Below are 55,581 nucleotides of genomic sequence, written 5' to 3'. Positions count from 1 at the left end.
CACCCTCCTCGAGCGCCCCGCAGGAGAGCGCCGCCGCGAGCAGCACCGCGCCGGGGAGCACCGCGTCCGGGAGCACCACCGCGCCGGCCGAGGCGCGGACCGTCACCGCCACCGAGGGCGAGATGTACATCGACCTCTCGGAGAGCTCCCTCACCCCCGGCGAGTACACCATCGAGGTGGTCAACGAGGGCAACGCCACCCACGACCTGGTCGTCGAGCGGGACGGGCAGGACGTCGCCGCGAGCGACACCATCGGACCGGGCGAGTCGACCACGCTGACGGTCACCCTCGAGGCGGGCGAGTACGTCTTCTACTGCTCGATCGGCAACCACCGGGCCATGGGCATGGCGACCGACGTGACGGTCTCGGCATGAGCGGGCACACCGCGACGCGCTCCTCGCGCGGCGGCGTCGCGATCGGGGTGCTGCGGCTCGTGGGCGCCGCGCTGCTGGCGGCGATCGCCGTCATCCACGCCTACCTGTGGCAGCAGGGCTACAGCGGCATCGACGTCATCGGCCCGGCGTTCCTGGTGCAGACCGTGCTCGGGTTCGGCGGCGCGCTGCTCCTGCTCGCCGCGCCGGCGCGCCTGGTGACCTGGGCGGCCGTGCTGGGGGCCGCGTTCGCGGCCGGGTCGCTGGCCGCGCTGGTCGTGTCCACGACGGTGGGGCTCTTCGGCTTCGTCGAGACCACCGAGGCGACCCTGTGGTGGGAGTCGTTCTGGGTGGAGGCCGCCGCCGTCGTCGTGCTCGTCGTGCTGGCCGGCCTCACCCGCCGGCGCACCGGCCGCTGAGGCCGGCGGTGGACGGGCGGGACCGCCCGTCCACCGCCGGGTCGCTCAGCCCTGGGACGAGAACGCGGCGTCGAACGCCGCGGCCGGCGGGTCGAACGCGAGCCGGCGGACGAACGCCAGCGCCTCGGGGGCGCCGACCAGGCGGTCCATGCCGGCGTCCTCCCACTCCACCGAGATCGGCCCGTCGTAGCCGATCGTGTTGAGCATCCGGAAGGAGGCCTCCCACGGGACGTCGCCGTGGCCGGTGGAGACGAAGTCCCAGCCGCGCCGCGGGTCGGCCCACGGCAGGTGCGAGCCCATCCGGCCGTTGCGGCCGTTGCCCACCTGGCGCTTCGCGTCCTTGCAGTCGACGTGGTAGATCCGGTCCTTGAAGTCCCAGATGAACGAGACCGGGTCCAGGTCCTGCCACACGAAGTGGCTGGGGTCCCAGTTGAGGCCGAACGCCTCGCGGTGGCCGATCGCCTCGAGGGTGCGGACCGTCGTCCAGTAGTCGTAGGCGATCTCCGACGGGTGCACCTCGTGGGCGAACCGGACGCCGACCTCGTCGAAGACGTCGAGGATCGGGTTCCAGCGGGCGGCGAAGTCGGCGTAGCCGTCCTCGATCATCGAGGCCGGGGCCGGCGGGAACATCGCCACGGCCTTCCAGATCTTCGACCCGGTGAACCCGACGACGGTCTTCACGCCGAGCTTGGCCGCCGCGCGGGCGGTCAGCTTCATCTCCTCGGCGGCGCGCTGGCGCACGCCCTCGGGGTCGCCGTCGCCCCAGACCCGCTTGTTGACGATGTCGCGGTGGCGCTCGTCGATCGGGTCGTCGCAGACGGCCTGGCCGTTGAGGTGGTTGGAGATGGCCCAGACCTTGAGGCCGTACTTGTCGAGCAGCGCGAGCCGCTCCTCCACGTAGGAGTCGTCGTTCGCGGCGCGCTCGACGTCGAGGTGGTCGCCCCAGCAGGCGATCTCCAGGCCGTCGTAGCCCCACTCGGACGCGAGCCGGGCCACCTCCTCGAACGGCAGGTCGGCCCACTGGCCGGTGAACAGGGTGACGGGACGGGGCATGTCGGGGGTGTCCTCTCGGGTCAGGCGGGGACGGGGGTCCACACGGAGTCGGCCGCGGCGCTGCGCTCGACGGCCTCGAGCACCCGCTGCACCTGCAGGCCGTCGGCGAAGGACGGCGTGGGGTCCTCCTGCTTGGCGATGGCGGTGAGCAGGTCGACGACCTGGTGGGTGAAGCCGTGCTCGTAGCCCAGCCCGTGCCCGGCCGGCCACCAGGCCGACACGTAGGGGTGCCCGGGCTCGGTCACGAGGATGCGGCGGAAGCCGGCCACCTCGGCGGGCTCGCCGCCGTCGAAGAACTCCAGGACGTTCATGTCCTCGAAGTCGAAGGCCAGGCTGCCGGCGGAGCCGTTGACCTCGATGCGGATGGCGTTCTTGCGGCCCAGGGCGAACCGGGTGGCCTCGAAGGTGGCCACCGCGCCGCCGGAGAACCGGCCGAGGAACACCGCGGTGTCGTCGACGGTGACCCGGCCGGTGCCCTCGCCCGCGACGCCGGACAGCGACCCGGCCGCGGCGGGCAGCGGGCGCTCCTTGACGAACGTCTCGAGCAGGGCGCTGACGCCGGTGACCGTCTCGCCGGTGATGTACTGCGTGAGGTCGACGATGTGCGCGCCGATGTCGCCGAGCGCCCCCGAGCCGGCCTTGTCCTTCTCCAGCCGCCACGACATCGGCGCCGACGGGTCGGCGATCCAGTCCTGCAGGTACTGGGCGCGCACGTGGCGCACCTGGCCGATCCGGCCCTCGGCGACCAGCTGCCGGGCCAGCCCGATCGCCGGCACCCGGCGGTAGGTGAAGCCGACCATCGAGCGGACGCCGCGCGCGGCGGCCCGCTCGGCGGCCTCGGTCATGGCCTCGGCCTCGGCGACGGAGTTGGCCAGCGGCTTCTCGCACAGGACGTGCTTGCCGGCCTCCAGCGCCGCGATGGCGATCTCGGCGTGGGTGTCGCCGGGGGTGCAGACGTCGACCAGGCCGACGTCGTCGCGCTCGAGGACCCGCCGCCAGTCGGTCTCCACCGAGGCCCAGCCCAGGCGGGCGGCGGCGTCGGTGGCCCGCTCCCGGTCCCGGCCGGCGAGGACGGTGAGCTCGGGGCGCAGCGGGAGGTCGAAGAAGTGGGGGGCGGTGCGCCAGGCCTGCGAGTGCGCCGCGCCCATGAAGGAGTGTCCGATGAGGCCCACCCCGAGGGTCGGCCGGTCAGGTGAGGTCATGAGGGCTCCCGGAACGGGGCGGAGCCGCCGGCGTGCACCGGCGGCCCCGCCCGGGTGGATCAGGACTCGAAGGCGTTGTCGATGTACTGGTCGACGTTGTCCGCGGTGACGACCGGCGCGTTCAGCACGATCTGCCGCGGGACCTCCACCTCGGTCAGGTCCGACAGCGCCTTGTCCTGCGCCACGAGCCGGGCCAGCTTGATGCCGTCGGCGGCCTGCGTGTGCGGGTAGATGACCGTCGCCTGGAGGACCGAGTTGCCCTCCTGGATCGCCCGCATGGCGTTGGCCGAGCCGGCGCCGCCGACCATGAAGAACTCGTCGCGGCCGGCGTTCTGGATCGCGGCCAGGACACCGACGCCCTGGTCGTCGTCGTGGTTCCAGATCGCGTCGATCTGCGGCGCCGCCTGCAGCAGGTTCGCCGCCGCCTCCTCGCCGCCCTCGACGGTGAAGTCCGCGGCCACGCGGTTGTCGACGTTGAGGCCACAGTCGGCAAGCGCGTCGGCGAAGCCCTGGCTGCGGTCCTGGGTCAGCGGCAGCGAGTCGATGCCGGCGATCTCCGCGACGACGGCGTCGGGGTTGTCGCCCAGCTGCTCGCAGATGTACGTGCCGGCCGAGACGCCCATGCCGTAGTTGTCACCCAGGACGGTGGCCCGGGCGGCGAACGGGCTGTCGAACTCGCGGTCGACGTTGATGACCGGGATGCCGGCCTCCATCGCCTGCAGCGCGACCGGGGTCAGCGCGGCGCCGTCGAAGGGCAGCAGCACGATGGCGTCGACGCCGTCGTTGATGAACGTCTCCACCTGGCTGATCTGGGTGCTGACGTCGTTGGTGCCCTCCGCGACCACCAGCTCGACGTCCTCGTAGTTCTCGGCCTCGGCGCGGGCGGCCTCGGTGATGCCGGCCATCCAGCCGTGGTCGGCGGCCGGCGCCGAGAAGCCGATGGTGACGGTGTCGCCGGCCTCGTCGTTGTCGCTGGCGGCCTGGTTGCCCCCGCCGCCGCCCGACTCCTCCGGGGTGTTGCTCGTGCAGCCGGCCACGAGCACGCCCGCGCTGAGCAGGGCGACCGTGGCGTACGGCAGGCGGCGGAACGGACGCTGCCTCGTTGCGGACATGCTCTCTCCTCGGGTGTCGCCCCCTCTCCGGAGGCGGTGAGCTGCCACCGGACGGGGGTCCGGTGGTGGTGCGGTCCGGCGCGCGGGTCGCGCGCCGGGAGTCAGAGGGTCTTGCCGCTCGCGGCCGGGCGCGTGCCGCCCGGTCCGCCCTCGACGGTCGAGCCGCCGGAGACCGCCCCGGCCGGGCCGCCCGCGGGGGGCAGGCCGCCGGACGGCGGTCCCGCGGTGGGCCGGCGGAAGCTGAACCCGCCGGTGGCCAGCCGCTGCTGCAGCAGGACGGCGAGGACGATGATCACGCCGCGGGCCACGGCCTGGGCCGAGCTCGACAGGTTGTTGAGCGTGAAGACGTTGCCGAGCGTCGTGAAGATGAGGACGCCGAGGACGGTGCCGACGATCGTCCCGCGCCCGCCGATGAGCAGCGTGCCGCCGATGACGACCGCGGCGATGGCGTCGAGCTCGTAGAGCGTGCCGTGGGTCGAGCTGCCCGTCGTCGTCCGCGCCATGATCATCACCGCGGCGATGCCGCAGGTGATGCCGGAGAGCACGTAGAGCTTGACGGTGTGCCGCTGCACCCGGATGCCGGCGAGGCGGGCGGCCTCGGCGTTGCCGCCGACGGCGAAGGTGCGCCGGCCGAACGTGGTCCGGTTGAGCAGCACCCACCCGGCGATCGCGACCAGCGCGAAGATGATGACCAGCGTCGGGACGCCGAGCACATCACCGGAGAAGAAGGACAGGAAGTCGCTGTCCTGCACGATCTGGGTGCGCCGGTTGGCGATGATCTCGGCCAGGCCGCGCGCGGCGGCGAGCATGGCGAGGGTGGCGATGAAGGCCGCGAGCCTGCCGTAGGCGATGACCACGCCGTTGATCAGCCCGGCCACCGCGCCGACGACCAGCGCGGTGAAGACCATGACGATCCAGTGGAAGTCCTCGGCCATCTGCTGGGTGGCCAGCGTGGTGGCCCACACCGACGCCAGCGCCACCAGCGCGCCGACCGACAGGTCGATGCCGCCGCCGATGATCACGAACGTCATGCCGACGCTCACCACGCCGATGACCGAGGCCAGCCGCAGGATGGTCAGGATGTTGTCGACGTCGGCGAAGCGGTCCCCCGCCGTGATGACGCCGACGACGCACAGGACCACCAGCGCGACGACCAGGCCCAGGTTGCGGCCGACCGGCCCGCTCATGAACCCGCCTCCCGACCGGTTGCGGCCGGCGTCCTTGCCGGAGCCCGCGGTCACCGCGGTGCTGCCCTCACTCATGCCCTGCCCACTCATGCGACGTCCCCTTCGTGCACCGGGACGCCGTGCGTCGACGTCCCCTCCATGACCAGGTCGAGCACGCGGTGCTCGTCGAGGGCCGAGGCGGGCTCCTCCGCCAGCACCCGGCCCTCCGCGATGACGAGGACCCGGTCGGCCAGACCGAGCACCTCCGGGATCTCGCTGGAGACGACGACCACCGCGACGCCGCGGTCGGCGAGGTCGCGCACCAGCGCGTAGATCTCCGAGCGCGCCCCGACGTCGACGCCGCGGGTGGGCTCGTCGAGCAGCAGCACCCGGCAGTCGCGCAGCAGCCAGCGGGCGAGCACGACCTTCTGCTGGTTGCCGCCGGACAGCGTTCGCACCTCGCGGGTCTCGTCGGCCGGGCGCACGTCGAGCGACTTCACCTGCTCGCGGGCGGCCTTGCGCTCGGCGGCGCCGGAGAGGAAGCCGCCGCGGGCGAAGCGGGCCAGGCTGGAGATGCTGATGTTGCGGGCGACGGACTCGCCGAGCAGCAGGGCCTGGCTCTTGCGCTCCTCGGGCGCCAGCCCCACGCCGGCGGCCACCGCGGCGCCGACGTCGCCGTGCCGCAGCCGGCGACCGTCCACGCGGACCGCGCCGCCGGTGGCGTGTCGCGCGCCGTAGACGGTCTCGAGGATCTCCGACCGGCCGGAGCCGACCAGCCCGGCCAGGCCCACGATCTCGCCGGGTCGCACCGAGAAGGAGACGTGGGAGAACGAGCCGTGCAGCGACAGGTCCTCGACCTCGAGCACCGGCTCGGCGGTGGGCGCGGGGCGGTGGTGGCGCTCGGGGAAGACGTACTCGATGTCCCGGCCGGTCATCAGCGTGATGACCTCGCGGGTCGGCGTCTCGCGGGCCGGCAGCCCGGTGGCGACGGTCCGGCCGTCCTTGAGGACGGTGATCCGGTCGCCGATCTCGCGGATCTCCTCCAGCCGGTGGGAGATGTAGACGACGGCGACGTCGTGCGCGGTGAGGTCGCGGATCACCGTGAACAGCCGCTCGACCTCCTCGTTGTCGAGGACCGCCGAGGGCTCGTCCATGATGATCAGCCGCGCGTCCTGGGACAGCGCCCGTGCGATGCTCACCATCTGCTGGGAGGCGGCGGGCAGCGACCCCACCTCGGCGGCCGGCCGGATCTCGGGGTGGCCGAGCCGGGTGAGCAGCTCCCCCGCCCGCCGGTTGAGCTCGCGCGGCCGCACGAAGCCCATCTGGGCCTGCTCCCGGCCGAGGAAGACGTTGTCGGCGACGGTGAGCCCGGCGACGAGGTCGAGCTCCTGGTAGATCGTCGCGATGCCCAGGCCCAGCGCGGCCTGCGGCGTGGACAGCCGGACCTGCTCGCCGCGCCAGAGGATGGTGCCCTCGTCCGGCTGGTGGGCGCCGGCGAGGACCTTGATCAGGGTCGACTTGCCGGCACCGTTCTGACCGAGGAGGCAGTGCACCTCCCCCGCGCGGACGTCGAGGTCCACGCCCCCGAGCGCACGGACGCCCGGGAAGGTCTTCACGATGCCGTGCATCTCCAGCAGCGGCGCTCCTGCCGGTGGCATGGCCTCACCTCGGACTTCTGCTCAACGCTGACCATTAGTCTGTGCAGCGGTGACCATATGAACGGAGTCACAAGGGGTCAAGACCCCGTGAGCGGCGTCACCGAACCGAGACCTGCGACGGGCCAGGTCAGGGCAGGGACGGCCGTCTCCGCCGTCCTGCGACGGCAGCCGGTGACTCAGCGGGCCAGGGCCTGGTGGACCGAGTCCCCGTCGAGGTAGCCCTGGATGGCCATGAGCGCGGCGCCCACCCGGCCGGACAGGTCGGGGGCGTCGCTGACGGTGATCTCCAGCGCGCGGGCCGCCAGCGGCATGGAGCGGCCGTAGACCGCCTCGCGGATGCCGGCCAGCAGCGGCGCGCCGGCCTGCGCGACCCCGCCGGTCATCACGATGCGGTGCGGGTTGAAGAAGTTGACCAGCGCGGCCAGCACCGTGCCGATGGTGCGCCCGGCCCGCCGGACCAGCTCCAGCGCCGGGCCGTCGCCCTGGGCGGCGAGCTCGATGACCTGCCGGGTGCTGGTCACCGGCAGCCCCGCCTCGACGGCGTCGCGCAGCAGCGCGCCACCGCCGGCGAGCGCCTCCAGGCAGTTCTCGTTGCCGCAGCGGCACAGCACGGTGCGGCCGTCCGGCGTCGGCACGTGGATGTGCCCGATGTCGCCGGCGCTGCCCTGCGCGCCCCGGTACACCTCGCCGTCGACGATGACCCCGCAGCCGATGCCGGTGCCGACCTTGACCACCAGCACGTCCTCGGCCGAGCCGCCGACGCCGATCTCCCCGAGCGCCATGACGTTGACGTCGTTGTCGACGAGGACCGGGCAGCCGTAGCGGGCGAAGGCGCCGGGGATGTCGTGGTCGTGCCAGCCCGGCATGATCGGCGGGTGCGACGGCCGGCCCGTCGAGAACTCCACCGGCCCGGGCACGCCCACGCCGACGGCGCACACGTCGGCCGGGGTCAGCCCCGCCTCGGCGAGCACCTTCTGGGCCAGCCGGTCCACCTCGGCGAGCACGACGTCGGGGCCGTCGGCGATGTCGATCGGGTGCCCGACGGTGGCGAGGATCTGCGCGGACAGGTCGGTGACCGCGACGTCGACGCTGGTGACCCCCAGGTCGACGGCGAGCACGCAGCCGGCGCCGCTGTTGAACCGCAGGAGCGTCGGGGGGCGGCCGCCGGTGCTGCCGCCGCGGCCGCCCTCCTGCAGCAGGCCGGCGGCGATCAGCTGGTCGACGCGGGCACTGACGGTGTTGCGCGCGGCCCCGGTGAGCGCGACCAGCTCGGCCCGGCTCCGCGCGCGGCCGGTGCGCACGTGGTGCAGCAGTGCGCCGGCCGAGGCGGACGTGGAGGCCATGACGTCATGGTGACACGCCGGAGGCGCGTCCCCCCTCCTCCGCGATCCCGGCAGCTCGGAGAACCTCCCGGAGGACGGCGGCGACGGCGTCCGGGTGGGTCTGGACGGTCATGTGCCCCGCCCCGGGCACCTCGACGACCCGTCCCGACGGCGCGGCGGCGGCCACCGCGGCGGCCCAGTCGGCCGGGCAGAGCCGGTCCCGCGTGCCGCGGACGACGGTCACCGGGACGCCGACGCGGCGCAGCCGGACGTCGATGCGGTCGGGCGCGGCCACCCGCCACAGCGCCCGCATCGCCCGGGGGCCGGTGGTCAGCCACTGCGCCAGGATCAGCGGCGCCTGCCACCAGGGCTCGCGCAGCGCGGTCCGCAGCCACCGCGCGGCCAGCCGCGCGGGCCGGCGCAGCCGCGGGTCGGTCGACGGGCCGAGCAGGACGACACCGGCCACCCGCGGGTCGACGGCGGCCGCGGCCACCACCTGGCAGCCCTGCGAGTGGCCGGCCAGCACGACCGGACCGGGGCCGAGCCGGTCCCGCAGCCGGGCGGCCAGCACGTCGAGCGGAGGCACAGGTGCAGACCGGCCCATCCCGGGTAGGACCACGACGTCGGCGGGCGACCGCCGGCGCAGCCGTGACCACGACCGCCCGTCCAGGCCCAGCCCCGGGACGACCACGAGCCGGGGGATGACGACGGGCACCGACCTGGTTGTACCGGGCAGGACCGGACACCGCGAGTGCACCGGCGGAGGGCCGCCGTGACGGGGATCACCCCCGGAACGGGCCCGCCGGGAGACAGCGGAGCCCCTGACGGGAGAGGATCACAGTCATCATGACGACATCACCTGCGCCCACCGCCAGCTCCTCGACCGGCCGGCCGCGGGTGGTGATCATCGGCTCCGGCTTCGGCGGGCTGTTCGCCGCGAAGGCCCTGCGCAACGCCGACGTCGACGTCACCGTGGTCGCCAAGACCGGCCACCACCTCTTCCAGCCGCTGCTCTACCAGGTGGCCACCGGCATCCTCTCCGAGGGCGAGATCGCCCCGGCCACCCGCGAGGTGCTGCGCCACCAGAAGAACGCCAAGGTGGTCCTCGGCGAGGTCGTGGACATCGACGTGGACGCCCGCACGGTCACCTCCACCATCCTGGGCCGCACCACGATCCACCCCTACGACGAGCTGATCGTCGCCGCGGGTGCCGGCCAGTCGTACTTCGGCAACGACCGGTTCGCCGAGTTCGCCCCGGGCATGAAGAGCATCGACGACGCCCTCGAGCTGCGCGGCCGCATCTTCGGCGCCTTCGAGCTGGCCGAGCTCGCCACCGACCCCGCCGAGGTGGACCGGCTGATGACCTTCGTGGTCGTCGGCGCCGGCCCGACCGGGGTGGAGATGGCCGGGCAGATCGCCGAGCTCGCGCACCGCACGCTGCGCCGCGACTTCCGCAACATCGACCCGCAGCGGGCCCGCATCATCCTGCTCGACGGTGCGCCGCAGGTGCTGCCGCCGTTCGGGCCGAAGCTGGGCGAGAAGGCCCGCCGGCACCTCAACGAGATCGGCGTCGAGGTCCAGCTCGGCGCGCTGGTCACGGACATGGACGCCGACGGCCTCACCGTCAAGGACTCCGACGGCCAGCTGCGCCGCATCTCGGCGGCCACCAAGGTGTGGGCGGCCGGCGTGCAGGCCTCGCCGCTGGGCCGGCTGCTGGGCGAGAAGACCGGCGCCGAGGTCGACCGCGCCGGGCGCATCGCCGTCCAGTCGGACCTGACGCTGCCCGGCCACCCGGAGATCCACGTCGTCGGCGACATGGCCAACCACCCCGACCGGCTGCCCGGCGTCGCCCAGGTGGCCATCCAGGGCGGGCGCTACGCCGCCGACCAGATCAAGCGCCGGCTCGCCGGCCGGGAGCCGCGCGGCGCGTTCCGGTACCGGGACAAGGGCAACATGGCGACCATCTCGCGGTTCTCCGCGGTCGCCGACATCAAGAAGATGAAGTTCGAGGGCTTCATCGCCTGGGTGATCTGGCTGGTGGTGCACCTCTTCTACATCATCGGCTTCAAGAGCCGGGTCACCACGGTGCTGCACTGGATGGTCAGCTTCCTCGGCCGCGGCCGGTCGCAGCGGGTGGCCACCCAGCAGCAGGTCTACGGCCGGCTGGCGCTGGAGAAGCTCGGCCCCGGCTTCGAGGCGTCGAAGACCGGCGGGCCGAAGGACCACCCGCACACGCCGGACGAGGTCAACGCCGAGCAGCAGCACGACTTCGTCGGCCGCCGCACCGCCTAGCCACCCCGCACGTCCCGACGGCCCGGACCCCCGGTGAGGGGGCCGGGCCGTCGCGCGTCCGGGCTCAGCGCAGCCAGGCGTCCAGCGCCGCGGTCACGAGGTCCGGGGTCACGACGTGGCCGCCGTCGAACTCGTCGTAGGTGACGTCGTAACCGGCGGCGGCGAGGTCCCGGGACACCCGGCGGCCGCAGCGCGCCACCGGCAGCACGCGGTCGCGGGTGCCGTGGGCGATCCAGATCCGCGGCCGGCCGGTGCGGCCCGGCGGGGCGACGAAGCCCGGTGAGAACGCCAGCAGCGCCTCGAACAGGTCGCCGTTGGCCAGCCCGAGCGACAGCGCGTACGAGCCGCCGTCGGAGAAGCCGCCGAGCGCGGCCCGGGAGACCGCGAGGCCGGCGGCGACCCGCTCCAGCGCCGCGTCGAGGACCGCCACGTCCCGGCCGAGCCCGCCGGCGAGCAGGTCCCAGGTCGAGGCGACCGAGGAGGTCGCGAGGACGGCGACCCCGCGGGCGGTGGCGACGTCGCCCACCGCGGCCAGCGACTGGTCCGCCGTCCCGCCCGCCCCGTGGCAGAACACGAGCAGCGGGCGCGGGCCGGGCGGGCCGCCGGGGACGGCGACCAGCGCCTCCGGGCCGCCCAGCTCCAGCGCGGTCGTGCCGGCCGGCAGCGGTGGCCCGGCGGGCTGCGCACCGGGGCGGGCGTCGAGGCGGCCGGCACCGGCCGCGGGCAGTGCCACCGGACTACACCGCGTGTGCCATCGGCGGCACGTGCTCGTCCGGCCGCTCGAGGTGCAGCGGCTGCAGCGGCGTCGTCTCCTCCAGGTACAGCAGGGCGTCGTAGCGGTCGCCCGTCACCGTGGGCACGTAGTTGCCCCAGCGCTCCCGCTCGGGCCGGTAGACGACGCCGATCGCCCGGTGCCCGAGCCGCCGGTCCAGCCAGTCCGGGCGCTCCCCGGGCGGGACGACGACGAGCGCGTCGTGCCCGACCTCGCGGTGCAGCAGGTCCTCGAGGCTCCCCTCGCGCGCGGGCGGCACGGTCATCCGCTCCATCTGCGCGCCCCACTCCCGCCCGGCGACGACGCCGCCGCGGTGGCCGGCGAGCCCCACCAGGACGACGTCGCCGGCGCCGTGCCGCTCGCGCAGCAGCCGGCCGACGTTGGTCATGCCGGCGTCGGCCATGTCGGTGGCCCGGGCGTCGCCGACGTGCGTGTTGTGCTCCCAGACCACGGCCTTCGCGCCGGTGTGGCCCATCAGCCGGTCGAGGGTGTCGGCCATGTGCACGTCCCGGACGTTCCACGACTCCGCGGAGCCACCGACCATCGCCCGGTAGTAGCGCTCCGCGCCGACGACCACCGCGGCGTTCTGCTCGGCGGAGAACCGGTCGTCGGGGTCGTCGTCCGCGCCGCGCTGCTCGCACAGCCGCCGCAGCAGCGCGACGACGGTCTCCTCGCACGCCGCCGGGGCGAACCGCTGGGCGAAGGCGTACTCGACGCCGTCCTCGCCGAAGGGCTCGAAGCAGCGCAGCGCCTGCCGGGCGGCCTCGACGTGGCCGGGTTCGTGCTCCTGCACCCAGGCCAGCAGCTCGTGCATCGAGTCCCAGAGGCTGTAGACGTCGAGGCCGGCGAAGCGCACCCGCGCGGCCTCGGGGCGGCCCGCGTTGACCCCGCGCAGCCACCGGCAGAAGTCGACGACGTCGTCGTTGGCCCACATCCAGGTCGGCCAGCGGTCGATCGCGTCCAGTGCCGTCCGCGGGTCCTCGGCGCCCCCGGGCCGCAGCCGCACGCTGCGGTCGACGCGGGCGCAGTCGGGCCAGTCGCCCTCGACCGCGACCAGCCCGAACCCGCGCTCCTCGACCAGCCGGCGGGTCAGCGCGGCGCGCCAGGCGTAGTACTCGTGGGTGCCGTGACTGGCCTCGCCGACCGCCACCACGCGCGCCTCCCCGATGCGCTCGAGCAGCGGGTCGAGGTCGGCGTCGTCGCGCAGCGGGCGGGCCAGCTCCCCGAAGCCGTCCATCAGGACCTCCCGGCCGCCCCCTCGCGGACGACCCACTCCGCGACCGCCCGGCGGTCGCCCGTGCGCAGCCAGGTGCTCCGCTGCCGCGCCGCCGACGTACCCCGGCCGAGCAGGTCCTGCACCCGGGCGGTCACCTCGTCCCACTCCCCCGCCGTGGTCAGGTCCTCCTCCAGCTCGGCCAGCAGCCCGGTCACCGCCGTGCGGGCGTCGACCAGCTCCTCGCGCAGCGGGTCGAACAGCGGGCCGGTGAGCCCGGAGCGAGCCGCCCGCCACCGCGCCGCGCGCAGCACCTCCGGGCGCAGCTCCGGCACCGGCTCGCCGCGCTGCGCCCGCCCGGCGAGCACGCGCACCAGCGAGCGGACCAGCGCGGCGTGCAGGACGGTGTCGTCGAGGGTGGTGCAGACGTCTGCCAGCCGGAACTCGATCGTGGGCAGCCGCGCCGAGGGGCGGACGTCCCAGTACAGGTGCGACCCGTCGGCCACGACGCCGGAAGCGACCAGCGCGGACAGCACCCGGCGGTAGCCGTCGGCGTCGCCGAGCGGCTCGGGCGCACCGGCGTGCGGGAAGCGGGTCCACCACAGCGTCCGCCAGGACTCGTAGCCGGTGTCGACGCCGTCGTGGAACGGCGAGCTGCCGGTCATCGCGAGCAGCACCGGCAGGTAGGGGCGGGTGCGGTCGAGGACGGCGACGGCGGTGTCGAGGTCGGGGACGCCGACGTGCACGTGACAGCCGCAGATGTCCTGCTGGCGCGCGAGCCCGGCCCAGCGGTCGACCATCGCCTCGTACCGCTCGCCCGGGGTGACCGGCATGGTGTGCCAGGAGTCCCACGGGTGGGTGGAGGCGGGCAGGAGCAGCAGGCCGTCGCGCTCGGCCGCGGCGGCCGCCTCGGTGCGGGCGGCCACCAGCTCCGCGCGCACCTGCTCGAGCGTGGTGCACACGCCGGTGGCGATCTCCAGCTGCGTGGTGGCGATCTCCGGGTGCACCCGCTCCCCCGCTTCGCCGGCCAGCGCCGCCGCGGACGCCCGGGGGCCGGGCGTCAGCTCCAGGGTGTCCGGGGAGACGAGGTGGAACTCCTCCTCGACGCCGAGGGTGCGCCCGACCGCACCGCCCTCGGTCTGCAGGCCGTCGGTGCGCACGCCCCTCCTCGGTGCCGGTCCGGACGCCGGGCAGGCCGACGCTACGGCCGCCGGGGCCCCGCCGCACCTGCTGACCAGCACGCTCGTGCTCTGCACACCCACGTGTGCAGAGCACGAAGGGGGACGCCGCAGGTGCCGCCGTGGCCGCTCGTGCTCTGCCCGCAGGAGTGGGCAGAGCACGAGTGCGCGCGGGACACCTCCCGCCGTTCACCGTGGGCGCAACGGAGGGGGTGGCAGGGCGGCCCGGGGAGGCGTCCACTGGTCGGTGCAACGCTGTAATCACGACCGGAGGTGGACCGTGGCCCGACCCGACACCGACGCGGCCCTGGACGCCTACTCCCAGGTGGTCACCGCGGTCGCCACCGACCTCACCCCGCACGTCGCCGCCCTGCAGGTGACCTCACCCGACGGCCGCGGCGGCGGCGCCGGTTCCGCGGTCGTCGTCCCCGGTGACGGGCTGATGCTCACCAACGCGCACGTCGTCGGCCGGGCGCGCAGCGGGCGCGCGGTGTTCGGCGACGGCACCGAGACGCCCGTCGAGGTGGTGGGCACCGACCCGCTGTCCGACCTCGCCGTCGTCCGGGCGACCGCCGGCGCGCCCGAGCCCGCCGAGCTCGGCGACGCCGCGCAGCTGCGGGTGGGCCAGCTCGTCGTCGCCGTCGGCAACCCGCTCGGGCTGGCCGGGTCGGTGACCGCGGGCGTGGTCAGCGGCCTGGGCCGCTCGCTGCCCACCCGCGACGGGCGCACCGCCCGGGTGGTCGAGGACGTCATCCAGACCGACGCCGCGCTCAACCCCGGCAACTCCGGCGGCGCGCTCGCCGACTCGGCCAGCCGGGTGGTCGGCATCAACACCGCCGTCGCCGGGTGGGGCCTGGGCCTGGCGGTGCCGGTCAACGCCACCACCCGCCGCATCGTCGACGCGCTGGTCCGCGACGGGCGGGTGCGCCGCGCCTACCTGGGCCTGGTCAGCAGCCCCGCGCCGCTGCCGGCCCCGCTGGCCGAGCGCACCGGCCGGCGCCGCGGCCTGCGGGTGGTCGACGTCGTCCCGGGGTCGCCGGCCGACCGGGCCGGGCTGCGCGCCGGCGACCTGGTGCTGGAGGCCGGGCGGGCGCCGGTGGCCGAGGCGCAGAGCCTGCAGCGGCTGCTGTTCGCCGAGGCGATCGGCCGGCCGCTGCCGGTCACGGTGTACCGGCTCGGGGCGATGGTCGACGTCATCGCGGTGCCCACCGAGCTCACCGGCTGACCCTCCCCGGCGCCCTCCCTCCGAGGGGGACGGCCGTCGTCGCGCTCAGGACCGGCGTGACGGGTGACGATGTCGTCCGCGACGGAGGGAGGACCCGTGCACGGAGACCGCAGGGGTGGGCTGGGCCTGCTCGCGCTGCTGTACGGCTGCGCCGCCGTCCTGTGCGCCGCCGGTGCGCTGTGGCCGATGCACCCCCGGACACCGGTCGTCCTGCTGACCGCGCTCGCGGTCGTCGGCGGGCTCGGCTCCGCGGCGCTGTGGCACGTGCGCGAGCACGCGCCGACGGGCCGCTCCCCCATGGCCGTCGTGCACGCCGCCCTGGCGCTGCTGTCCCTGCTCACCGCGGTGCTCGCCTGGCGCTCGGTCACCGCGGTCGGCGTCGTCGGCCTCGGCCCGGTCGTGGTGGCGCTCGGGGTGCTCGCCGGGCACGTGCTGCCGCCCGCGCAGGCGCGGCTGCACGTCGCGGGCGGGGTCGCCGTCGTCACCGCGGGCGCGCTCGCCGCGGCGCCGGAGGGGTTCCTCTCGGCCTGGCTGGCCGCCGTCGCCACGGTCGCGGTGCTCACCGAGGCGCAGATCCGGCAGTCCGGGGCGCTGCGCCGCGCGGCCGGCACCGACCCGCTGACGGGGGTGGCCAACCGCCGCGCCTGGGAGGCCGAGTCCGCCCGGCTGCTCGCCCACGCGCAGCGCACCGGGGAGCCGCTGACCGTCGTCGTCCTCGACCTCGACGGGTTCAAGGCCGTCAACGACACCGGGGGCCACTCCGCCGGCGACGCCCTGCTGCGCTCGCTCGCCTCGGCCTGGAGCCGGGAGCTGCGCCGCTCCGACCTGCTCGGCCGCCTCGGCGGGGACGAGTTCGTGCTCTGCCTGCCCGGCACCGGGACCGACCGCGCCGCCGAGCTGCTGGACCGGCTGCGCGCCGTCTCGGTCGGGGCGTGGTCGGCGGGGGCGGCCGGCGCCCGGCCCGGCGAGGACCTCGCCGCGACGCTGGCCCGCGCCGACGCCGCGCTGTACCGGGAGAAGCGCGCCCGCCACTCGGCCGCCGGCTGACCTCCCGCGTCGGCCCGGCACCCCTCGGTGCCGACGCGCCACGGACCCCGCCGCCGCCCGACCGCGGCACCGCCAGGGCGGCGCCGCCGGTGCCACCCTGGGCCCGCCCGGCGACCGGTCGCGCGCGCCGTCCCGGGCGCGAGGGGGCGGCCATGGCCTCGGTGGTGGTGTGCGGCGGCGGCGTGGTGGGGCTGTGCGCCGCGATGATGCTCGCGGCCGACGGGCACGACGTCACCGTCCTCGAGTCCGACCCCGACGGCGCCCCGACCACGCCCGCCGAGGCGTGGGAGTCCTGGCGGCGCACCGGGGTCGCGCAGTTCCGGCAGCCGCACAACCTCTTCGCCCGGTTCCGCGCGGTCGCCGACGACGAGCTCCCCGGCCTCACCGACCGGCTGCTGGCCGCCGGCTGCGTGTGGGTCGACTACACGGCGCTGCTGCCCCCGGGGATCGCCGACCGTGAGCCCCGGGAGGCCGACGAGCGGCTGCGCTTCGTCACCGGGCGCCGTCCGGTGGTGGAGTCCACCGTGGCGGCCGCCGCCGAGGACACCCCGCGGGTCACCGTCCGCCGCGGCGTGCAGGTGGCCGGCCTCCTGCCCGGCCCGTCCGCGACCGGCGGCGTGCCGCACACCGGCGGGGTGCGGACGGCGGCCGGCGAGGAGCTGCGGGCGGACCTCGTCGTCGACGCCACCGGCCGGCGCACCCGCTCGGCGCAGTGGCTGGCCGACCTCGGCGCCCGGCCGCCGGAGCAGCGCGCGCAGGCCTCGGGGTTCGTCTACTACACGCGCTACTTCACCGGCCCCGACCGGCCGGTGCGCCGCGGTCCCGGGCTCATGCCGCTGGGCAGCGTCTCGCTGCTCACCCTCGACGGCGACAACGACACCTGGTCGGTCACCGTGTTCGGGCAGACCGGCGACCGGCCGCTGCGCGAGCTGCGCGACCCCGCCGTGTTCGACCGGGTGGTCGCGGCCTGCCCGCTGCAGGCGCACTGGCTGGACGGGCGGCCGCTGGGCGGGGTCACGGCGATGGCCGGGGGCCTGGACCGCAGCCGCCGCTTCACCGTCGACGGCCGGCCGGTGGTGACCGGCTTCGCCGCCGTCGGGGACGCGTGGGCGTGCACCAACCCGTCGGCCGGCCGCGGCCTGTCGGTCGGCATCGCGCACGCCGCGCTGCTGCGCGCCGCGGTCGCCCGCGACCTGGACCGGCCCGCCGACCTGGCCGCGGCCTTCAACGCGGCGACCGAGCGGCGGGTCGGGCCGTTCGTCACCGACCAGCTGGCCGAGGACCGCTCCCGGCTGGCGCAGATGGACGCCGCCCGGCGCGGGGCGCCCGAGCCGCCGCTGTACCCGGAGCTCGCGGCCTTCCTCGGGGTCGCGATGCGCGACGCCGACGTGTTCCGGGCGATGCTCGAGTACCGGCTGTGCATGGCGCCGCTGGCCGACCTGCTGGCCGTGCCGCTGGTCCGCGAGCGGGTGGCCGCGGCGGTGCCCGACCCGCCGCGGCCGTTCCCCGGCCCCGACCGCGCCCGGCTGCTGGAGCTGCTGGCCGCCTAGGGACGGCGCCAGTCGTCGCCGGTCAGGTGCGAGCCCGCCATCGGGCCCATCTGCAGCATGCCGCCGTCGACGGCGTACGAGGAGCCGGTCACGTAGGACGCCTGGGGCGAGGCGAGGAAGGCGACGACGGCGGCCACCTCGTGCGCGTCCCCGGGCCGGCCGACCGGGACGCCGGGGCGCTCGTGGCCGGGCGCGGTCGGGTCCTCGTCCTCCTGGCCGGTCATCGGTGTGGCGATCTCCCCCGGCGCGACGGCGTTGACGGTGATGCCGTGCTCGGCCAGCTCGATCGCCGCGACCCGGGTGAGCAGGCCGAGCCCGCCCTTGGCCGCGCAGTAGGCGGCCGCGCCGACCCGCGGCTGGTGCTCGTGCACGCTCGTCACGTTCACGATCCGCCCGCCCCGCCCGGCGGCCACCATGCGGCGGGCCGCGCGCTGCAGGCAGAGGAACGCCGCGTCGAGGTCGGTGGCCAGCACCTCGCGCCAGGTCTCGTAGTCGGTGTCCAGGACCAGCGTGGAGTGGCCGGTGCCGGCGTCGTTGACCAGGACGTCGACGCCGCCGAGGGCGTCGGCCAGGTCGTCGACGACGGCGGCGGCGCCCGGCAGCTGCGTGAGGTCGACGTGGCGCACCTCGGCCCGGCGCCCGCGGGCCCGCACCTCGTCGGCGGTGCCCTGCGCGTGCGCCTCGTCGCGGTACCAGGTGATGCCGACGTCGCAGCCCTGCTCGGCGAGCGCGACCGCGACCGCCCGCCCGATGCCCGACTCCGACCCGGTGACGACCGCGACGCGGCCCGCTGACTCCGTCATGCCCCCATGCTGGGGGCGGCGTCAGGGGCCCGCGCGGCGGCGGTGCAGCGGGCGGCCACCTCCCGCAGGTGCGCGGCGAACTCCGGCGGGCCCAGGACGGTGAACGGCGCACCCGTGACGACCAGCGCGCACGCTGCCCGGTCGAGGTCGTCGCCGTCGACGCGCACCCGGCAGCCGCCCGGGCGCTCCCCGGTCACGGGCCGACGTCGCCGCCCCGGCCGACGAGGTGCGCCGCCGGATCGGCCGGTGGGCGAAGGTGCCGTGGTTCGCGCCGGGCGCGGTGCGGTCGGCGCGGCGGGTGTTCCTGCACGTGATCGCCGAGACCGCGCAGCACGCGGGGCACGCCGACGTCCTGCGCGAGTCCCTCGACGGGCAGAAGACGACGGGCTGACGGGTCAGGCCTCCAGCGGCGCCTGTTCCAGCTCCGTGACGCGGTCGGCGGTGCGGTCGCGGTCGGCGGCCGCCCGCCGCGCCGCCCGGCGGGCCGCCGCCGCCCGCCGGCCGGTCCGGGCCGCCTCGGCCCCGGCCGCCTCCGCGTCGGCACGCACCCGCTCGAGCTCGGCCTCCAGCTCCCCGACGCGGGCGGTGAGCTCCTCCTGCCGGCGGGCGGCCCGCCCGGCCCGCTCGTGCGCGGCCCGGGCGGCCTCCTCCGCCTCCGCGGCCTCGCGCTCCGCGGTCCCCGCCTCCTCGCGGGCCGCGGCCAGCTCGCGCTCGCGCCGCTCCTGCGCGGCCCGCCGCCGCTGCTCCGCCGCGCGGCGGGCGGCGTCCACCCGGGCGTTCCGCTCCGGTGCCGGCGCGGTGCGCCCGGTCCGCGGCGGGGGCACCACCCGCAGGTCCGGGCGGGTGCCGAAGCCGGGCCCGAGGCCGCGGGAGGACAGCGGCGCGGTGAGCCGGCCGCCCAGCAGCGCCTCCCCCGCGTCCGGGTCGGCCAGCGCGGCCCGCAGCGTCTCCTCCACCTGGTCGGCGACGGCGTCGCTGAGCGGGGTGCCGCGGCGCGTGGCCACCGCCCGGGCCCGGCGGGTGAGCGCGGCCAGCAGCCGGGAGCGCTGGGTGCCCAGCTGCCGCAGCTCGTCGCCGGCCAGGGTCTGCTGCGCCTCGCGCAGCAGGTCGCCGAGCTCCACGAGACCGGCGATCTCGTCGGGCTGCTCGCGCACCAGGACGTTGCAGGCCCACGCCGCGGCCGTGGGCCGGGTGAGGGTGCCGATCTCCCGCGCGAGCGCCCGGTCCCCGGCGGCCCGGGCGCGGCGGGCGGCCTCGGTGCGGGCGGCCACGAACTGCCCGGGCGGCACCGCGTAGAGCTCCTCGGCGACCTCGTCGAGGTCCACGGCGCCTCCTCCCGGCTCGCACGGTCGCCGCCGACCCTGCCACGGGAAGAGCGGACCGGCCGGGGGACGTTGCCGCCCGCGTCGCGCGGGTGGTCGACTCCCGGCGACAGCCGCGACGAGAGGGGGACCGTGATGACGACGTGCGGGCACCTGGACCAAATCCGCGACGTCTCGCCGGACTCGGACGAGGGCTGCGGCGACTGCCTGGCCATCGGTAGCCGGTGGGTGCACCTGCGGATGTGCCTGTCCTGCGGGCACGTGGCCTGCTGCGACTCCTCCCCGAACCGGCACGCCACCGCGCACGCGGGCGCCACCGGCCACCCCATCGTCCGCTCGGTCGAGCCGGGCGAGGACTGGCGCTGGTGCTACGTCGACCAGGCGCTGGTGTGATGGAACTGCCCCTCGTCGGCCTGCTCGCCGGCTCCTTCGCCGTCAGTGCGCTGGCCCGGCGGCTGGGGATCTCCCCGCCGCTGCTCCTGGTGCTGGTCGGGCTCGCGGTGTCCTTCCTGCCGGGCGTGCCCGACTACGCCCTGGACCCGCACCTGATCCTCACGCTGGTCCTGCCGCCGCTGCTGTACTCCGCGGCGCTGGACAGCTCCTACCTGCGGCTGCGGGCCAACCTCCGCGCGATCGGCATGCTCGCCGTCGGGGCGGTGCTGCTCACCACGGTCGCCGTCGGGCTGGCCGCGTGGTGGCTGGTGCCGGGCCTGCCGCTGGTCTCGGCGCTGGTGCTCGGCGCCGTCGTCGCCCCGCCGGACGCGGTCGCGGCGACCTCGGTCGGCCGCCGGCTGGGCCTGCCGCGGAAGGTCATGACCATCCTGGGCGGCGAGAGCCTGGTCAACGACGCCACCGCGCTCACCGTGTACCGGGTCGCCGTCGCGGTCGCCGCGGGCGCCGGCTACGGCATCGCCGAGGGCGTGGGCGTGTTCGTCCTCGCCGCCGCCGGCGGCGCCGCGATCGGCTGGGCGCTGGGCTGGCTGGTGCACCGCATCCGCCGGCTGCTGCGCGACGGCGTGCTGGAGAGCGCGCTCGGCCTGCTCGTCCCGTTCATCGGCTTCACCGTCGCCGAGGAGGTGCACGCCTCGGGCGTCCTCGCGGTGGTCCTCGCGGGCCTCTACCTCGGGCACCGCTCCCCCGCGGCGCACCCGGTCGCCCGGTTGCAGGACCGCGCGGTGTGGCAGGCGGCCGACACCGTCCTCGAGGCGACGGTCTTCGCGCTGATCGGCCTGCAGCTGCGTGCGGTGGTCACCGGCGTCGGTCCGTCGGTGGGCGCGCTGACGGCGGTCGGCCTGTTCCTCGTGCTCGTCGCGCTGGCCGCCCGGGTCGTGTTCGTCTTCCCCACCACCTACCTGCGGCCGCTGGCCCGCCGCCGCCCGGACTGGACCCCGCCGCCGTGGACGTACCCCGCCGTCATCTCCTGGGCCGGGATGCGCGGCGTGGTCTCGCTCGCCGCGGCGGCCGGGATCCCGCTGACCACGCTGTCGGGCGCGCCCTTCCCCGGGCGCGACGAGATCGTCTACCTGACCTTCGTGGTCACCGTGGGCACCCTGCTGCTGCACGGGCTGACGCTGCCGGCCGTGATCCGGCGGCTGGGCGTGCAGGCCTCGGACGAGGCCGCCGACGCCCTCGCCGAGGCGCAGGCCCAGAACGACGCCGGCCGGGCCGCCGTGGCCCGGCTCGACAGCCTCGACGACGGCGACCCGCTGCACGCCGCCACCGTCGCCGAGCTGCGGCAGCGGATGGAGGCGCGCACCAACGCGGCGTGGGAGCGGCTCGGCGGCCCCGTCGCCGGCGGCGGCGAGACGCCGAGCGCGGTCTACCGGCGGATGCGCCGGGCCATGCTCGAGGCCGAGCGCGAGGTGTTCGTCCGGTACCGCGACGCGCGGCGCATCGACGACGAGGTGTTCCGGCGCGTGCAGCACGAGATGGACCTGGAGGAGGTCACCCTGCTGCGCGAGTAGGACCGCTCACCGGCCGAGCGCGGCCAGCCGCTCCTCGCGGGCGGCCCGCAGCAGGCCGGGCAGCCGCGGGTCGGCGAGGACGGCGGCGTCCCGGACGGCGACCTTGCGGAACGACGTCCCCGTGCCCTCGAGCAGCCCGCCGTCGAGGCCGGCGCCGGCCAGCGCCGCGCCGCGGTTGAAGCCGAGGTTGAGGTGCCGGTCGTAGACGTCGAGGTAGGCGTAGTGCTCGGAGTTCTTCCGCGGGCCCACGCCGTAGCCGACGGTGCGCTGGCGCGGCCACACCACCCGCACGACGCCGGGGTCGGCCTCGCGGACGAGGGCGTCCGCGGCGCGGACGAGGTCGGCGGTGGCGGGCGGCAGGCCGGCGAGCAGGAGGTCCCACGGGTCGTCGTCCATCCCGGCCATCCTGCCCCGGTCCGGGCCTAGGCTGGCCGCAGCCGTCCCCCGGAGGTCCCCGTGCTGCGTCTGCTCGGTCTGCTGCTGGTCGTCTGGCTGGTCGTGACGATCGTCGGGTGGGTCGTCGAGGGGCTGTTCTGGCTGGTCCTCGTCGGCCTGGGGCTCCTGCTCGTCACCGCCGCCCTCGGCATGCGGGAGCGCACCCGCCGCTGAGCCTCAGGCCGGCACCCGGGCGCGGCTGCTCAGCACGAACCGGTTGCCGTCCGGGTCCGCGAACACCGCCTGCCGGCCCCACGCCTCGGTCGTCAGCGGCCCCTCGAACGGGACGCCCGCACCGGTCATCCGCGCGTACTCGGCGTCGACGTCGTCGACCTCGAACACCAGGCCCTGCAGCGAGCCCGGCGGCATCCGGTCGAACCAGGTGACCAGCGTCAGCGAGGTGCCCGAGCCCGGCGTGCCCACCTGCACCCAGCGCATGCCGGGTGCGAACTCCGCGTCGCGCAGCACCGCCAGGCCGACCTGGCCGGTCCAGAAGCGCAGCGCGGCGTCCTGGTCGGTGACGGGCACGGAGACGACGGTGACGTCCACGGGGACCTCCTCGGGCGCGGGGCGCCCAGTGCACCGCCCCCGCACCCCGGAGGTCCAGGGGTGCGGGGGCGGTGCCGGGGCGGGCCGGTCGGTGCGCGCGGCCACCGCGGTGGCGAGCGAGCTGATCGCGCCGACCGCTCCGATGGTGCCGGTGGCGGTCACGCCGATCGCGTCGAGCTCGAACGACAGCTCGACGACCAGGACGTGAAACACCAGCCCGCCGAGCAGGGTGACCCCGACCGGCGCGGCCAGCCGGGCCCAGGGCAGCGCGGGCCGCCTCTCCGAGCGGGCGGCCGGGGTGGGCTGCCGGACGAACCGCGCCGCCGCGACGGCCAGCGGCAGGCTGACGGCGGAGAGCCGGAACGGCGTCCGCCACGAGTGCGACCCGGGCGCGCCGCCGAGGGCGAGGAACAGCAGGCGGCCACGGTGGTGAACACGACCTGCAGGCCGGAGCAGCGCTCCCGCCGCGGGCCCGAGGAGTAGTCGGCGAGCAGCGCGCCGACCAGCAGCCGCTCGCGCCCGACCCGGTCGACGATCCGGCCGGCGACCCTCGCGGTCAGGCCGATGACCAGCGCCGGCGCGGTGAGCACCACCGGGGTGAGCGTCTCGACGCCCGACGTGCCGGCGAAGGCGTCCTGGATGCACGGCAGGACCGGGGCCTGCGCGCGGCCGGCCGGGCGGCCGGTGGCGGGGTCGACGGCCACCTCGTCGGTGAGGGGTGCGGCGTCGCGGACCGGCACGGGCGTCTCCGGGGAGGACGGGCGCCGTCCCGTGACCGGCGTCACGGGACGGCGGGTGTCGGTACCGCCCGCCCGGAGCGGAGATCACTTCTCCCGGGGTGCCGTATCAGCCAGGTCGATGCCCTCCCGCCCGCCCGGTGGGACGGCGAGCTCCGTCGCCCGGGAGACGACGTCGCGCAGGTACCGGTGCTCGGGGTCGTCGTCGTACACCGGGTGCCACCACATCGCCTCGACCAGCGGCCCGGCCTCGAACGGCGGCGGCAGCGCCCGGATGCCCGAGCCGAGCGGCAGCAGGTCGACCAGCCGGCGCTGCAGCAACGCGATCCGGTCGCTGCCGGCCACCAGCGCCGGGACGGTCAGGAAGCTCTCGTTGACCACCTGCACCCGCGGCTCGATGCCGAGCTGGCGCATCTGCCGCGCGGCGGGGGTGGACGCCGTCTGCCCGTGGTAGGTCGCCACCCACGGCAGCTCCTCGAGGTCCTCGACGGTGAGCCCCCGCTCGGCCACGGGGTTGTCGGCGGCGACCACGCACACCCACTCGTCGCGGTAGAGGTCACGGTGCGGCAGGTCGGCGGCGAACCCGTGCGGCAGCAGCATGAGGTCGGTGGTGAGCAGCGCCGAGGACGCGGTCTCCACGATCGCCGGCGAGTGCGGGGTCAGCCGCAGCCGGGTGTGCGGCGCCTCCTCGGCGAGCAGCGCGGCGATGGTGTCGCCGAGGACGACGACGACGTAGTCGCTCACCAGCACGGAGAACTCGCGGGTCGACGACGCGGGGTCGAACCCGGGCTGGGCGGTGAACACCCGCTCGACGCCGCTGAGCGCCACCCGCACCAGCTCGCGCAGCTGCACGGCCAGCGGGGTGAGCCGGTACTCGTTGCCGACCCGGGTGAGCAGCTCGTCGCCGAAGTGGCGGCGCAGCCGGGCCAGCGACGCCGACAGCGCCGGCTGGGACAGCCCCATCTGCGCCGCGGCCCGGGTGACGCTGCGCTGCTGGAGCAGGGCGTCGAGGGACACGAGCAGGTTGAGGTCCAGGCTCGCGAGGTTCACGACGCCGACGGTATCGGCGCCGTCTATGACCCCCATCAGACATCTCGTCTTCCCTCCCCCGCCCGGGGTGACGGACCGTGGTCCGCGTCACGACGAAGGAGACGCGACCGTGCCCGACCGCACCTGGCTGGACCCCGCCGAACTCGACCGCACCGACCCCGAGACGGCGATCAAGGCCGCCGCCGAGCGGTGCTCCAACTGGGGCCGCTGGGGCGCCGACGACGTGCTCGGCACGCTCAACTTCCTCACCGAGGACAAGCGCCGCGAGGGCGCCGCGCTGGTCCGCCGCGGCGCTGCCTTCTCGCTGTCGCAGCGGTTCGACGCCGACGGCCCGCAGAAGGGCTGGCGCCGGCGCACCAACCCGGTGCACACGATGCTCGACACCGGCACCGACGCCGAGCGCGGCGTGCAGGGCTTCCCGCACGGCATCGGCGGCGCTGATGACGTGATCGCGATGCCGCTGCAGGCCAGCACCCAGTGGGACGGCCTCGGGCACATCTTCGACCACGGCAACGCCTGGAACGGCCGCCGCGCCGGCGACGTCGTCACCAGCCTCGGCGACGCCGTCACCGGCATCGAGACCGTCGCCGACCGGATCGCCGGCCGCGGCGTGCTGCTCGACGTCGGCCGCGCGATCGGCACCGACGGCGAGCTGCCGGACGGTTTCGCCATCACCCCCGACCACCTCGAGGCCACCATCGCCGCCCAGGGCGGGTCCGCCCGGGTCGGCCGCGGTGACCTGCTGCTGGTGCGCACCGGCCAGCTCACCCGGGCCCGCCGCTCGGTCGCCGCCGGGCAGGGGTGGGGCGACTACGCCGGCGGTCCCGCGCCGGGCCTGAGCTTCACCACCGCCGACTGGCTGCACGCCACCGAGATCGCCGGCGTCGCCACCGACACCTGGGGCTTCGAGGTGCGGCCCAACGAGTTCGACGTCGCCTTCCAGCCCCTGCACCAGGTGTGCATCCCGAACATCGGGCTGTTCCTCGGCGAGCTGTGGGACCTCGACGCCCTCGCGGCCGACTGCGCCGCCGACGGCGTGTGGGAGTTCTTCCTCACCGCCGCCCCCCTGCCCGTGACCGGCGCCGTCGGCGCCCCCGTCAACCCGATCGCCGTCAAGTAGGAGGCCCCCGATGCCCGCCGTCAGCAACGTCCTGGTGGTCGGTGCCGGCCTCGCCGGCGCCGCCACCGCCATCCGCCTGGCCGAGGCCGGCGTCGCCGTCGAGCTGGTCGAGATCAAGCCGGAGGTGACCGCCCTCGGCTCCGGCATCACGCTGCAGGGCAACGCGCTGCGCGAGCTGCGCACCCTGGGCGTGTGGGAGCGGGTGTCCGCCGCCGGGTACGCCTTCGACGTCACCGGCATCCGGGCGCCCGACCCGGCCGGCACCGTCGTCGCGGAGGTCCCCGACGCGAAGACGGGCGGCCCGGACCTGCCCGCCGTCATGGGGATGTCGCGCCCGGAGCTGGCGCGCATCCTCACCGACCGCGCCGCCGAGGTCGGCGTCAAGGTCCGGTTCGGGACGACGCACACCGAGCTGCGCCAGGACGCGACCGGCGTCGACGTCGCCTTCGCCGACGGCTCGACCGGCCGGTACGACCTCGTCGTCGGCGCGGACGGCCTGCGCTCGTGGACCCGCCGGGCGCTCGGCATCGAGCTGGAGACCAAGCCGGTCGGCATGGGCATCTGGCGCGCGTTCGGCCCGCGGCCGGCGAGCGTGACCCGCACCGACCTGTACTACGGCGGGCCGTCGTTCATCGCCGGCTACTGCCCGACCGGCGAGGACTCGCTCTACGCCTACATCGTGGAGCCGGCGCAGGACCGCTCGACGCTCACGCCCGAGGAGCAGCTGGCCACCATGCGGCAGCTCGCCGCGGCCTACCACGGTCCGTGGGACGACGTCCGCGAGACGCTCACCGACCCGTCCCGGGTGAACTACACCTGGTTCGAGACCCACGTGCTGCCCGCCCCGTGGAACCGCGGCCGGGTGGTGCTGGTCGGCGACGCCGCGCACACCTGCCCGCCCACCATCGCCCAGGGCGGCGCGCAGGCGCTCGAGGACGCCTACGCGCTCACCGACCTGCTGCTCACCCGGTCCGCGCTGGACCAGGACCTGTGGGACGCCTTCACCGCCCGCCGCTTCGACCGCGCGAAGACCGTCGTCGACGCCTCCAACCAGCTCGCCCAGTGGCAGCTCGACCACGTGCAGGGCGACATCCCGGGCCTCATGCGCTCGATCGCCCAGCTCGTCGCCCAGCCCGCGTAACCCAGGGAGACCCCATGACCCAGCGCCTGATCACCCACCTGCGGCACGTCGACCTGGCCGTGCCCGACTTCGCCAAGCAGCTCGACTTCTTCTCCGGCACCTGGGGCCTCAAGGCCGAGCACTCCGACTCGGGCCTGGCCTTCCTCGCCGCCGAGGGCAGCCCGGAGCAGTACGTCGTCCGGCTGCGCGAGGCCACCGACAAGCGGATCGACCTGATCAGCTTCGGCGCCAAGGACCGGGCCGACGTCGACACCCTGGCCGGGAACCTGGCCCGCGACGGCGTCCAGCTGGTGCACGAGCCGACCGACCTGCAGACCCCCGGTGGCGGCTACGGCTTCCGGTTCTTCGACAACGAGGGCCGCACGATCGAGGTCAGCGCCGACGTCGCCGTGCGGCAGCACCGCGCGATCGAGGAGGGCGAGTCGATCCCGGTGCGGCTGTCCCACGTGGTCATCAACTCCGCCGACCCCGAGGGCACCCTTGCCTTCTACGAGAAGCACCTGGCGTTCTCGCTGTCGGACACCCTGATGCACCCGCGGATGGGCAACATGATGTGGTTTATGCGGACCAACGCCTGGCACCACTCGATGGCGATCGCCCGCGGTCCGCACGCCTCGCTGCACCACGCCTCGTTCGAGCTGCGCGGCCTCGACGAGTACATGCGCGGCACCGGCCGGCTGCTGCGCCAGGGCGTGGAGAAGATCTGGGGCCCGGGCCGCCACCTGGCCGGCAACAACACCTTCTCCTACTTCCTCGACCCGCACGGCAACACCGTGGAGTACACGACCGAGCTCGAGGTCCTCGACGAGGACACCTGGCACCCGCACGTCTACGACTTCAGCAACCCCGAGGTCAGCGACCAGTGGGGCACCGCGAACGCGATGAACGAGTTCGTCGCGAGGAAGTCGTTCAACGACCCCGACAAGGGTCTGTTCGTCGCTCCCCCGGTCTGATGCGGTTCGCCACCTGGTCCTCCGGGGGCGCGGTGCGGGCCGGCGTCGTCAGCGACCTCCCCGACGGCACGGCCGGCCTGCACGCCCTGCCGGAGGGGACGACGGTCCTCGACCTGGTCCGCGCCGGCCTGCCCGCCGCGCTGTCGGCCGGCGAGGAGGCGCTGCGCGGCCCGGCCGTGCCGCTGGGGTCGGTCCGCCTGCTGCCGCCGCTGGAGGCGCCGACCGTGCGCGACTTCGTCGCGTTCGAGGAGCACGTCGAGGGCGTGCGCAAGGCGATCGACGGCGTCGCCGGCGTGGTCGACGAGTGGTACCAGGCGCCGACGTTCTACTTCACCAACCCGTACGCGCTGGTCGGCGCGCACGACGACGTCGCGGTGCCGCCGGGCTCGCAGCGGTTCGACTTCGAGCTCGAGGTGGCGGTCGTCGTCGGCCGGGACGGCGCCTCGCTGACGCCGGAGCAGGCCCGCGAGCACGTCTTCGGGTACACGGTGCTCAACGACTGGTCCGCGCGCGACCTGCAGGCCCGCGAGATGAAGGTCAACCTCGGCCCGGCCAAGGGCAAGGACTCCGCCACCACGCTCGGCCCGTGGCTGGTCACCGCCGACGAGCTGGAGCCCTTCCGGGACGACGAGGGCTTCCTCGCGCTGGACATGCGGGTGTCGGTGAACGGCACCGAGGTCGGCCAGGACCTGCTGTCCAACATGGGCTGGCCGTTCGAGGAGCTCGTCTCCTACGCCTCCCGCGGCACCGAGGTCCGCGCCGGCGACGTGCTCGGCTCGGGGACCTGCGGCAACGGCGGCTGCCTGGCCGAGCTGTGGGGCCGCCGCGGCGAGGCCGCTCCCCCGCCGCTGCGGCCCGGCGACGTCGTGGAGATGACCGTCGAGGGCATCGGCACCATCCGCAACCGGGTGGTCGAGGGCGTCGACCTGCCGCCGGTGCGGGCCGCCCGGCCGCGGCCGCGCACCCGCAAGCGCCCGGCGTGAGCCTGACCGGCCGGGTCGTCGTCGTCACCGGCGCGGCCCAGGGGCAGGGCGCGGCCGAGGCCCGGCTGCTGGCCGCCGAGGGCGCGACCGTCGTCGCCACCGACGTGCAGGACGGCCCCGCCGAGGACCTCGGCGGGGCGGCCTACCGGCGGCTCGACGTCACCGACGCCGCCGGCTGGGCCGCGCTGGCCGAGGACCTCCGCGCCGAGCACGGCCGGGTGCACGGGCTGGTCGCCAACGCCGGGGTCACCTGGCGGGCGCGGCTGGCCGACCTCGCCCCCGCCGACCTCGCCCGGGTGTCCGAGGTCAACGTCACCGGGACGCTGCTCGGCATCCAGGCGCTCACCCCGCTGATGACCGGCGGCGGCTCGGTCGTCGTCGTCGGCTCGGTGGCCGCGCTGACCGGGCACTTCCCGGTCGCCTACACCGCGTCCAAGTGGGCGCTGCGCGGGCTGGCCAAGGCGGCCTGCCTGGAGCTCGGCCCGCGCGGCATCCGGGTCAACACGATCCACCCCGGCTACGTCGAGACGCCGATGACCGCCTCGGCGGCGCCGGCGTTCCGCGCCGCCAACGTCGCCGAGACCCCGCTCGGCCGCACCGGCACCGTCGACGAGGTGGCGCCGCTGGTCGCCTTCCTGCTCGGCGACGGCGCCTCGTTCATCACCGGCGCCGAGATCCCCGTCGACGGCGGGATGACCGCCCACGGCGGCGTCAAGTCGATCAGCGACGCCGTGTCCGCCGCGGCGCCGGCCGCATCCTGAGAGGAACCGCCCCGTGTTCGAGTACTTCCCCACCGGTCCCTACACCTGGAACCTCGGCGTCGTCGCCACGCTGAACTCCGGCGGGCTCATCGACGAGGTCGACCGCGCCTGCCGGCCGATCAAGGACGCCGCGAACGCCGGCGAGGACGCCGGGACGCCGGACTTCCTGCGCGCCTGGACCGCGCTGACCGACCAGCTCGTCGGCCAGGCGGAGGCGGCCGAGAAGGCCGGGCACGTGCGCACCGCCGGGCAGCTGTGGTTCCGCGCCAGCAACTACCTCGCGCAGGCCGAGCGGATGCTCGCCCACTCCGACCCGGACCGGGTGCCCACCTACCGGCGGATGCTGGAGATCGCGCAGAAGGCGTTCGACACGCACAGCCCGCGCGTCTCCCGCGTCGCGGTCCCCTACGAGGGGATGACGCTGCCGGCCTACTTCTCCCAGGCGCCGGCCGCCGACGACGGCCCGGTCCCGGTGGTGGTGCTGGTCAACGGGCTGGACTCCACCAAGGAGCACATGTACGCCTCGAACCACTGGGAGGAGCTGGCCGCGCGCGGCATCTCCTGCCTGATGCTCGACCAGCCCGGCACCGGCGAGGCGCTGCGCCTGCAGGGGCTCACCGCGCGGGTCGACACCGAGGCGTGGGCCGGCGCCGCCGTCGACTGGCTGGAGCAGCGGTCCGACGTCGACGCCTCCCGCATCGGCATCGTCGGCTGGTCGCTGGGCGGCTACTACGCCCCGCGGGCCGCCGCGTTCGAGCCGCGGTTCGCCCTGTGCGTGGCGTGGGGCGCCAACCACGACTGGGGTGCGGTGCAGCGGCGCCGCCGTCAGCGCGAGGGCGAGCGGCCGGTGCCGCACTACTGGGAGCACGTCCTGTGGGTGTGGGGCGTCGACGGCGACGAGGACCACCTCGACGCGTTCCTCGACTTCGCCGACCAGGTGACCCTCGAGGGCGTCGTCGAGCGGATCCGCGTGCCGTTCCTCGTCGCGCACGGGGCCAACGACCGGCAGATCCCGCTGGAGATGGCGCACCGGTCCCACGACCAGGCGGTCAACTCGCCCAAGCGGGAGCTGCGGGTGTTCACGCCCGAGGAGGGCGCGACCGAGCACATCGGCCTGGACCACCTGCCGTTCGTGAGCACCTTCATCGCCGACTGGGTGGCCGACACCTTCGCCGAGCTGGGCGCCCAGCGGGCCTGACCCCGCCGGTCGTCGACCTGCTGCCGTCTCCGGGGCGCCGAGACGGCAGCAGGTCGACACCGGGTGCGAGTGGTCAGCGACGGGGGTCTCGGGTGCCCGATGACCCCGGTGACCGGCCACTCGGCGACGACCGGGCGCTACGCCACCTGGAACGAGCGCTTCGCGAGGCCGATGAAGAAGCCGTCGATCGCGGTGGTGACGCCGGCCGTCGGGTCGGTCGCGGCGCCGAGGGTGACGAACAGCGGCGTGAAGTGCTCGACCGTCGGGTGGGCGTAGCGCAGGCCGGGCGCCCGGAGCCGGAAGCGGGCGAGCTCCTCGACGTCGCCCCGGGCGAGCGCGTCGGCGGCCCAGGCGTCGAAGTCCGCCGACCAGCCGGGGACGGCGCCGCCGAGCATCTCGCGGGTCAGGTACGGCAGGCCGTGGGTCATGAAGCCCGACCCGACCACCAGCACGCCCTGCTCGCGCAGCGGCCGCAGCCGCTCCCCCAGCGCCAGCAGCGTCGCCGTGTCGTGCGTCGGCAGGCTCAGCTGCAGCACCGGGACGTCGGCCTCCGGGTACATGACCTTCAGCGGCACCCACGCGCCGTGGTCGAGGCCCCGGCCGCGGTGCTCGTACACGTGCGCCGCCTCCGGCAGGACGGCGAGCAGCTGCCGCGCCAGCTCGCCGGACTCCGGGGTGTCGTAGCGCATCCGCGAGTACATCGGGTCGAAACCGCCGAAGTCGTAGACGAGCTCGGTGGGCACGGTGCTGGTGATGCCGAGGGAGTCGGACTCCCAGTGCGCGCTGACGATGAGCACCGCCCGCGGCCGGGGCAGTGCCCGGGCCCAGGCGGCCAGCTCGCGCATCCAGGCGGCGTCCTCGAACAGCGGCGGCGCGCCGTGGCTGAGGTAGAGCGCCGGCAGCGGGCCGTCGTCCGGCGTCCAGGGGCGGTGCTGCCCCAGCCCGGCGACGTGCCGCAGGTGCGCGGCGAAGGGGTGCCGGGGGTCGACGAGCGCGTCCGCGGCGGCGGTGGGGTGCACGGGTCAGCCCGCCAGCGGGAGGTCGAGGGTGTGCAGGTCCAGGGTGTGCAGGTCCAGGGTGTGCTGGGTGTGGTCGCGCTTGACGGCGAGGTAGCGGGCGTTGGCCGCCGACAGGTGGACGCCGGTGGGCACCCGCTCGGTGACCGCGACGCCGAGCAGCTCGAGCTGCGCGGCCTTGTCGGGGTTGTTCGACAGCAGCCTGACCCGGTCGGCGCCGAGCGCCTGCAGCATCTGCGCGGCGGCCGTGTAGTCGCGCTCGTCCTCGCCGCGGCCCAGCGCCCGGTTGGCCTCGTAGGTGTCCAGGCCGGCGTCCTGCAGCGCGTAGGCGTCGAGCTTGGCGTACAGGCCGATGCCGCGGCCCTCCTGGCGCAGGTACAGCAGGAAGCCGCCCTCGTCCGCGATCCGCTCGGCGGCCTCGCGAAGCTGCGGGCCGCAGTCGCAGCGCTGCGAGCCGAGGACGTCGCCGGTGAGGCACTCGCTGTGCGGGCGCACCAGCGGCGCCTGCCCGCCGGCCGCCGAGCGGGTCAGCGCGCCGCGCCAGTCGCCGAGACCCAGCAGCAGGTGCTCCCGGCCGTCGGCCAGCCCGTCGAAGGTCACCACCTCGGCCGTCGTGGCGTACCCGTCGGCGAAGCGCAGCGGCACGGTCACCCGGGTGCGCACCGTCGCCGAGGGGACCGGGGACACCAGGTCCGGGTTGAGGGAGAGGGTCACTGCGGCCTCCACGTCACTTGTACCTACAACCGATGACCCTAGTCCCCGTTGGTTGAAGCGACAAGCACCCGGGTGGGACGATGTCGTCGTGGGACCCCGGTGGCTGGACGACGACGAGATGCGGGCCTGGCTGCGCCTGGTCGCCGTCGTCGAGCTGCTGCCCGGCGTGCTGGACGGCCAGCTCCGCCGCGACGCCGGGCTGACCCACTTCGACTACCACGTGCTCGCGATGCTGTCCGAGGCGCCGGAGCGCACGCTGCGGATGACCGAGCTGGCCACCCGCACCAACGCCACGCTCCCCCGCCTGTCGCACGTCGTGCGGCGGCTGGAGGAGCGCGGCCTGGTCGAGCGGGCGCCGTGCCCCTCCGACGGGCGGGCCACCAACGCCCGGCTCACCGACGCCGGCTGGACCAAGGTCCGCGAGACCGCGCCCGGGCACCTGGCGACGGTGCGCGAGCACGTGATCGACGCGCTGACGCCGGAGCAGGTCGGCCAGCTCGCCGACGTCGCCGGGGCGCTCCTGGAACGGCTCGACCCGGACGGCCGCCTGGCCACGGGCCTGGCGGCGGCGGAGGCGCGCGGCCGGGACCGGTGAGTCCGCGGCCGCCGCGGAGTCAGCCGGCGACGCGGGTGGCCATGCCGGTGTAGTCGACGACCAGGCCGTCGTCGTCGACGGTGAGCTCGAAGGCGCCGTGCGCGTCGTCGGAGTACCGCCACCACAGCGGGCCCAGCCGGCGGTAGGTCTGGTCGACCCGCGTCACCCCCAGCGCCGGCACGTCGACCCAGGCGACCGGCGTCGTCACCTCCTCGCCGACGCCGAGGTCCGCCAGCCGCCGGATCGGGAGGGTGTTGGTCAACGGAGTGGCGGCGACGTCGACGTCCACGCACCCGTCGAGCTCCGGGGCGCGCTCGCCGTCGACGGTCCACCGGCGGTGGTCGTCCGCCGACAGGGCCAGCCGGCGCTCCCCGGCGGCGGACACCGACGAGACCTCGACCGCACGGGTGGCCCACGTCTCGTCGAGCCGCACGCGGAACGTGCAGGCGAGGACGGTCCCCGGGCCCGCCAGCACCTCGGTGCCGTGGAGCAGCCAGCCGCCGTCCCGCCGCTCGACGCGGGCCAGGCTGTGCCCGGCGTCCTCGTCCGTCCGCCGCCACGCCACCACCCGGGGGTCCATGCGCGGAGGCTAGGCGCGGCCACCGACGGACTCAGGCGGTGCGGGCGCCCTCCCACAGGTCGATGCCGGCGTCGACGGCGTGCCGGTCGATGCGGGCGAGCTCCTCGTCGCTGAAGTCCAGCCGCTCGAGCGCGCCGACGTTCTGCTCGAGCTGGGCGACGCTGCTGGCGCCGATGAGCACGCTGGTCACCCGCGGGTCGCGCAGCGCCCAGGCCAGCGCCATCTGCGCCAGCGACTGCCCGCGCTCGGCCGCCAGCTCGCCCAGCGCGCGGACGTGCGTGATCGCCTCGTCGGTGAGCAGGTCCGGCGACAGCGACTTGCCCTGGCTGGCCCGCGAGCCCTCGGGGATGCCGCCGAGGTACTTGTCGGTGAGCATCCCCTGCGCCAGCGGCGAGAACGCGATGCAGCCGGCGCCGACGTCGGCGAGAGTGTCGAGCAGGCCCTCGGTCTCGATCCAGCGGTTGAGCATCGAGTAGCTGGGCTGGTGGATCAGCAGCGGCGTGCCGAGGTCGGCGAGGATCGCGGCGGCCCTCGCGGTGTCCTCCGGCGAGTAGGAGGAGATGCCGGCGTAAAGCGCCCTCCCCGACCGGACGGCGGTGTCCAGCGCCCCCATCGTCTCCTCGAGCGGCGTCGTCGGGTCCGGCCGGTGCGAGTAGAAGACGTCGACGTAGTCCAGGCCCATCCGCCGCAGCGACTGGTCGAGGCTGGCGAGCACGTACTTCCGCGAGCCGCCGCCCTGGCCGTAGGGGCCGGGCCACATGTCCCAGCCGGCCTTGGTGGAGAGCACCAGCTCGTCGCGGTAGGGGCGGAAGTCGTCGCGCAGGTGCCGGCCGAAGTTGGTCTCCGCGCTGCCGTAGGGCGGGCCGTAGTTGTTGGCCAGGTCGAAGTGCGTGATGCCCAGGTCGAAGGCCCGGCGGAGGATGGCGCGCTGGCGGTCCAGCGGCACGTCGTCGCCGAAGTTGTGCCACAGCCCGAGGCTGATCGCCGGGAGGTCCAGGCCGCTGCGGCCGGTCCGGCGGTAGGTCATCGAGTCGTAGCGGCCCTCGGCTGCGGCATACGTCATGACGACGATCCTGCCCGGCACGCGGGGAGCCGAACCGGGCGCCCCCGGTGACGCAGCGCCGGGTCCTCCCCCGGGAGGGGGCGGGACCCCGCTGCACTGGGGCGACGGCGAGGACGATCACCGGCGCGGGGGCCCGTCCGCCCGACCCGGAGGGAGGGGCCGCGATGCCCTTCTTCGACGGCACCCGGGGCCGCGTGCACCACGACGCCTGGCTCCCCGACGGCGACGCCCGCGCCGTCGTCGTCCTCCACCACGGCGACTTCGGCGAGCACCTGGGCCTCTACGCGCCCCTCGGCCGGCGGCTGGCCGCCGACGGGATCGCCGTGCACGCCCTGGACGCGATCGGCCACGGCCGCAGCGACGGCGCGCGCGATCTGATGCTCAGCCGGGACGACCAGGCCGACGACCTCCGCACGCTGGCCGCGATCGCCCGGGCCCGGCACCCCGGCCGGCCGCTGGTGCTGATGGGCCACTCGGGCGGGGGCGTGGCCGCGCTGCTGCTGGCCCAGCGGTCCCCCGACCTGGCGGAGGCGCTGGTCGTCTCCGACCCGCCCGCCCTCCCCGTGCCGGTGATCGAGGCGATGCTCGCCGGGGAGGTCGAGCCCCCGGACCCGGCGGAGGTGTTCAGCACCCACCCCGGCTATCTGGAGGCGCTGCGCACCGACCCGCTGGTGAACCGCGGGCCGGTGCCCCGGCAGACCCTGGAGGCGGTGGTCCGCTCGTGGTCCGCGGTGGCCGACGGGCTCGCCCGGGGCCGGCCCGACGTCCCGACGCTGGTCCTGCACGGCGGGGCCGACCCGGTCGTCCCGCTGGAGAACTCCCGCGCGCTGGTCGCGCGGCTGCCGCGGGCAACGCTGCGCACCTTCCCGGGCGACCTGCACGACGTCCTCAACGAGCACGACCGCGACGCCGTGCACGACGTCGTCGCCGCCTTCGTGCTGGCCCAGGTGCGTCCCGCCGTCCGGACCTGAGGCCGCCCGGGCCCCGGGCACCGGGCCGGGACCGGCCGGATCTAGCGTGCCCCGGTGCCCTCCTCCTCCCCCGGCCCCGGTCCGTCCTCCCCCCAGGCCCGCCCGGGCAGGGGCGTCGTCCTGGTCACCGGGGCGAGCTCCGGGCTCGGCGCGGAGATGGCGCGCCAGTTCACCGCCCGCGGCTGGGACCTCGCGCTGTGCGCCCGCCGGACCGACCGGCTGGACGCCCTCGCGGACGGGATCCGGACGGCGAGCGGCCGGCGGGTGGAGACGGCGGCGCTCGACGTCACCGACGCCGACGCCGTGCCCGCGGTGTTCCGCCGCTTCGACGAGGCCTTCGGCGGGCTCGACCGGGTGGTCGTCGACGCCGGCCTGGGCAAGGGCGCCCCGCTCGGCACCGGCCGCGCCGACGCCAACCGCGAGACGGCGATGACCAACTTCGTCGGCGCGCTGGCGCAGTGCGAGGCGGCGCTGGAGGTGTTCCGCCGGCAGCGCCGCGGCCACCTGGTGCTCGTCTCGTCGATGTCCGCGCTGCGCGGGATGCGGAGGGGCACGACCACCTACGCGGCCACCAAGGCCGGGGTGGCGGCACTCGCCGAGGGGCTGCGCTCCGAGCGCATCCCCGGCGTCGACGTGTCCGTGGTGTACCCGGGCTACATCCGGTCGGAGATGAACGAGCACGTGCAGCAGGCCACCCGGTTCAGGGTGGACACCGGGACCGGCGTGCGCGCGATGGTCGAGGCGATCGAGGCGCGCAGGGCGAAGGCGTACGTGCCGGCCTGGCCGTGGGTGCCGATCGGCGTCGCGATGCGGGTGCTGCCGCTCTCCGTCGTCCGGCGGCTCTCGTGACCGCCACCGACGCGCGCCCGGTCCGGGCCGAGGACGCCTTCGACGTCCCCGCCGTCGCCGCCTGGCTGGCCGCGCACGCCGACCCCGCGCGGGCCGGCGTCGACCTGTCCGCCGTCCCCGAGGTGCGCCAGTTCGCCGGCGGCGTCTCCAACCTGACCTACCTGCTGCGCTACCCCGACGGCGACCTGGTGCTGCGCCGCCCGCCGCGCGGGGAGCACACCGGCACCGCGCACGACGTCGCCCGCGAGTACCGCGTCCAGGACGCGCTGGGCCGGGTCCTCCCGCACGTGCCGCGCACCGTCGCGCTGTGCGAGGACACCGCCGTCGTCGGGACGCCGTTCTCCGTCGTCCGGCGGGTCGAGGGGCCGATCCCCCGCCGCTCGCTGCCGCCGGGCGTGGACCTCGACCGGGAGCAGGTCGCGCGGCTGTGCCGCAACGTCGTCGACCTGCTGGTCGACCTGCACGCGGTCGACGTGCGGGCCGCCGGGCTGGCCGGCCTCGACCGCGGCCCCGGCTACGTGCGCCGCCAGGTGGAGAACTGGACGAAGCGGTACGCGCGGGCCCGCACGCGGGACGTGCCCGCCTTCGCCCGGGTGACCGCGTGGCTGGCCGAGCACCAGCCCGCCGACCGGCCGCACACGCTGGTGCACAACGACTTCCGGTTCGACAACGTCGTCCTCGACCCCGCCGACCCCACCCGCCCGGTCGGCCTGCTCGACTGGGAGCTGGCCACCGTCGGCGACCCGCTGGTGGACCTGGCCAGCGCGCTCGGCTACTGGATCCAGGCCGACGACGGCCCGCTGATGCGCCGGTTCAGCCGCCAGCCCACGACGTTGCCCGGGATGATGACCCGCGAGCAGGTGGTCGCGTACTACAGCGCGCGGACCGGCCAGCGGGTCACCAACGCCGAGTGGGCCTGGTACGAGGTGTTCGGCCTGTTCCGCGTCGCGGTCATCGCCCAGCAGGTGTGGGCGCGCTACCGGACGGGGCAGACGACGAACCCGGCGTTCCGCTCCTTCGGCCTCGCCGTCCGGCTGCTCGAGCGGCGCTGCCTGGCGGTGATCCGGCGGGCCGGCCGGCTCACCCCCGACCGCGCCGCGGCGCAGGTCGGCAGTCCGCTGCTCACCCGCCGCCGCATCCGGCCGCGCCGGTGGACGCCGCCGGCGTTCGCCGACCCCGGCCCGACCGCGCCGCTGCGTGTCGCCCGCCGGCTGCCGACCGGCGACTCCGGCCCCGAGGACGTGCTCTTCGACGACGCCGGCCTGGTGGTCACCGGGCTGCGCGACGGCAGCGTCGTGCGGATCGACCCGGTCACCGGCGAGCGGACGCCGGTCGGCCGGACCGGCGGCCGCCCGCTCGGGGTGGAGCCGCGCGCCGACGGCAGCGTGCTCGTCTGCGACCACGACCTCGGGCTGCTGCGGGTGGGCGTCTCGGGCGACGTGGAGGTGCTGGTGTCCGAGGTCGACGGCGAGCCGGTGACCTTCGCGAGCAACGTCGTCGCGGCGCCCGACGGGACGGTGTGGTTCACGACGTCGACCACCCGGTGGGACGTCGAGCACCACCTCGGTGACTTCTTCGAGCACTCGGCCACCGGGCGGCTGGTGCGGCGGGACCCCGACGGCACGGTGACCACGGTGCTGTCCGGGCTCGGCTTCGCCAACGGGCTGGTGCGGGCGCCCGACGGCTCGCACCTGCTGCTGGCCGAGACCTCCCGCTACCGGGTGCTGCGGTACTGGCTGACCGGGGAGCGCGCGGGCACGACCGAGCCGCTGGTGGAGAACCTGCCCGGCTTCCCCGACAACGCCTCGCTCGGCAGCGACGGGCTGCTGTGGGTGGCGATCGCCGCGCCGCGCAACGCGCTGCTGGACCGGCTGCTGCCGCTGCCGGGCGTGCTGCGGCTGCTGCTGTGGAACGTGCCGGAGCGGGTGCGGCCGGAGGCGACGCCGATCGCCTGGGTGATGGCGTTCGACCCGGTCGACGGCCGCCGGGTGCACGACCTGCGCGCCACCGACGCCGGCTACGGCTTCGTCACCGCGGTCGCCGAGCGCGGCGGCACGCTGGTGGCCTCCGGCCTGCACGAGGACGACGTCGTGGTGCTGGAGTCCCCCGGTCAGCGGACGGTGTAGGGGCCGGTCGGGACGGCGTGGTAGCCCTTCGCGCCGACCGTCCGCGCCAGCTCGCTGCGCGGCGGGCGCCCGGCGGCGAGGGCGTCGAGAGCGGCGCGGAAGTCCCACTCCGGCGTCCAACCGAGGTCGGCGCGGGCGGCGGCGTTGACGTAGACCCGGTCGATCGACGGGAACAGCCGCCAGCCCAGCCGCTCGTACAGCGCCGGGACGTCGGGGAAGAGCCGTCCGACGACGGCCGGGGCGTCGGTGCGCAGCTGCACCAGGTCGTCCCGGCCGAACGGCGTGGTGGCGCTGACGACGTAGCGGCCGAACCCGAGCGCCGGCGCGCGGTCGAGGGCGGCGCGGTGGGCGGAGACGACGTCGGCGAGGTCCACCCGCCGGTACAGCAGCTCGTTGACCTTCACGTTGTCGTCGGCGTAGGCGCTGCGGACGTCGTCGCTGTCGTCGCCCTCCGGGAAGAAGCGCGAGGTCCGCAGGACGACGACGGGCAGGCCGGTGTCGCGGGCGACGAGCTCGCAGAGGTCCTCGGCGGCGACCTTGGTGGCGCCGTAGACGTTGCGCACCCGCGGCGGCACGGCCTCGGTGACCCACGCGGCGGGCTCGCCGGGCGCGGGGGTCAGCGCGCGGCCGAAGGCGCTGGTCGTGCTGGTGGCCACCACCCGCCCGACACCGGCGGCCGCCGCCTCCTCGAGGACGGCCAGGGTGCCGGTGACGTTGGTGTCGACGAACGCCTGCCGGCCGTGCGTGCCGACGTGCGGCTTGTGCAGCGTGGCGGTGTGCAGCACCGCGTCGGCGCCGGCGAGGGCGTCCCGGACCGCGGCGCGGTCGGTGACCGAGGCGACGACGTCGGTCCACGGCGAGGGCAGCAGGTCCAGGCCGGCGACGTCGTCCCCGGCGTCGCGCAGCACGCGGACCAGCGCCTCGCCGAGGTGGCCGGAGCTCCCGGTGACGAGGACACGCACGCCCGCCACCCTGGCACGTCCCCGGCCGGTCCCCGGACGCGGACGGCCGCCCGGTCCTGGTGGACCGGGCGGCCGGACCGTGCAGCGCCGGCCCGACAGCCGCCTCTCGGCGAGTGGCCGCTCGCAGCGGCAGGAGGTGAGGCCCGGGGGCGTGGACCGGACCGGCACCCTCTCCAACGCACCGTCCGCCGGGACATTCCCGGCCCCGCCTGGTGGGGCGGTGGGCTGGTCGTCGCGGTGAGGCCGGTGGGGGTGGTGACGGTGAGGGTGCCGTCGGCGGCCGACTCGTGCCGCCAGCCCGGTGCCGCAGGACGTGGCGGCAACGCATCCACAGGGGAGAGCGCAGGTCAGACGACCGCCCGTCGGTCCGCCCCGCGCCCCGGCTGCGCACCCGCACGGGATCCGGGCGACAGCAGCGCCGCCCGGGCGGCGAGGACGGCGGAGCGCTCGGCGAGAGCGGCGGCACGGGCGGCCAGCCGGCGGCCGCGGCGGCGGTGACCCGCGGCGGCGACGCGGCGGTGGTGCCGCACCGACCGCCGGAGCTCGGCCGCGCGGGCGCCGTCGAGGGTCGCGGTGAGCCAGTCGGTCACGGCGCGCCCCACCCGGTGGGGACCAGCGCCGGGCCGGGCAGCGCCGCGGCCGAGGCGACGACGTGGTCGACCAGCCCGTAGGCGACGGCCTCCTGCGCGGTGAACCAGCGGTCCCGGTCGGAGTCCCGCTCGATCTGCTCCACGGTCTGCCCGGTGTGCAGCGCCTGCAGCTCGTCGAGGTCCCGCTTCAGCCGGCGCAGCGCCTCGGCCTGGACGGCGACGTCGGACTGCGTGCCGCCGAGCCCGCCCGAGGGCTGGTGCACGAGGATCCGGGTGTGCGGCAGCGTGAACCGCTTGCCCGGCGTGCCGGCGGTCAGCAGGAACTGCCCCATCGAGGCCGCCGTCCCGAACGCGTAGGTGGCGACGTCGCAGCCGATCGCCTGCATCGTGTCGAAGACGGCCATCCCGGCGGTCACCGAGCCGCCGGGTGAGTTGACGTAGAGGTGCACGTCGCGTCGCGGGTCGTCGGCCGCGAGCAGCAGCATCTGCGCGCACAGGCGGTTGGCGACGTCGTCGTCCACCTCGCTGCCGAGCACGACGATGCGCTCGCGGAGCAGGCGGTCGGCGACGGCGTCGTGCAAGGACGGGGAGCCGGTCGGGGTCTGCACGGTCGGTACCTCCTGGGCCGCCGGGGTCGGACGGCCGCAGTCAATCGGGAACGCAGCAGGAATGCGCCCCCGAATGGTCCCGTTTCACCATTCGCGCAATTCTTCCGCTGTCGGCGGAATGGCGCGGGCGGCTCGGTCGCCGGCCCGCAGCAGCTGCTCGAACGGCGTGGCCGGATGACCGGTCAGGCCGGGGACGGCGCTGCTCACGGCGGCCATCTCCCCGGCCGCGATCGCGGTGTACGTCGACACCCACGCCTCGACCTGCCAGTCCGGAGCGCCGTAGGAGGCGCGGGAGGCGAAGGCCTCCTCGACGGTCTCCGCGTGGTACCGGACCGGGCGGCCGGTGACGGCGGTGATCGTGGCCGCGACCTCGGCGAGGGTGAGCGCCTCCGGACCGGTGAGGTCGTACGTACGCCCGGCATGGGCGGCGGGCTCGCGGAGGACGGCGACCGCGGCGTCGGCGACGTCGTCCTGGGCGACCGCGGCGACCCGCCCGTCGCCGGCCGGGCCGCGGATCACGCCGTCCTCCCCCACCAGGCCGGGCAGGAAGTCGGCGTAGAGCGCGTCGCGCAGGAAGGTGGAGCGCAGCCCGCGGGCGCGGACGTGCTCCTCGGTGGCCCAGTGGTCGCGGGCGAGGGTGAAGGTCGCGTCCGGGGCGGCGCCCTGGAACGACAGGTAGACGAGGTGCCGCACGCCGGCGGCCGCGGCGGCGTCGACGAAGGCGCGGTGCTGGTCGACCCGGTCGGCGGACTCCGACGCCGACACCATGAACACGGTCCCCACGCCCTCCAGCGCCCGGCGGACGGCGTCGCCGTCGGCGTACGGCGCGACGACGATGGTCGCGCCCGGCAACCGCGGCGCGCGGGACGGGTCGCGGACCAGCAGGCGCTGCGGGACGCCGGCGGCGGACAGCCGGCGGGCGACCCGGCCCCCGACCTGTCCGGTCGAGCCGGTGACGGCGACGGGGCTCGGGCTCAACGCGACTCCTCGGGGTGGGTGCGGACGTCGCCCGATCCTCGCCCGGGCGGCGTCCTCAGGCCGCGGCGGCCAGTACCGGGCGCGCCTCGGCGGGGCGGACCGGGCGGCGGACCGGCAGCGGGACGACCGGCGCCGGCGTCCGGCGGGAGGCGAGCACCGCGCAGGTGACGAGGGCGCACGCGAGCCCGACCGCGGCCGACAACGCCACGGCCACCTGCCCTGCCGCGAGGCCGTGGCCGGTCCACGCGGCGCAGGACCCGGCGCCGAGCCACCACCGCACCGGCGAGAGCCCGGAGACGTCCTGCGTGCGGTCGCGCAGCAGGCCCAGCGGCTGCGGCACCGCGGCGGCGACTCCGACGACCGCGGCCACGGAGGCGAGGACGGCGGCGGCCGCGGCCGGCGCGGCGCCGAGGTCCACCGCGACCAGGCAGCCCCCGGCGAGGGCGGCGAGCCCCGCGGCGCCGGAGGCGGTGCGGGCCAGGACCCGCCGGGTGCGCAGCGCCGGCTGGGTGAGCAGCAGGGCGGCGAGCACCGCGGCGTTGCCCGCGCCGACGACGGCGTTGGTGACCACCTGGGCCGGGTCGTGCGCCAGCAGGCCGAACGTCAGCCAGGCCAGGTTCAGCGCGACGGCCAGCCAGCTGCCCGTGGGCGAGAGTCCCCGGGTCCGGCCGTGCCGGCAGGAGAGCCGGACCTGGGGCCAGACGACGGCGATGCTGAGGGTGGACGCGACGATGCCGAGGACGGCGGGCATGGTGGTGCGGGGATCCGTTCAGGAGGACGAGCGCGGGGCGCGGCCACCGGCCGGGAGACGGCGCTCCACCGGGCCGGGTCCCTCGTCACTGAGCGGATCCACGGGTGACCGCACGGGTCATCGGCGCCCGCCGTCCGCAACGGAACCCGATCGGCCGTGATCCTCCTGTGACCTCGCTCGCTGTGACCCCGCTCGCCCCGAGCGGTCCTTCGACCCTGCCCCCGGGCCGCCGGTCGCGGGACGGTCGCTCCATGCGCCAGAAGCTGCGTCCTGTCCGGGCCGGGGTGGCCGCGGTCCTCGGCATCGTCCTGCTCGCCTCGTGCTCCGGCGACGACGGCGGCTCGGGCGACGGCGGGGGCTCCGCAGCCGACTCCCCGGCGACCAGCTCCCCCGCGGAGGACACGGCCGGGGAGGACTTCTGCACCCGGGCAGCCGACCTCGACCAGCGGGTCGAGGCGGCCGTGGACGAGGCCGGCGGCGACACCTCGGTCCCCGACGTCTTCCGTCAGCTCGCCGAGGAGATGCGGGACATCACCGCGCCGGAGGCGATCGCCGACGACTGGGACACCATGCGGACCGGACTGGACCGGATGGCCGACGCGGTGGCCGACCTCGACCTCACCGACGCGGACTCGGTCGCGGCACTGGAGGAGGCAGGGAACGGGCTGGACACGGCGAGCGACGACGTCGAGGCCTACCTGCGCGACGAGTGCGGGATCGGCTGACCCGCGACGGTCAGGACAGCGGCTGCCGGCACTGCGGGCAGGCCCGGTCGGGCAGCGGCTCGCCCTCGGTCAGCAGGCACCCGCCCAGCACGACCTCACCGCGGTCGCTCGCGTCGAACGCCTCCGCGGAGGGCAGCCCGAAGCGGAGCGGGACCGCGCGCGGGGACCCGGCGCAGTCGGGGCAGGACGGGATGGTGCGACGGGTCACGGTCCTCACCGTAGGAACGGCACCGACACTCCCCCGGCGGCGTTCACCCGTCCGGGTGCCCGGTGCCCGCGCGGCGGAACGTGCGTGCGCACGGCCCCGGGTGGGTAGAGCGCCGCACGGACGACCGGGAACCCCCTCCCGGCACCACCGAACCGCAGGAGGAGGCGACGTGTCGCTCCCTCGTCCCCAGGTCCCCGACGTCGACCGCCGCATCGTGGTCGCCTACCAGGAGCTCGGCACCGCCCGCGACGGGTTCCGCGACTCCCCGAGCGGCGAGGGCTTCACGCTGTGCCAGGCGGCCCAGCAGGCGCTCGACGACCTGCTCGACCTCCGGCTGACCCTCACCGCCGCACTGGCCCGGACGGTGCCGACCGCGGCCTGAGCGTCGGCACCACCGCGCCGGCTCACCACCCGAGGTGGACGTCGGCCACGATCCCGACGGCGAGGAGCGCGGCGGCGACGGCGTCGACGGCGGCGCAGAACGGCGGCCACCAGCGGGTGCCGGCCACGAACCCGGTGCGGTGCTGCCAGAGGTCCTTCAGGCCGTGGCCGGCCAGGCCGGCCACGAGCAGCCAGGCCGAGCCGGTCACCCCCGCCGCGGCGACGACGACGAAGACGCCGGCGACGACGGTCTCGACGGCGACGACCCTGCCCCGCCCGTCGGCCACGCTGAACCCGATGTAGACCGCGGCGATCAGGACGAGCCCCATCGAGTAGACGGTGGCGTCGTCGAGCCAGGGGAAGGCCAGCGGCGACGCGGCCTGCAGGCAGCCCCAGACCACGCCCCAGGCGATCGGTGCGCGCAGGGCGCGCACCCCGGCGGCCGTCGCCCTGCGGCGCTGCGCGTGCGGTGCGCTCCCGGAGGCGGTCACGCCGTCCTCCCCTCCCTGACGCGACGCCGGTCCGACCGCGGGTCAGCGTCCGGCGCGGGTGAGCCGCCTGGCGCGCCCGGCGGCCACCGGCGCGGTCAGCCCGATCGCGCCGCGCACGGCGCGGGGGAGACCTGGGATCCGGTCGTAGTCGATGCCGCCCCAGGGTGGTCGCGGGTCGTAGTCGACGGCTCGTTGCACCCGGCGGGCGGTGGCCTCGTCGGTCAGGCGGGCGGCGAGGTGCAGTGCCATGTCGATGCCGGCAGAGACGCCGGCGGACATGACCAGGTCGCCGTCCTCGACCCACCTCCGCTGGTGGTACGTGGCACCCAGGCGCTCCAGGATCCCGGAGTAGAACCAGTTGGTGGTGGCGGTGCCGCCGGCGGCGGTGTGCAGCCGGCCGTCGACGAGCCACCGCTGCCGGGCGGCGATGGCGCCCAGCTCCTCCAGCGGCTCCCGGTAGGCCCAGTGCACGGCCGCCCGCGCGCCGCGCAGCAGACCGGCGGCGGCCAGCACGAGTGCCCCGTTGCCGGTGGACCCGACGACCTCCGCCCCGACGGCGGCCGAGCGGACGTAGGACACCAGCGCCTCGTCCTCCGTCGCGGTGAGGGTGCTCGCCCCGCCACCGGGCACGATCACCGCCCACGGGTCCGGCACCTCGGCGAAGGTGGCCGCCGGCAGCAGCCCCAGCGGCGTGTCGGTGGCCAGCTGCTCGGCGCGCTCGCCGACCACGACGGTGCGGTACCGCGCGCCCCCGATGCCGGGGGTCTTCAGCACGGTGAGCGGGCCGATGAGGTCCAGCGGCGTCACGCCGGGGTGGACCGGGAACGCGAGGACCTTCTCCGTGCCGGACATGGCGGTTTCCTCCCGGTGCTCGGCGTTCAGTGCCGGACGTCGTGGGCGGTCGCCTGCGCGTCGGGCGCACCGCGTGGCCCGGGTACGGGTGCGCTGCTCCTCGCGGCGGCGTCGACCACGTGGGCGGCGTCGTCGGCGACGAAGCCCAGCAGCGCCGAGCCGCGGGTGTGCTGCCAGGACAGGCCGAGGAAGTACAGCCCGGGGACGTCGGTGATCCCGCGGGTGTGGACCACACGGCCGTCGCGCAGGACTCCCGGGACGTCGATCCAGGAGTGGTCGGGCCGGTAGCCGGTCGCCCACACGACGACGCCCACCTCCCCGCTGGTGCCGTCGGCGAACCGCACCGTGCGGCCGGCGGCGTCGGCCAGCCGCGGCCGGAACCGGACACCCGCCCGCAGCAGGCCCCGCCGGCTGCTGCCGATCAGGAACTCGCCGCGGGACTGCATCCGCCGGCCGAGCCGGGAACCGGCGGGCACCCGCATCAGCCGCAGCCGGGTCAGCCACCAGAACAGGTCGCGGCCGAGCAGCCGCTGCGGCAGCGCCGGGTACGCCGCGCCGACCGACAGCTGCACCGGCCGGGTCCGGGCCAGCTCCTCGGCGATCTGGAAGCCGGAGTTGCCGCCGCCGACGACCAGCACGGGCCCCTCGGGCAGAGCGTCGGGGCTGCGGTACCCGGAGCTGTGCAGCTGGGTCACCGACCCGTCCAGCCCGGCGGACAGCGGCGGGACGAACGGGGTCTGGAACGGTCCGGTGGCCACGATGACCTGCCGGGCGCTGTAGGTCCCCCCGGCGGTGCTGATCCGGAACCCGGCACCGGTGCGCTGCAGCCCGGTCACCCGCGCGTCCAGCCGCACCGGCAGGTGGAAGGCGGCGGCGTAGTCGCGCAGGTAGTCGGCGACCGCCTCCTTGCCCGGGTAGGTGCCGGCCGGTGCCGGGAACGGCAGGCCGGGCAGCGCGTCGTGCTCGGCCGGGGTGAACAGCCGCAGCGACTCCCAGCGCGTGCGCCAGGTGTGCCCGATCTCCGCCGCGGCCTCCAGGACCAGGAAGCGCAGTCCCCGCTCGCGCAGGTGCCAGGCGGCCGCCAGGCCGGCCTGACCGCCGCCCACGACGACGACGTCGAGCGGCTCGGTCGGCGCCGTCACGGCGTCGCTCCCCGGTCCACGGTGAAGCTGAACATCATCCCGGCGTGCATGTGCTCGGCGATGTGACAGTGCGCCATCCACAGGCCGGGGTTGGTGACGTCGAGCAGGAGGTCGACGGTCTGACCGGTCGGGATGAGCACGGTGTCCTTCCACACCAGGTTGGGCTCGGGGGTCCCGTCCCGGGCGAGGACGAGGAAGCGGCCGGCGCCGTGGACGTGGAACGGGTGGTGCATCGGGTGGTCGGAGTCCATCTCGTTGACCAGCCGGATCTTGACCCGCTGACCGGCGGTGAAGTGCCAGTCGACGGGGAGCCCGTCGCGGCCGGCGGTGCGGTCCAGCAACTTCCAGCGCATCGTCTCCGTGGTGGTGGCCCGGTTCGTCTCGGCCATCTCGTCCTCCCACTCGATCCCGTCGGCGGGGGCGGGACCTGGGTGGTGGGTGTGCGCGGCGTCGTGACCCGTCGCCGACGTCTCCGCGGCGTCGGCGCCGTGGCCCGCGTCGTGACCGTGGCCCGCGTCGTGACCGTGGCCCGCGTCGTGACCGTGGCTCCCGCCCGAGGCGGTCGCCATCAGCTTCATGCCGCACTTCGGGCAGCGCCCCGGCTGGTCGCTGACCACCTCGGGGTGCATCGGGCAGGCGTAGGTCGCCGGTCCCGCCGTCGCGGGCGCGGCCCGGTCGTCCATCTCGGCGACGATCGCGAGGACCTCGTCGGGCGCCGCGGCCAGCCACGCACCGAGCTGCTCCCGCTCGGCCACCAGCTCCGGCGCAGTCCGCAGCGCCTCGAACCGCTCGGCCAGCGGCGGCTCGGCGACCTCGCCGGTGACGGTGATCGTCGCCAACCGGTAGGTCCGGTTCGGGGTGCGGTGCTCCAGTGCGAACTCGCCCGCCCGGTCGAACAGCACGTCCACGACCGCCCGCTCCGACGGGGCCAGCACGACGTCGGCGACGAACTCCTCGTGCTCCACCCGGCCGCTGTCGCCGCCGACGAGCTTCATCCGGGCACCGGGCACGGCCACCCGGAAGACCCGGCTGTTGGCCGTGTCGGTCAGCCACAGCCGGACGACCTCGCCGGTCCGTGCGGTGAACGCCGGGTCGGTCTCCCCGCCGGTGAGCATCACGTTGCCGTAGCGGCCCATCGCCGCGTAGTTGGTCTCGGTGCGGCTGAACGGGGCGATCGCGCCGTCCTCGAGCAGCAGGTCGTCGAGGGTCAGCACCACGTCGCGGTGCGCCGGCGGCCAGTAGTCCGGCTCGGCCGGGTCGACCAGGATGCTGCCGTAGAGACCCAGCTCCTGGGTGACGTCCTCGCGGACGTGCGGGTGGTACCAGTACAGGCCCGGGTCGGGGAACTGGATGCGGTAGCTGAACTCCCCGCCCGGCGGGATCGGGGTCTGCGTCTCGTGCGGCACGCCGTCGTAGCGGTTCTCCAGGCGCAGCCCGTGCCAGTGCACGGTGGTGTCGAGGTCGGTGCCGTTGACGACGTGCACGACGACCTCCGAGCCCTGCCGGACCCTCAGCGTGGGACCGGGGATCGAGCCGTTGTAGGCCAGCATCCGCACCGTGCTGTTCCCGATCCGCTTGGCGACCGGAGCCGGGCGCAGCCGCAGCTCCTCGCCGTTCCGCAGCTCGATCACCTCGGGCGCGACGGCCTCGGGCAGGTCGGTGAGGTCGGTGGAGAGGAAGGTGTCCACGGGACGTCCTCCTGTCGGTGAGCGTGGAGCCTCAGCTCCGGGTGCCGCCGGCGACGTGAGGGGATCCGAGGGAGTCCGCGGCGCCGCGTGCACCGGCGCGGGCGGGCTCGACGACGTGCTCCGCAGTCATGGCGCCTCCTGTGCGGACCGGTAGTGCACCGCCGCCGGGTGTGGGCTGTCCAGACGCTCGGCGATGGTCCGGCCCGGCGGCGCCCAGGGAGTCGAGACCCGGCGCCCGGCCGGAGCAGGAGACCCTGGTCCCGGGCCCCCCGGTCGCAGCGTCGGGCACCATCCGGCCGTGGACCCCGAGCAGTTGCTGCGGACGGCGGCCGACCGCCTCGAGGCGCTCGCCGCCCGGACGCCCCCCGGCGACTGGCGGACCGGCGGACTGCTGGCGACCCGCCCCGAGGTGGTCGCACACCTCCCCGACGGGAGCACCGAGCACGTGGCCGAGGCGCGGGCCGGGACCGGCGCGTGGATCGCGGCTCTCTCCCCCGCGCTGGCCGCGCCGCTCGCGGGCTGGCTGCGCGCCGCGGCGACGCACGAGCCGGCCGACCCGGCGGCCGCGACGTTCGCCCGGGCGCTGCTCGCGCGGCTGCCCTGACCGGACTCCACCGGAGGGCCCGGAGGACGGGACCCGGGAGCGGTCTCGGTCACCACGTGGAGGGCCGTCCGGAACGATCCCGATCCGACGTGCCGGACGACGAGCGCCGCCGGCGTCAGCGGACGGTCCCGCCGGTCCGCGCCGGCACGGCCTCGCGGGGCGAGGGGATGCCGGCCGGGGCGGGCGGGATGTTGGGGTTGTGCCGGAAGACGTTGTCCGGGTCCCACACGGCCTTGAGCTCGGCGAGGCGGCGGTACTTGCGCTCCCCGTAGGAGGCTCGCACCCGCCGGTCGTCGGTGTCGGCCTCGAAGTTCAGGTACGTCCCGTCGTCGGGGGCGTAGGGGCGCAAGGCGTTCCAGAGGTCGCGGACCCAGGCGCGGTCGGCCGCATAGGACTCGTCGTCGGGGGCCATGGCGAGGAGAGCCAGCGCCCAGTGCGGACGTCGGGGGCTGCCCCACGCCGTCGCGTCGTCGGAGATCTCGCTGTACCGGCCGGTGAGCGGGAACATCGGCACGTAGGAGAGCGGCGAGCGCATGAGGGGGAGCCGCTCCAGGATGACCGCGAGCGCATCGTCGCTCAGCCGGTCGAGGTTCAGCCCCTTGTCGTAGGCGCGGATGCCCCACGGGTTGGCGTCATCGAGCATCTGCTGCAGCGCCACGTGCGGGATCGGGGTGACCATCTCGAACAGCGGGTCGCGCTCCCGCAGCGGCCGGATCGCCGCGGCGTGCTCCTCGGCGCTGCCCCAGCCCGCGACCAGCACCGCGACGCCACGCTCGCCGCGGTGCTCCTCGGGCACGAACGGCTCGGGCGGCGCGGACATCCCGACCACGGCACCGGTGATCCCGGCCGGGAGGTCGAACAGGTACTCACGGAGGAAGCGCAGCGGCTCGAGGGCGTCGTCCGGTCGCCAGAAGAACATGCCCACGTTCGCCAAGGGGTTGAGCTCGTGCGGGGCGAACACGAGCTCGGTCACGATCCCGAAGTTGGTGCCGGCGCCGCGCAGTGCCCAGAACAGCTCGGGTTCCGTGTCCTCGGAGGCGGTCACGGTGCGCCCGTCGGCGGTGACCAGGGTGGCGGCCACCAGGTTGTCGCACGCCAGCCCCTGCTGGGACGTCAACCAGCCCAGTCCGCCGCTCAGCGTGAGGCCGGAGACGCCCGTGTGGCTGACCGTGCCGCCGGCCACGGCCAGTCCGAGCGGCGCGGTCGCGGCGTCGACGGCGGCCAACGTCGCGCCGCCTCCCACGTGGACCCGGTGGGCCTCCGCATCCACCCGGACGCCGGCGATCCGGGACAGGTCGATCATGACGGCGTCCTCGGCCACGGCGTTCCCGGCTCCGCTGTGGCCGCCACCGCGCACGGTCAGGTCCACCCCCTCCTCGCGCACGACAGCGAGGGTCCGCGCGACCTCCTCGGCCGACGTAGGCCGCACGATCAGCGCCGGCTGGCGCGTGATGGCGCCGTTCCAGACGGCCCCGGCCCGTGCCGCGGCGAACCCGGGGTCGGCCGGTTGCAGCACCTCACCGGCGACGGACCGGGCCAGGCGGGTGAGGACAGCATGGTCGAGCGGCATGGCGACTCCCTGCGGACTCGAGATCGCCTCCGGTGGTCCGTGACCGCTGGGAAGCGATGGAGCACCGTCGCACGTGATCCGCGGCCGGACACCCGTGCGCGTTCCCCCGGATCCCCGGTCGACCGGCGGGTCCCGGCGTGTGGTGACCCGTGGCTGGCCCAGCGCGCCGCCTGGTCATGCCGGAGACCTGCCGTGCGGTGGGTGGTGCCCGTGCGGAGCCTCCGGCCCGCTCGCCTTCTCAGCCGAGCGGGACGGAGCACCCGGTCCACGTCGCTCCTCCCGTTCCTCGGGCCCACGGAACGCCACCGGCCCGGCCCCGCGAGGGGACCGGGCCGGTGGACGGGTCGGTCATCGGTCAGCGACGTCCTGCCGCCGGTGCAGGACGTCGCTGACCGGTCAGGTCAGCTGCAGCCGCTGGTGGAGCCGCAGCCCTCGCAGACGTAGCAGCTGCCGGCGGGACGCATCTTCGTGCCGCAGGTCATGCACAGCGGCGCGTCGGTGACGTTGCCCGTGACCAGCTCGAGCAGCTCGGCCGAGGAGTGGGCCTCCTTCACCGGCTTCTCGGCGGCCGGCTCCGGCTTGGCGGGCGCCTCGGTCGGCACCGAGCCGCGCAGCGCCTCGACGTCGACCTCCTCCTCGACGACCTCCGCCGTCGAGGCGGAGCCGCCGTAGGTGCCCGACACCTGCGCCGCCCGCTCCTCGGCGGTGAAGATGCCGAGGGTCGCGCGCGTCTCGACCGGCAGGTGGTCCAGTGCCAGGCGACGGAAGATGTAGTCCATCACCGACTGGGCGATCCGGATGTCCGGGTCGTCGGTCATGCCGGCCGGCTCGAAGCGCATGTTGGTGAACTTCTGGATGTAGGTCTCCAGCGGCACACCGTGCTGCAGCGCGATCGAGATGCCGATCGAGAAGGCGTCCATGACACCGGCCAGGGTCGAGCCCTGCTTGCCGAGCTTGAGGAACACCTCGCCGAGGCTGCCGTCCTCGTACATCCCGGCGGTCATGTAGCCCTCGGCGCCGGCGACGCTGAACGACGTCGTCATGCTCTGCCGCTTCTTCGGCAGCCGGCGGCGGACCGGGTGCGACGTCGCGGCGACCGGGGCGGCCTCCACCTCGGCCTTGGCCCCACCGTCGGCAGTGGTCTTCTTGGCCTTGGCGTCGGACAGCGGCTGGCCGACCTTGCAGTTGTCGCGGTAGATCGCCAGTGCCTTGAGGCCGAGCTTCCAGCCCTGGAAGTAGATGTTCTCGACGTCCTCGACGGTCGCCGTCTCCGGCATGTTGACCGTCTTGCTGATCGCGCCGGAGATGAACGGCTGCACCGCGGCCATCATGCGGACGTGGCCCATCGGGGAGATGGCCCGCTCGCCCATGGCGCAGTCGAACACCTCGTAGTGCTCCGGGCGCAGGCTCGGGGCGTCGACGACGTGGCCGTGCTCGGCGATGTACTCGACGATCGCCTCGACCTGCTCGTCCTGGTAGCCGAGGCTCTTCAGCGCCCGCGGGACCGTCTGGTTGACGATCTGCATGGACCCGCCGCCGACCAGCTTCTTGTACTTGACCAGCGAGAAGTCCGGCTCGATGCCGGTCGTGTCGCAGTCCATCATGAAGCCGATGGTCCCGGTGGGGGCGAGGACCGAGGCCTGCGCGTTGCGCCAGCCGTTGTCCGCGCCGATCTCCAGGCACTCCTGCCACTGGGCGGTGGCGGCCCGCAGCACGTCGGCGTCGTCGGCGCCGACCGGGCGGATGGCGTCGTTGGCGGCGGCGTGCTTGCGCATCACCCGGGCGTGCGCGTCGGCGTTGCGGGCGAAGCCCTCGTACGCGCCGACGATGCCGGCCAGCTCGGCCGAGCGGCGGTAGGCGGTGCCGGTCATCAGCGAGGTGATGGCCGCGGCCAGGGTCTGGCCGCCGCGCGAGTCGTAGGCGTGGCCGGTGGCCATCAGCAGCGCGCCGAGGTTGGCGTAGCCGATGCCCAGCTGCCGGTAGGCGCGGGTGGTCTCACCGATCGGCTCGGTCGGGAAGTCGGCGAAGCAGATCGAGATGTCCATCGCCGTGATGACCAGCTCGACGGCCTTGACGAAGGTCTTGGCGTCGAACGTCCCGTCGTCCTTGAGGAACTTCATGAGGTTCAGGGACGCCAGGTTGCACGAGCTGTTGTCCAGGCTCATGTACTCCGAGCAGGGGTTGGACGCGTTGATCCGGCCCGTCTCGGGGTTGGTGTGCCAGTCGTTGATGGTGTCGTCGTACTGGATGCCGGGGTCGGCGCACTCCCAGGCGGCCTGGGTGACCTTGCGGAACAGCCCCCGGGCGTCGACCTCCTCGATGACCGAGCCGTCGAGGCGGGCGCGCAGGCCGAAGTCGGTGCCGTCCTCCACCGCGCGCATGAACTCGTCGGAGACCCGGACCGAGTTGTTGGCGTTCTGGTACTGGACGCTGGTGATGTCCTTGCCGCCGAGGTCCATGTCGTACCCGGCGTCCCGCAGCGCGCGGATCTTGTCCTCCTCGCGCGCCTTGGTCTCGATGAACTCCTCGATGTCGGGGTGGTCGATGTCGAGGACGACCATCTTGGCCGCGCGCCGGGTGGCGCCACCGGACTTGATGGTCCCGGCGGAGGCGTCGGCGCCGCGCATGAAGCTGACCGGGCCGGAGGCGGTGCCGCCGGAGGACAGCAGCTCCTTGGACGAGCGGATGCGGGAGAGGTTCAGGCCGGCGCCGGAGCCGCCCTTGAAGATCAGCCCCTCCTCCCGGTACCAGTTGAGGATCGAGTCCATCGTGTCGTCGACGGCGAGGATGAAGCAGGCGCTGACCTGCTGCGGCGCGCTCGTGCCGACGTTGAACCACACGGGGCTGTTGAAGCTGAACACCTGGTGCAGCAGCATCCAGGTCAGCTCGTGCTCGAAGACCTCCGCGTCGCCCTCGGTGGCGAAGTAGCCGTGCTCGCGACCGGCCGCGCCGTAGGTGAGCACCACCCGGTCGATGAGCTGACGCAGGCTGGTCTCCCGCTGCGGGGTGCCGACGGCGCCGCGGAAGTACTTCGTGGTGACGATGTTGGTGGCGTTGATGCTCCACTCGGCGGGGAACTCGACGCCGCGCTGCTCGAAGTTGATCGAGCCGTCACGCCAGTTGGTCATGACGACGTCGCGACGCTCCCACGTCACCTCGTCGTACGGGTGGACGCCGGCGGTCGTGTAGACCCGCTTGACCTTCAGGCCCTTCCCCCTGGTCGGCGCCTTGGCGGCCCGGCGCGTACGGCCTGCCGGGCGGTCCTCGATCTCGGTCACGAGCTCTCCCTCGGTGAGTGGTGCGGGCGGCTGGGGAAGAGAGCCACCCTGTTCCTATCTGGTCCTGCTGACGGTTCCGGTGGTGCTGAGAGGGCCGGCGACGCTGCCGGCGCACGTCTGGTCGCGCGGGCGGCGGTCAGCCGTCGCGGGCGGTGGAGGGGGTGCGGGCGGAGCCCCGGCGGCGCGGCGCCGGCGGCTCGATCTGCAGCCCGGGCAGCGGCGGGGTGCCGCCGCGGTGGTGGCGGGCCCGCAGCTCGGTGATCTCCTTCTCGAAGTCCTCGACCGAGGTGAAGGCGCGGTAGACGCTGGCGAAGCGCAGATAGGCGACCTCGTCGAGCTCGCGCAGCGGCTGCAGGATGGCCAGCCCCACCTCGTGGCTGGGGACCTCGGCCACGCCGCTGGCGCGGATGGCGTCCTCGACCTGCTGGGCCAGCTGCTGGAGCTGGTCCTCGTCGACCGGCCGGCCCTGGCAGGCACGCCGCACGCCGGCGACGACCTTGGTCCGGTTGAACGGCTCGCTCACCCCGCTGCGCTTGACGACGGCGAGCACCGCCTCCTCGACGGTGGTGAACCGGCGGCCGCAGGCCGGGCACGAGCGGCGGCGACGGGTGGTGGCCCCCTCGTCGGCCTCGCGCGAGTCGATCACGCGGCTGTCGGGGTTGTGGCAGAACGGGCAGCGCACTGCGGTTCACCTCCCTCCGCGGAAGACCCGCCCGGCCGGGGACCCGGCTCGGGCGGCTCGTGCCGGCGGGCTCGTCCGGTCCTGCCGGACCCGCCCGCCTGCGTCTGTCTGTGGACCCCTCTGGGGACATCCGGTGGACACCCCGTGGAGGTCCTGAGGACGGCCTGTGGAGGACTTCCATCGGTGCAACTACTAGATGTAGGGGGACAGTAGGCCGCGCTCCACTACATCTGCAAGACGAGAACCCGCGTGTCTCTTCCACCGAGATCCGGCCGTGACCCCGTGGTGACCAGGCGCGAGCAGGGCTCCCTCCCGTCACACGACACGCCGGGGTGCCGCGCGTGTCGGCGCGCGGGAGGGGTCGTGCGGGTGTATCCGGCCGCCGCCGGCGGGACGCGGGCGGGCACCCGGAGGGCGCGCAGGCGCCTCCCCGGGACGCCGGTGGAGGTGTGCGGAGGGGCCGCCGGGACACGCCCCCGGCGACGGGTCAGGCGGTGGGGCGGACGGCGGGACGACCGCCGCGGGGGTGGGGCACCAGGTCACCGAGCCGGATCGGGCGGGTCAGCATGTCCGGCTCGTCGGCGACCGCACCGCCGGCCGGGGCCGGGCAGGTGACGACCGGCATCTCGGCGGTCGCCGCGCGGTGCCGGCCCGAGCCGCCGGGCGCGCGGTGCCGGCCCACGGCGGACGGGACGACGGCGGGCTGCTCGGCGGTGACGTCGCCACCGTGCCGGCGGACGCCCCGGCGCGCGGGGCGCGCCCCCGGGACGACGGCGCGCGGGCCGACGGCCGGCATCACGACCGTCCCCGTGGCGTCAGCGGCACCGTCGGCGCGGCCGGACGCCAGCGTCAGGTGCCGCTCGGGCAGCCGGACGGCGGCCAGGTCCACCCAGGCCTCCTGCTCCCCGACGGCCACCCCGGCGTCGCGCAGCCGGACCCGGGCCTCACAGCCGCCGGTCGCGTCGTGCCGCCAGCCGAGCATGGCGCCCGGCACCCAGGCGCCGTCCACGAGGACCTCGACGTCCTGCGGGGAGCGGAAGGTCACCGCTGCGTTGCTGTTCACGGCTGCTGACACGCTCCTGACCGTAGGTGCCCTGATGACTCCCGACCGTGAACGACCGGGCCCGGATGGTTGACGAAGTCACCGGCGCGCTCTCGTCACTTCTCGTGACGACGACGCCGGGCGGAGCACCTAGGGCAGGCGCAGCACCTGCCTGGGGACGACGGCCGCCCCCTCCAGGTCGTTGAGTGCCTGGATCGCGTCGACCACCGCGCGCACGTCCTGGCCGGCGCCGGCGACCTCCGCGGCGATCGACCACACCGTGTCACCGCTCCCGACCACGACACTGCTCTCGCCGGCCAGGCGCAGGCCGTCGTCGGGGGCGAGGAACTCGCGGCCGAGGGCGGCGCCGCCGACACCGGCGGCGAGGACCAGCACGGTGACCAGGCGGCGCCCGCGGCGGGTCAGCCGCACCGGCGCCGGGGCCGGTGCGCACCGCGCGCGGACGCTGGCCCGGGCGGGCTCCGAGCGCACCGGCCGCCCGCTCGGGCGGGCCGGGTC

At 75.5% G+C, this 55,581-nt stretch carries 58 protein-coding genes (1 of these 58 only partly in view); 23 read left to right on the top strand and 35 right to left on the bottom strand.

Translation table 11 applies throughout. From position 1 onward, the window contains the following. Together ACFO3M_RS19550 and ACFO3M_RS19545 are read left to right on the top strand one after the other, a co-directional pair. On the top strand, positions 1-374 hold the 3' portion of the coding sequence (locus ACFO3M_RS19550) for a cupredoxin domain-containing protein (RefSeq protein WP_387992815.1). Its footprint begins 148 nt before the window's first position; the window shows 374 of its 522 coding nt (coding positions 149-522); its start codon lies off the left edge, out of view; its stop codon occupies positions 372-374. After that, positions 371-790 (top strand): hypothetical protein, encoded by a 420-nt coding sequence (locus ACFO3M_RS19545; protein ID WP_387992812.1) that lies wholly within the window; start codon positions 371-373, stop codon positions 788-790. The genes ACFO3M_RS19550 and ACFO3M_RS19545 overlap by 4 nt, the downstream gene beginning before the upstream one ends. A 45-nt stretch (positions 791-835) precedes the next feature. Here the strand turns inward: ACFO3M_RS19545 and ACFO3M_RS19540 are convergent, their stop codons facing one another. The 7 genes from ACFO3M_RS19540 to ACFO3M_RS19510 all read right to left on the bottom strand — a co-directional run bounded on the left by ACFO3M_RS19540 (position 836) and on the right by ACFO3M_RS19510 (position 9,018). Continuing rightward, positions 836-1,843: a sugar phosphate isomerase/epimerase family protein gene (locus ACFO3M_RS19540; RefSeq protein ID WP_387992809.1), complete on the bottom strand. Its 1,008-nt coding sequence runs from the start codon at positions 1,841-1,843 to the stop codon at positions 836-838. Positions 1,844-1,863: 20 nt separating this feature from the next. Further along, on the bottom strand, positions 1,864-3,045 hold the full coding sequence (locus tag ACFO3M_RS19535; protein WP_387992806.1) for a Gfo/Idh/MocA family protein: 1,182 nt from the start codon (positions 3,043-3,045) through the stop codon (positions 1,864-1,866). A 59-nt stretch (positions 3,046-3,104) separates the two neighbouring features. Further along, complete coding sequence (locus ACFO3M_RS19530) at positions 3,105-4,157, bottom strand: substrate-binding domain-containing protein (protein WP_387992803.1); 1,053 nt, start codon at positions 4,155-4,157, stop codon at positions 3,105-3,107. A gap of 101 nt (positions 4,158-4,258) precedes the next feature. Next, positions 4,259-5,419: an ABC transporter permease gene (locus ACFO3M_RS19525; RefSeq protein WP_387992800.1), complete on the bottom strand. Its 1,161-nt coding sequence runs from the start codon at positions 5,417-5,419 to the stop codon at positions 4,259-4,261. Between the two features lie 11 nt (positions 5,420-5,430). Next, entirely contained in the window at positions 5,431-6,981 is a 1,551-nt protein-coding gene (locus ACFO3M_RS19520; RefSeq protein WP_387992797.1) for a sugar ABC transporter ATP-binding protein, read from the bottom strand. Between the two features lie 176 nt (positions 6,982-7,157). Beyond that, the gene (locus ACFO3M_RS19515; RefSeq protein ID WP_387992794.1) at positions 7,158-8,324 is read right to left on the bottom strand and encodes an ROK family protein; all 1,167 of its coding nucleotides are present in this window, start codon (positions 8,322-8,324) and stop codon (positions 7,158-7,160) included. Positions 8,325-8,328: 4 nt separating this feature from the next. Further along, positions 8,329-9,018 carry an alpha/beta fold hydrolase gene (locus ACFO3M_RS19510; RefSeq protein ID WP_387992791.1) on the bottom strand — a complete coding sequence of 230 codons (690 nt, stop codon included), beginning with the start codon at positions 9,016-9,018 and terminating at the stop codon, positions 8,329-8,331. Between the two features lie 131 nt (positions 9,019-9,149). Here ACFO3M_RS19510 and ACFO3M_RS19505 point away from each other — a divergent pair, with 131 nt between their 5' ends. Further along, positions 9,150-10,595 (top strand): NAD(P)/FAD-dependent oxidoreductase, encoded by a 1,446-nt coding sequence (locus tag ACFO3M_RS19505; RefSeq protein ID WP_387992788.1) that lies wholly within the window; start codon positions 9,150-9,152, stop codon positions 10,593-10,595. A gap of 64 nt (positions 10,596-10,659) precedes the next feature. Here ACFO3M_RS19505 and ACFO3M_RS19500 read toward each other — a convergent pair whose 3' ends face one another. Genes ACFO3M_RS19500 through ACFO3M_RS19490 form a run of 3 tightly spaced genes read right to left on the bottom strand, consistent with a single transcriptional unit; the run spans position 10,660 to position 13,740 of the window. Then, positions 10,660-11,328: an alpha/beta hydrolase gene (locus ACFO3M_RS19500; RefSeq protein WP_387992785.1), complete on the bottom strand. Its 669-nt coding sequence runs from the start codon at positions 11,326-11,328 to the stop codon at positions 10,660-10,662. A gap of 4 nt (positions 11,329-11,332) precedes the next feature. Next, entirely contained in the window at positions 11,333-12,604 is a 1,272-nt protein-coding gene (locus ACFO3M_RS19495; RefSeq protein WP_387992782.1) for an erythromycin esterase family protein, read from the bottom strand. After that, positions 12,604-13,740: a carboxylate-amine ligase gene (locus tag ACFO3M_RS19490; RefSeq protein ID WP_387992779.1), complete on the bottom strand. Its 1,137-nt coding sequence runs from the start codon at positions 13,738-13,740 to the stop codon at positions 12,604-12,606. The genes ACFO3M_RS19495 and ACFO3M_RS19490 overlap by 1 nt, the downstream gene beginning before the upstream one ends. 298 nt (positions 13,741-14,038) lie before the next feature. Here ACFO3M_RS19490 and ACFO3M_RS19485 point away from each other — a divergent pair, with 298 nt between their 5' ends. From ACFO3M_RS19485 to ACFO3M_RS19475, 3 genes are all read left to right on the top strand, one after another. Continuing rightward, on the top strand, positions 14,039-14,983 hold the full coding sequence (locus tag ACFO3M_RS19485) for a S1C family serine protease (protein WP_387992776.1): 945 nt from the start codon (positions 14,039-14,041) through the stop codon (positions 14,981-14,983). 96 nt (positions 14,984-15,079) lie between these two features. Continuing rightward, complete coding sequence (locus tag ACFO3M_RS19480) at positions 15,080-16,030, top strand: GGDEF domain-containing protein (RefSeq protein ID WP_387992773.1); 951 nt, start codon at positions 15,080-15,082, stop codon at positions 16,028-16,030. Between the two features lie 152 nt (positions 16,031-16,182). Further along, positions 16,183-17,580, top strand: a complete 1,398-nt coding sequence (locus tag ACFO3M_RS19475) for an NAD(P)/FAD-dependent oxidoreductase (protein WP_387992770.1) — start codon at positions 16,183-16,185, stop codon at positions 17,578-17,580. Here ACFO3M_RS19475 and ACFO3M_RS19470 read toward each other — a convergent pair. After that, positions 17,577-18,383, bottom strand: coding sequence for an SDR family oxidoreductase (locus ACFO3M_RS19470; protein ID WP_387992767.1), 807 nt, complete (start codon positions 18,381-18,383; stop codon positions 17,577-17,579). The genes ACFO3M_RS19475 and ACFO3M_RS19470 overlap by 4 nt on opposite strands. After that, positions 18,380-18,580 (bottom strand): WCX domain-containing protein, encoded by a 201-nt coding sequence (locus ACFO3M_RS19465; protein ID WP_387992764.1) that lies wholly within the window; start codon positions 18,578-18,580, stop codon positions 18,380-18,382. Before ACFO3M_RS19465 ends, ACFO3M_RS19470 begins: the two co-directional genes overlap by 4 nt. Between ACFO3M_RS19465 and ACFO3M_RS19460 the strand changes: the two genes are divergently transcribed. Continuing rightward, entirely contained in the window at positions 18,517-18,774 is a 258-nt protein-coding gene (locus ACFO3M_RS19460) for a mycothiol transferase (RefSeq protein WP_387992871.1), read from the top strand. The two genes, ACFO3M_RS19465 and ACFO3M_RS19460, sit on opposite strands and share 64 nt — an antisense overlap. 4 nt (positions 18,775-18,778) lie before the next feature. Here ACFO3M_RS19460 and ACFO3M_RS19455 read toward each other — a convergent pair whose 3' ends face one another. Further along, complete coding sequence (locus ACFO3M_RS19455; RefSeq protein ID WP_387992761.1) at positions 18,779-19,708, bottom strand: hypothetical protein; 930 nt, start codon at positions 19,706-19,708, stop codon at positions 18,779-18,781. A gap of 132 nt (positions 19,709-19,840) precedes the next feature. Here ACFO3M_RS19455 and ACFO3M_RS19450 point away from each other — a divergent pair, with 132 nt between their 5' ends. After that, a complete protein-coding gene (locus tag ACFO3M_RS19450; RefSeq protein WP_387992758.1) occupies positions 19,841-20,098 on the top strand; it encodes a ubiquitin carboxyl-terminal hydrolase 14 in 258 nt (85 codons plus the stop codon). Further along, on the top strand, positions 20,098-21,669 hold the full coding sequence (locus ACFO3M_RS19445) for a Na+/H+ antiporter (protein ID WP_387992755.1): 1,572 nt from the start codon (positions 20,098-20,100) through the stop codon (positions 21,667-21,669). Before ACFO3M_RS19450 ends, ACFO3M_RS19445 begins: the two co-directional genes overlap by 1 nt. A gap of 6 nt (positions 21,670-21,675) precedes the next feature. Here the strand turns inward: ACFO3M_RS19445 and ACFO3M_RS19440 are convergent, their stop codons facing one another. Next, entirely contained in the window at positions 21,676-22,065 is a 390-nt protein-coding gene (locus ACFO3M_RS19440) for a hypothetical protein (protein ID WP_387992752.1), read from the bottom strand. Positions 22,066-22,125: 60 nt separating this feature from the next. Between ACFO3M_RS19440 and ACFO3M_RS19435 the strand changes: the two genes are divergently transcribed. Continuing rightward, on the top strand, positions 22,126-22,278 hold the full coding sequence (locus tag ACFO3M_RS19435) for a hypothetical protein (protein ID WP_387992749.1): 153 nt from the start codon (positions 22,126-22,128) through the stop codon (positions 22,276-22,278). A 3-nt stretch (positions 22,279-22,281) separates the two neighbouring features. Here the strand turns inward: ACFO3M_RS19435 and ACFO3M_RS19430 are convergent, their stop codons facing one another. After that, positions 22,282-22,866, bottom strand: coding sequence for a VOC family protein (locus ACFO3M_RS19430; RefSeq protein ID WP_387992746.1), 585 nt, complete (start codon positions 22,864-22,866; stop codon positions 22,282-22,284). A 611-nt stretch (positions 22,867-23,477) separates the two neighbouring features. After that, positions 23,478-24,440 (bottom strand): LysR family transcriptional regulator, encoded by a 963-nt coding sequence (locus ACFO3M_RS19425; protein ID WP_387992743.1) that lies wholly within the window; start codon positions 24,438-24,440, stop codon positions 23,478-23,480. Between the two features lie 109 nt (positions 24,441-24,549). Between ACFO3M_RS19425 and ACFO3M_RS19420 the strand changes: the two genes are divergently transcribed. From ACFO3M_RS19420 to ACFO3M_RS19395, 6 genes are read left to right on the top strand one after another with little or no spacing between them, the layout of a single operon-like run. Beyond that, the gene (locus tag ACFO3M_RS19420) at positions 24,550-25,560 is read left to right on the top strand and encodes a cyclase family protein (RefSeq protein ID WP_387992740.1); all 1,011 of its coding nucleotides are present in this window, start codon (positions 24,550-24,552) and stop codon (positions 25,558-25,560) included. A gap of 10 nt (positions 25,561-25,570) precedes the next feature. Then, positions 25,571-26,701 carry an FAD-dependent oxidoreductase gene (locus ACFO3M_RS19415; protein ID WP_387992737.1) on the top strand — a complete coding sequence of 377 codons (1,131 nt, stop codon included), beginning with the start codon at positions 25,571-25,573 and terminating at the stop codon, positions 26,699-26,701. 14 nt (positions 26,702-26,715) lie between these two features. Next, positions 26,716-27,654, top strand: coding sequence for a VOC family protein (locus ACFO3M_RS19410; protein ID WP_387992734.1), 939 nt, complete (start codon positions 26,716-26,718; stop codon positions 27,652-27,654). Next, entirely contained in the window at positions 27,654-28,637 is a 984-nt protein-coding gene (locus ACFO3M_RS19405; protein WP_387992731.1) for a fumarylacetoacetate hydrolase family protein, read from the top strand. The genes ACFO3M_RS19410 and ACFO3M_RS19405 overlap by 1 nt, the downstream gene beginning before the upstream one ends. After that, on the top strand, positions 28,634-29,398 hold the full coding sequence (locus tag ACFO3M_RS19400) for an SDR family NAD(P)-dependent oxidoreductase (protein ID WP_387992728.1): 765 nt from the start codon (positions 28,634-28,636) through the stop codon (positions 29,396-29,398). Before ACFO3M_RS19405 ends, ACFO3M_RS19400 begins: the two co-directional genes overlap by 4 nt. 13 nt (positions 29,399-29,411) lie before the next feature. Further along, positions 29,412-30,596, top strand: a complete 1,185-nt coding sequence (locus tag ACFO3M_RS19395; protein WP_387992725.1) for an alpha/beta hydrolase family protein — start codon at positions 29,412-29,414, stop codon at positions 30,594-30,596. Between the two features lie 137 nt (positions 30,597-30,733). On the opposite strand, the gene ACFO3M_RS19390 is transcribed toward ACFO3M_RS19395, so the two are convergent. Then, entirely contained in the window at positions 30,734-31,615 is an 882-nt protein-coding gene (locus ACFO3M_RS19390; RefSeq protein ID WP_387992722.1) for a dioxygenase family protein, read from the bottom strand. Between the two features lie 3 nt (positions 31,616-31,618). Next, positions 31,619-32,326: a GTP cyclohydrolase II gene (locus tag ACFO3M_RS19385; RefSeq protein ID WP_387992719.1), complete on the bottom strand. Its 708-nt coding sequence runs from the start codon at positions 32,324-32,326 to the stop codon at positions 31,619-31,621. 88 nt (positions 32,327-32,414) lie between these two features. On the opposite strand from ACFO3M_RS19385, the gene ACFO3M_RS19380 reads away from it, so the two are divergent. Next, on the top strand, positions 32,415-32,921 hold the full coding sequence (locus ACFO3M_RS19380) for a MarR family winged helix-turn-helix transcriptional regulator (protein WP_387992716.1): 507 nt from the start codon (positions 32,415-32,417) through the stop codon (positions 32,919-32,921). Between the two features lie 19 nt (positions 32,922-32,940). Here the strand turns inward: ACFO3M_RS19380 and ACFO3M_RS19375 are convergent, their stop codons facing one another. Together ACFO3M_RS19375 and mgrA are read right to left on the bottom strand one after the other, a co-directional pair. Further along, entirely contained in the window at positions 32,941-33,501 is a 561-nt protein-coding gene (locus ACFO3M_RS19375) for a putative glycolipid-binding domain-containing protein (RefSeq protein WP_387992713.1), read from the bottom strand. A 31-nt stretch (positions 33,502-33,532) separates the two neighbouring features. Next, the gene (mgrA, locus tag ACFO3M_RS19370) at positions 33,533-34,564 is read right to left on the bottom strand and encodes an L-glyceraldehyde 3-phosphate reductase (protein WP_387992710.1); all 1,032 of its coding nucleotides are present in this window, start codon (positions 34,562-34,564) and stop codon (positions 33,533-33,535) included. 164 nt (positions 34,565-34,728) lie between these two features. Between mgrA and ACFO3M_RS19365 the strand changes: the two genes are divergently transcribed. From ACFO3M_RS19365 to ACFO3M_RS19355, 3 genes are read left to right on the top strand one after another with little or no spacing between them, the layout of a single operon-like run. Continuing rightward, positions 34,729-35,535 (top strand): alpha/beta fold hydrolase, encoded by an 807-nt coding sequence (locus tag ACFO3M_RS19365; RefSeq protein ID WP_387992707.1) that lies wholly within the window; start codon positions 34,729-34,731, stop codon positions 35,533-35,535. A 54-nt stretch (positions 35,536-35,589) separates the two neighbouring features. Further along, on the top strand, positions 35,590-36,384 hold the full coding sequence (locus ACFO3M_RS19360) for an SDR family oxidoreductase (RefSeq protein ID WP_387992704.1): 795 nt from the start codon (positions 35,590-35,592) through the stop codon (positions 36,382-36,384). After that, complete coding sequence (locus ACFO3M_RS19355; protein ID WP_387992701.1) at positions 36,381-38,510, top strand: phosphotransferase; 2,130 nt, start codon at positions 36,381-36,383, stop codon at positions 38,508-38,510. The genes ACFO3M_RS19360 and ACFO3M_RS19355 overlap by 4 nt, the downstream gene beginning before the upstream one ends. On the opposite strand, the gene ACFO3M_RS19350 is transcribed toward ACFO3M_RS19355, so the two are convergent. The 5 genes from ACFO3M_RS19350 to ACFO3M_RS19330 form a co-directional block, all read right to left on the bottom strand. Next, positions 38,495-39,472 carry an NAD-dependent epimerase/dehydratase family protein gene (locus ACFO3M_RS19350; protein WP_387992698.1) on the bottom strand — a complete coding sequence of 326 codons (978 nt, stop codon included), beginning with the start codon at positions 39,470-39,472 and terminating at the stop codon, positions 38,495-38,497. The two genes, ACFO3M_RS19355 and ACFO3M_RS19350, sit on opposite strands and share 16 nt — an antisense overlap. Positions 39,473-39,819: 347 nt before the next feature. Continuing rightward, on the bottom strand, positions 39,820-40,062 hold the full coding sequence (locus ACFO3M_RS19345) for a hypothetical protein (protein WP_387992695.1): 243 nt from the start codon (positions 40,060-40,062) through the stop codon (positions 39,820-39,822). Then, positions 40,059-40,715, bottom strand: coding sequence for an ATP-dependent Clp protease proteolytic subunit (locus ACFO3M_RS19340; protein ID WP_387992868.1), 657 nt, complete (start codon positions 40,713-40,715; stop codon positions 40,059-40,061). Before ACFO3M_RS19340 ends, ACFO3M_RS19345 begins: the two co-directional genes overlap by 4 nt. Before the next feature lie 39 nt (positions 40,716-40,754). Continuing rightward, the gene (locus ACFO3M_RS19335) at positions 40,755-41,648 is read right to left on the bottom strand and encodes an SDR family oxidoreductase (RefSeq protein ID WP_387992692.1); all 894 of its coding nucleotides are present in this window, start codon (positions 41,646-41,648) and stop codon (positions 40,755-40,757) included. A 55-nt stretch (positions 41,649-41,703) separates the two neighbouring features. Then, positions 41,704-42,399 (bottom strand): SemiSWEET transporter, encoded by a 696-nt coding sequence (locus tag ACFO3M_RS19330; protein ID WP_387992689.1) that lies wholly within the window; start codon positions 42,397-42,399, stop codon positions 41,704-41,706. Positions 42,400-42,650: 251 nt separating this feature from the next. On the opposite strand from ACFO3M_RS19330, the gene ACFO3M_RS19325 reads away from it, so the two are divergent. After that, positions 42,651-43,124: a hypothetical protein gene (locus ACFO3M_RS19325; protein ID WP_387992686.1), complete on the top strand. Its 474-nt coding sequence runs from the start codon at positions 42,651-42,653 to the stop codon at positions 43,122-43,124. A 10-nt stretch (positions 43,125-43,134) separates the two neighbouring features. On the opposite strand, the gene ACFO3M_RS19320 is transcribed toward ACFO3M_RS19325, so the two are convergent. Next, positions 43,135-43,332: a hypothetical protein gene (locus tag ACFO3M_RS19320; protein WP_387992683.1), complete on the bottom strand. Its 198-nt coding sequence runs from the start codon at positions 43,330-43,332 to the stop codon at positions 43,135-43,137. A gap of 169 nt (positions 43,333-43,501) precedes the next feature. Here ACFO3M_RS19320 and ACFO3M_RS19315 point away from each other — a divergent pair, with 169 nt between their 5' ends. Further along, positions 43,502-43,714 carry a hypothetical protein gene (locus ACFO3M_RS19315; RefSeq protein WP_387992680.1) on the top strand — a complete coding sequence of 71 codons (213 nt, stop codon included), beginning with the start codon at positions 43,502-43,504 and terminating at the stop codon, positions 43,712-43,714. Between the two features lie 22 nt (positions 43,715-43,736). On the opposite strand, the gene ACFO3M_RS19310 is transcribed toward ACFO3M_RS19315, so the two are convergent. From ACFO3M_RS19310 to ACFO3M_RS19295, 4 genes are read right to left on the bottom strand one after another with little or no spacing between them, the layout of a single operon-like run. After that, a complete protein-coding gene (locus ACFO3M_RS19310) occupies positions 43,737-44,204 on the bottom strand; it encodes a hypothetical protein (protein ID WP_387992677.1) in 468 nt (155 codons plus the stop codon). A 42-nt stretch (positions 44,205-44,246) separates the two neighbouring features. Continuing rightward, entirely contained in the window at positions 44,247-45,056 is an 810-nt protein-coding gene (locus tag ACFO3M_RS19305; RefSeq protein ID WP_387992674.1) for a DJ-1/PfpI family protein, read from the bottom strand. A 26-nt stretch (positions 45,057-45,082) separates the two neighbouring features. After that, entirely contained in the window at positions 45,083-46,198 is a 1,116-nt protein-coding gene (locus ACFO3M_RS19300; protein WP_387992672.1) for a flavin-containing monooxygenase, read from the bottom strand. Further along, positions 46,195-47,886, bottom strand: a complete 1,692-nt coding sequence (locus ACFO3M_RS19295) for a multicopper oxidase domain-containing protein (RefSeq protein WP_387992669.1) — start codon at positions 47,884-47,886, stop codon at positions 46,195-46,197. The genes ACFO3M_RS19300 and ACFO3M_RS19295 overlap by 4 nt, the downstream gene beginning before the upstream one ends. A gap of 298 nt (positions 47,887-48,184) precedes the next feature. On the opposite strand from ACFO3M_RS19295, the gene ACFO3M_RS19290 reads away from it, so the two are divergent. Continuing rightward, complete coding sequence (locus ACFO3M_RS19290; RefSeq protein ID WP_387992666.1) at positions 48,185-48,490, top strand: hypothetical protein; 306 nt, start codon at positions 48,185-48,187, stop codon at positions 48,488-48,490. Between the two features lie 115 nt (positions 48,491-48,605). Here the strand turns inward: ACFO3M_RS19290 and ACFO3M_RS19285 are convergent, their stop codons facing one another. From ACFO3M_RS19285 to ACFO3M_RS19265, 5 genes are all read right to left on the bottom strand, one after another. Then, positions 48,606-50,060, bottom strand: coding sequence for an FAD-binding oxidoreductase (locus tag ACFO3M_RS19285; RefSeq protein WP_387992663.1), 1,455 nt, complete (start codon positions 50,058-50,060; stop codon positions 48,606-48,608). Between the two features lie 401 nt (positions 50,061-50,461). Continuing rightward, the gene (locus tag ACFO3M_RS19280) at positions 50,462-53,338 is read right to left on the bottom strand and encodes a vitamin B12-dependent ribonucleotide reductase (protein WP_387992660.1); all 2,877 of its coding nucleotides are present in this window, start codon (positions 53,336-53,338) and stop codon (positions 50,462-50,464) included. 136 nt (positions 53,339-53,474) lie between these two features. Further along, positions 53,475-54,020 (bottom strand): transcriptional regulator NrdR, encoded by a 546-nt coding sequence (gene nrdR / locus ACFO3M_RS19275; RefSeq protein ID WP_387992657.1) that lies wholly within the window; start codon positions 54,018-54,020, stop codon positions 53,475-53,477. A gap of 487 nt (positions 54,021-54,507) precedes the next feature. Further along, positions 54,508-55,095, bottom strand: coding sequence for a hypothetical protein (locus tag ACFO3M_RS19270; protein ID WP_387992654.1), 588 nt, complete (start codon positions 55,093-55,095; stop codon positions 54,508-54,510). Positions 55,096-55,212: 117 nt separating this feature from the next. Next, on the bottom strand, positions 55,213-55,581 hold a 369-nt coding region (locus ACFO3M_RS19265; protein WP_387992651.1), incomplete at its 5' end, for a LysM peptidoglycan-binding domain-containing protein.

Origin of the sequence: Geodermatophilus arenarius (assembly GCF_042654585.1) — a bacterium.
In the GTDB taxonomy this organism is placed as follows: Bacteria; Actinomycetota; Actinomycetes; order Mycobacteriales; family Geodermatophilaceae; genus Geodermatophilus; species Geodermatophilus arenarius.
Note: the sequence above shows the minus strand (reverse complement) of the source record. Positions and strands in the feature narration are given on the sequence as shown.

Bases quoted from the DNA above. Each gene is read 5' to 3' on its own strand.
- ACFO3M_RS19495 (WP_387992782.1), bottom strand. From the start codon at position 12,604: ATGGACGGCTTCGGGGAGCTGGCCCGCCCGCTGCGCGACGACGCCGAC.
- mgrA (WP_387992710.1), bottom strand. From the start codon at position 34,564: ATGACGTATGCCGCAGCCGAGGGCCGCTACGACTCGATGACCTACCGC.
- ACFO3M_RS19305 (WP_387992674.1), bottom strand. From the start codon at position 45,056: ATGTCCGGCACGGAGAAGGTCCTCGCGTTCCCGGTCCACCCCGGCGTG.
- ACFO3M_RS19375 (WP_387992713.1), bottom strand. From the start codon at position 33,501: ATGGACCCCCGGGTGGTGGCGTGGCGGCGGACGGACGAGGACGCCGGG.
- ACFO3M_RS19330 (WP_387992689.1), bottom strand. From the start codon at position 42,399: ATGCCCGCCGTCCTCGGCATCGTCGCGTCCACCCTCAGCATCGCCGTC.
- ACFO3M_RS19505 (WP_387992788.1), top strand. From the start codon at position 9,150: ATGACGACATCACCTGCGCCCACCGCCAGCTCCTCGACCGGCCGGCCG.
- ACFO3M_RS19535 (WP_387992806.1), bottom strand. From the start codon at position 3,045: ATGACCTCACCTGACCGGCCGACCCTCGGGGTGGGCCTCATCGGACAC.
- ACFO3M_RS19470 (WP_387992767.1), bottom strand. From the start codon at position 18,383: ATGACGGAGTCAGCGGGCCGCGTCGCGGTCGTCACCGGGTCGGAGTCG.
- ACFO3M_RS19520 (WP_387992797.1), bottom strand. From the start codon at position 6,981: ATGCCACCGGCAGGAGCGCCGCTGCTGGAGATGCACGGCATCGTGAAG.
- ACFO3M_RS19285 (WP_387992663.1), bottom strand. From the start codon at position 50,060: ATGCCGCTCGACCATGCTGTCCTCACCCGCCTGGCCCGGTCCGTCGCC.
- ACFO3M_RS19540 (WP_387992809.1), bottom strand. From the start codon at position 1,843: ATGCCCCGTCCCGTCACCCTGTTCACCGGCCAGTGGGCCGACCTGCCG.
- ACFO3M_RS19440 (WP_387992752.1), bottom strand. From the start codon at position 22,065: ATGGACGACGACCCGTGGGACCTCCTGCTCGCCGGCCTGCCGCCCGCC.
- ACFO3M_RS19405 (WP_387992731.1), top strand. From the start codon at position 27,654: ATGCGGTTCGCCACCTGGTCCTCCGGGGGCGCGGTGCGGGCCGGCGTC.
- ACFO3M_RS19525 (WP_387992800.1), bottom strand. From the start codon at position 5,419: ATGAGTGAGGGCAGCACCGCGGTGACCGCGGGCTCCGGCAAGGACGCC.
- ACFO3M_RS19365 (WP_387992707.1), top strand. From the start codon at position 34,729: ATGCCCTTCTTCGACGGCACCCGGGGCCGCGTGCACCACGACGCCTGG.
- ACFO3M_RS19415 (WP_387992737.1), top strand. From the start codon at position 25,571: ATGCCCGCCGTCAGCAACGTCCTGGTGGTCGGTGCCGGCCTCGCCGGC.
- ACFO3M_RS19475 (WP_387992770.1), top strand. From the start codon at position 16,183: ATGGCCTCGGTGGTGGTGTGCGGCGGCGGCGTGGTGGGGCTGTGCGCC.
- ACFO3M_RS19450 (WP_387992758.1), top strand. From the start codon at position 19,841: ATGACGACGTGCGGGCACCTGGACCAAATCCGCGACGTCTCGCCGGAC.
- ACFO3M_RS19410 (WP_387992734.1), top strand. From the start codon at position 26,716: ATGACCCAGCGCCTGATCACCCACCTGCGGCACGTCGACCTGGCCGTG.
- ACFO3M_RS19515 (WP_387992794.1), bottom strand. From the start codon at position 8,324: ATGGCCTCCACGTCCGCCTCGGCCGGCGCACTGCTGCACCACGTGCGC.
- ACFO3M_RS19530 (WP_387992803.1), bottom strand. From the start codon at position 4,157: ATGTCCGCAACGAGGCAGCGTCCGTTCCGCCGCCTGCCGTACGCCACG.
- ACFO3M_RS19445 (WP_387992755.1), top strand. From the start codon at position 20,098: ATGGAACTGCCCCTCGTCGGCCTGCTCGCCGGCTCCTTCGCCGTCAGT.
- ACFO3M_RS19325 (WP_387992686.1), top strand. From the start codon at position 42,651: ATGCGCCAGAAGCTGCGTCCTGTCCGGGCCGGGGTGGCCGCGGTCCTC.
- ACFO3M_RS19545 (WP_387992812.1), top strand. From the start codon at position 371: ATGAGCGGGCACACCGCGACGCGCTCCTCGCGCGGCGGCGTCGCGATC.